Origin of the sequence: Xanthomonas sp. BRIP62418 (assembly GCF_003993495.1) — a bacterium.
Classification (GTDB): Bacteria; Pseudomonadota; Gammaproteobacteria; order Xanthomonadales; family Xanthomonadaceae; genus Xanthomonas; species Xanthomonas euroxanthea.
In genome coordinates this window covers 114144-171304 of record NZ_QEZG01000037.1, presented here as the reverse complement: position 1 = coordinate 171304, position 57161 = coordinate 114144, and the positions used below count along the sequence as shown (strand labels likewise).

Annotated in this window: 57 protein-coding genes and 1 pseudogene (2 of these 58 cut by a window edge); 5 read left to right on the top strand and 53 right to left on the bottom strand. The window is 59.0% G+C overall.

The window, feature by feature from the left end; all coding sequences use genetic code 11:
- The 7 genes from EO174_RS11950 to EO174_RS11920 form a co-directional block, all read right to left on the bottom strand.
- Positions 1 to 752 carry the 5' portion of an AAA family ATPase gene (locus tag EO174_RS11950; RefSeq protein ID WP_005997784.1) on the bottom strand. The gene continues 307 nt to the left of window position 1, outside the view, so only the first 752 of its 1059 coding nucleotides appear in the window; the start codon lies at positions 750 to 752; the stop codon falls past the left edge of the window.
- 70 nt (positions 753 to 822) lie between these two features.
- Positions 823 to 1596, bottom strand: a complete 774-nt coding sequence (locus EO174_RS11945; RefSeq protein WP_005997785.1) for a hypothetical protein — start codon at positions 1594 to 1596, stop codon at positions 823 to 825.
- A 454-nt stretch (positions 1597 to 2050) separates the two neighbouring features.
- A complete protein-coding gene (locus tag EO174_RS11940; protein WP_157999010.1) occupies positions 2051 to 2932 on the bottom strand; it encodes a PD-(D/E)XK nuclease family protein in 882 nt (293 codons plus the stop codon).
- A 4-nt stretch (positions 2933 to 2936) separates the two neighbouring features.
- Positions 2937 to 3878, bottom strand: coding sequence for a hypothetical protein (locus EO174_RS11935; protein ID WP_005997787.1), 942 nt, complete (start codon positions 3876 to 3878; stop codon positions 2937 to 2939).
- Positions 3879 to 3966: 88 nt separating this feature from the next.
- Positions 3967 to 4581, bottom strand: coding sequence for a single-stranded DNA-binding protein (locus EO174_RS11930; RefSeq protein WP_005997788.1), 615 nt, complete (start codon positions 4579 to 4581; stop codon positions 3967 to 3969).
- A 208-nt stretch (positions 4582 to 4789) separates the two neighbouring features.
- Positions 4790 to 4978 (bottom strand): hypothetical protein, encoded by a 189-nt coding sequence (locus EO174_RS11925; protein WP_005997790.1) that lies wholly within the window; start codon positions 4976 to 4978, stop codon positions 4790 to 4792.
- A 159-nt stretch (positions 4979 to 5137) separates the two neighbouring features.
- Complete coding sequence (locus EO174_RS11920; RefSeq protein ID WP_005997792.1) at positions 5138 to 5422, bottom strand: hypothetical protein; 285 nt, start codon at positions 5420 to 5422, stop codon at positions 5138 to 5140.
- A 798-nt stretch (positions 5423 to 6220) separates the two neighbouring features.
- Between EO174_RS11920 and EO174_RS11915 the strand changes: the two genes are divergently transcribed.
- Together EO174_RS11915 and EO174_RS11910 are read left to right on the top strand one after the other, a co-directional pair.
- A complete protein-coding gene (locus tag EO174_RS11915; RefSeq protein ID WP_039422634.1) occupies positions 6221 to 7039 on the top strand; it encodes a hypothetical protein in 819 nt (272 codons plus the stop codon).
- Complete coding sequence (locus tag EO174_RS11910; protein WP_005989662.1) at positions 7039 to 8793, top strand: ATP-dependent helicase; 1755 nt, start codon at positions 7039 to 7041, stop codon at positions 8791 to 8793. The genes EO174_RS11915 and EO174_RS11910 overlap by 1 nt, the downstream gene beginning before the upstream one ends.
- A gap of 822 nt (positions 8794 to 9615) precedes the next feature.
- Here the strand turns inward: EO174_RS11910 and EO174_RS11905 are convergent.
- The 28 genes from EO174_RS11905 to EO174_RS11770 form a co-directional block, all read right to left on the bottom strand.
- The gene (locus EO174_RS11905; RefSeq protein ID WP_031424567.1) at positions 9616 to 10437 is read right to left on the bottom strand and encodes a hypothetical protein; all 822 of its coding nucleotides are present in this window, start codon (positions 10435 to 10437) and stop codon (positions 9616 to 9618) included.
- Between the two features lie 15 nt (positions 10438 to 10452).
- On the bottom strand, positions 10453 to 11100 hold the full coding sequence (locus tag EO174_RS11900; RefSeq protein ID WP_005989657.1) for a DUF4400 domain-containing protein: 648 nt from the start codon (positions 11098 to 11100) through the stop codon (positions 10453 to 10455).
- On the bottom strand, positions 11100 to 12953 hold the full coding sequence (traD, locus tag EO174_RS11895) for a conjugative transfer system coupling protein TraD (RefSeq protein WP_005989655.1): 1854 nt from the start codon (positions 12951 to 12953) through the stop codon (positions 11100 to 11102). The genes EO174_RS11900 and traD overlap by 1 nt, the downstream gene beginning before the upstream one ends.
- Positions 12950 to 15577, bottom strand: a complete 2628-nt coding sequence (gene mobH, locus EO174_RS11890; RefSeq protein WP_005989653.1) for a MobH family relaxase — start codon at positions 15575 to 15577, stop codon at positions 12950 to 12952. The genes traD and mobH overlap by 4 nt, the downstream gene beginning before the upstream one ends.
- A gap of 347 nt (positions 15578 to 15924) precedes the next feature.
- Positions 15925 to 17175, bottom strand: a complete 1251-nt coding sequence (locus tag EO174_RS11885; RefSeq protein WP_005989651.1) for a tetratricopeptide repeat protein — start codon at positions 17173 to 17175, stop codon at positions 15925 to 15927.
- A 100-nt stretch (positions 17176 to 17275) separates the two neighbouring features.
- Positions 17276 to 19243: a helicase-related protein gene (locus EO174_RS11880; RefSeq protein ID WP_005989649.1), complete on the bottom strand. Its 1968-nt coding sequence runs from the start codon at positions 19241 to 19243 to the stop codon at positions 17276 to 17278.
- Between the two features lie 56 nt (positions 19244 to 19299).
- Positions 19300 to 19740 (bottom strand): hypothetical protein, encoded by a 441-nt coding sequence (locus EO174_RS11875; protein ID WP_005989647.1) that lies wholly within the window; start codon positions 19738 to 19740, stop codon positions 19300 to 19302.
- A gap of 83 nt (positions 19741 to 19823) precedes the next feature.
- A complete protein-coding gene (locus tag EO174_RS11870; RefSeq protein ID WP_031424565.1) occupies positions 19824 to 20111 on the bottom strand; it encodes a hypothetical protein in 288 nt (95 codons plus the stop codon).
- A 9-nt stretch (positions 20112 to 20120) separates the two neighbouring features.
- Positions 20121 to 20375, bottom strand: a complete 255-nt coding sequence (locus tag EO174_RS11865; protein ID WP_005989643.1) for a hypothetical protein — start codon at positions 20373 to 20375, stop codon at positions 20121 to 20123.
- The gene (locus tag EO174_RS22945; protein ID WP_005989641.1) at positions 20372 to 20512 is read right to left on the bottom strand and encodes a hypothetical protein; all 141 of its coding nucleotides are present in this window, start codon (positions 20510 to 20512) and stop codon (positions 20372 to 20374) included. Before EO174_RS22945 ends, EO174_RS11865 begins: the two co-directional genes overlap by 4 nt.
- Positions 20513 to 20604: 92 nt before the next feature.
- Positions 20605 to 20913, bottom strand: a complete 309-nt coding sequence (locus EO174_RS11860) for a hypothetical protein (RefSeq protein ID WP_005989639.1) — start codon at positions 20911 to 20913, stop codon at positions 20605 to 20607.
- 132 nt (positions 20914 to 21045) lie between these two features.
- A complete protein-coding gene (locus tag EO174_RS11855) occupies positions 21046 to 21327 on the bottom strand; it encodes a hypothetical protein (RefSeq protein WP_005989638.1) in 282 nt (93 codons plus the stop codon).
- A gap of 238 nt (positions 21328 to 21565) precedes the next feature.
- Positions 21566 to 22174, bottom strand: coding sequence for a single-stranded DNA-binding protein (ssb, locus tag EO174_RS11850; protein WP_005989636.1), 609 nt, complete (start codon positions 22172 to 22174; stop codon positions 21566 to 21568).
- Positions 22175 to 22529: 355 nt separating this feature from the next.
- A complete protein-coding gene (locus EO174_RS11845) occupies positions 22530 to 23300 on the bottom strand; it encodes a PRTRC system ThiF family protein (protein ID WP_005989634.1) in 771 nt (256 codons plus the stop codon).
- Positions 23297 to 23932, bottom strand: a complete 636-nt coding sequence (locus EO174_RS11840) for a PRTRC system protein A (RefSeq protein ID WP_005989632.1) — start codon at positions 23930 to 23932, stop codon at positions 23297 to 23299. Before EO174_RS11840 ends, EO174_RS11845 begins: the two co-directional genes overlap by 4 nt.
- Positions 23925 to 24725, bottom strand: coding sequence for a PRTRC system protein B (locus EO174_RS11835; RefSeq protein WP_005989630.1), 801 nt, complete (start codon positions 24723 to 24725; stop codon positions 23925 to 23927). The genes EO174_RS11840 and EO174_RS11835 overlap by 8 nt, the downstream gene beginning before the upstream one ends.
- On the bottom strand, positions 24709 to 25953 hold the full coding sequence (locus EO174_RS11830) for a hypothetical protein (RefSeq protein ID WP_005989628.1): 1245 nt from the start codon (positions 25951 to 25953) through the stop codon (positions 24709 to 24711). The genes EO174_RS11835 and EO174_RS11830 overlap by 17 nt, the downstream gene beginning before the upstream one ends.
- Before the next feature lie 5 nt (positions 25954 to 25958).
- Positions 25959 to 26354, bottom strand: a complete 396-nt coding sequence (locus EO174_RS11825) for a PRTRC system protein C (protein ID WP_005989626.1) — start codon at positions 26352 to 26354, stop codon at positions 25959 to 25961.
- Between the two features lie 11 nt (positions 26355 to 26365).
- A complete protein-coding gene (locus EO174_RS11820; protein ID WP_005989624.1) occupies positions 26366 to 26908 on the bottom strand; it encodes a PRTRC system protein E in 543 nt (180 codons plus the stop codon).
- A gap of 74 nt (positions 26909 to 26982) precedes the next feature.
- Complete coding sequence (locus tag EO174_RS11815; RefSeq protein ID WP_005989621.1) at positions 26983 to 28743, bottom strand: PRTRC system ParB family protein; 1761 nt, start codon at positions 28741 to 28743, stop codon at positions 26983 to 26985.
- A gap of 323 nt (positions 28744 to 29066) precedes the next feature.
- A complete protein-coding gene (locus tag EO174_RS11810; RefSeq protein ID WP_005989619.1) occupies positions 29067 to 30191 on the bottom strand; it encodes a DNA polymerase III subunit beta in 1125 nt (374 codons plus the stop codon).
- Between the two features lie 121 nt (positions 30192 to 30312).
- A complete protein-coding gene (locus EO174_RS11805; protein WP_005989617.1) occupies positions 30313 to 30729 on the bottom strand; it encodes a hypothetical protein in 417 nt (138 codons plus the stop codon).
- On the bottom strand, positions 30726 to 31136 hold the full coding sequence (locus EO174_RS11800; RefSeq protein WP_125459560.1) for a hypothetical protein: 411 nt from the start codon (positions 31134 to 31136) through the stop codon (positions 30726 to 30728). Before EO174_RS11800 ends, EO174_RS11805 begins: the two co-directional genes overlap by 4 nt.
- Positions 31137 to 31567: 431 nt before the next feature.
- A complete protein-coding gene (locus EO174_RS11790; RefSeq protein WP_126941432.1) occupies positions 31568 to 34714 on the bottom strand; it encodes an SNF2-related protein in 3147 nt (1048 codons plus the stop codon).
- A 630-nt stretch (positions 34715 to 35344) separates the two neighbouring features.
- Positions 35345 to 36496, bottom strand: a complete 1152-nt coding sequence (locus tag EO174_RS11785) for a hypothetical protein (RefSeq protein ID WP_005989608.1) — start codon at positions 36494 to 36496, stop codon at positions 35345 to 35347.
- Between the two features lie 558 nt (positions 36497 to 37054).
- The gene (locus EO174_RS11780; RefSeq protein ID WP_005989603.1) at positions 37055 to 38038 is read right to left on the bottom strand and encodes a M48 family metallopeptidase; all 984 of its coding nucleotides are present in this window, start codon (positions 38036 to 38038) and stop codon (positions 37055 to 37057) included.
- 29 nt (positions 38039 to 38067) lie between these two features.
- Complete coding sequence (locus EO174_RS11775; protein WP_005989600.1) at positions 38068 to 38862, bottom strand: hypothetical protein; 795 nt, start codon at positions 38860 to 38862, stop codon at positions 38068 to 38070.
- Positions 38863 to 38999: 137 nt separating this feature from the next.
- Positions 39000 to 40025: a hypothetical protein gene (locus tag EO174_RS11770; protein ID WP_005989598.1), complete on the bottom strand. Its 1026-nt coding sequence runs from the start codon at positions 40023 to 40025 to the stop codon at positions 39000 to 39002.
- A gap of 147 nt (positions 40026 to 40172) precedes the next feature.
- Between EO174_RS11770 and EO174_RS11765 the strand changes: the two genes are divergently transcribed.
- Positions 40173 to 40919, top strand: coding sequence for a thermonuclease family protein (locus EO174_RS11765; RefSeq protein ID WP_005989596.1), 747 nt, complete (start codon positions 40173 to 40175; stop codon positions 40917 to 40919).
- A 59-nt stretch (positions 40920 to 40978) separates the two neighbouring features.
- Here the strand turns inward: EO174_RS11765 and rdgC are convergent, their stop codons facing one another.
- The 11 genes and pseudogenes from rdgC to EO174_RS11715 all read right to left on the bottom strand — a co-directional run bounded on the left by rdgC (position 40979) and on the right by EO174_RS11715 (position 50461).
- A complete protein-coding gene (gene rdgC, locus EO174_RS11760; RefSeq protein ID WP_005989594.1) occupies positions 40979 to 41866 on the bottom strand; it encodes a recombination-associated protein RdgC in 888 nt (295 codons plus the stop codon).
- A 28-nt stretch (positions 41867 to 41894) separates the two neighbouring features.
- Complete coding sequence (locus EO174_RS11755) at positions 41895 to 42563, bottom strand: hypothetical protein (protein ID WP_125459558.1); 669 nt, start codon at positions 42561 to 42563, stop codon at positions 41895 to 41897.
- Complete coding sequence (locus tag EO174_RS11750; RefSeq protein ID WP_005989590.1) at positions 42560 to 43468, bottom strand: hypothetical protein; 909 nt, start codon at positions 43466 to 43468, stop codon at positions 42560 to 42562. The genes EO174_RS11755 and EO174_RS11750 overlap by 4 nt, the downstream gene beginning before the upstream one ends.
- A 4-nt stretch (positions 43469 to 43472) precedes the next feature.
- Positions 43473 to 45401 (bottom strand): DHH family phosphoesterase, encoded by a 1929-nt coding sequence (locus tag EO174_RS11745; protein ID WP_005989588.1) that lies wholly within the window; start codon positions 45399 to 45401, stop codon positions 43473 to 43475.
- 146 nt (positions 45402 to 45547) lie between these two features.
- Complete coding sequence (locus tag EO174_RS11740; RefSeq protein ID WP_005989584.1) at positions 45548 to 45826, bottom strand: HU family DNA-binding protein; 279 nt, start codon at positions 45824 to 45826, stop codon at positions 45548 to 45550.
- 12 nt (positions 45827 to 45838) lie between these two features.
- Positions 45839 to 46489, bottom strand: coding sequence for a hypothetical protein (locus tag EO174_RS11735; protein ID WP_126936947.1), 651 nt, complete (start codon positions 46487 to 46489; stop codon positions 45839 to 45841).
- Between the two features lie 168 nt (positions 46490 to 46657).
- Positions 46658 to 47108 (bottom strand): annotated as a pseudogene (locus EO174_RS11730) (glucosaminidase domain-containing protein); the annotation flags it as partial.
- A gap of 401 nt (positions 47109 to 47509) precedes the next feature.
- Positions 47510 to 47854 carry a DUF4031 domain-containing protein gene (locus tag EO174_RS11725; protein ID WP_005989579.1) on the bottom strand — a complete coding sequence of 115 codons (345 nt, stop codon included), beginning with the start codon at positions 47852 to 47854 and terminating at the stop codon, positions 47510 to 47512.
- Entirely contained in the window at positions 47851 to 48363 is a 513-nt protein-coding gene (locus tag EO174_RS22940; RefSeq protein ID WP_125459556.1) for a hypothetical protein, read from the bottom strand. The genes EO174_RS11725 and EO174_RS22940 overlap by 4 nt, the downstream gene beginning before the upstream one ends.
- 112 nt (positions 48364 to 48475) lie before the next feature.
- Positions 48476 to 49060 carry a hypothetical protein gene (locus EO174_RS11720; RefSeq protein WP_005989577.1) on the bottom strand — a complete coding sequence of 195 codons (585 nt, stop codon included), beginning with the start codon at positions 49058 to 49060 and terminating at the stop codon, positions 48476 to 48478.
- Positions 49061 to 49642: 582 nt separating this feature from the next.
- The gene (locus EO174_RS11715) at positions 49643 to 50461 is read right to left on the bottom strand and encodes an energy transducer TonB (RefSeq protein ID WP_005989576.1); all 819 of its coding nucleotides are present in this window, start codon (positions 50459 to 50461) and stop codon (positions 49643 to 49645) included.
- Between the two features lie 134 nt (positions 50462 to 50595).
- On the opposite strand from EO174_RS11715, the gene EO174_RS11710 reads away from it, so the two are divergent.
- Positions 50596 to 51348 carry a DsbC family protein gene (locus EO174_RS11710; protein ID WP_005989575.1) on the top strand — a complete coding sequence of 251 codons (753 nt, stop codon included), beginning with the start codon at positions 50596 to 50598 and terminating at the stop codon, positions 51346 to 51348.
- A 509-nt stretch (positions 51349 to 51857) separates the two neighbouring features.
- The gene (locus tag EO174_RS11705; protein ID WP_005989573.1) at positions 51858 to 52508 is read left to right on the top strand and encodes a hypothetical protein; all 651 of its coding nucleotides are present in this window, start codon (positions 51858 to 51860) and stop codon (positions 52506 to 52508) included.
- 77 nt (positions 52509 to 52585) lie between these two features.
- Here the strand turns inward: EO174_RS11705 and EO174_RS11700 are convergent, their stop codons facing one another.
- The 7 genes from EO174_RS11700 to dinG form a co-directional block, all read right to left on the bottom strand.
- Positions 52586 to 53098 carry a hypothetical protein gene (locus tag EO174_RS11700; RefSeq protein ID WP_005989572.1) on the bottom strand — a complete coding sequence of 171 codons (513 nt, stop codon included), beginning with the start codon at positions 53096 to 53098 and terminating at the stop codon, positions 52586 to 52588.
- Positions 53095 to 53733 (bottom strand): hypothetical protein, encoded by a 639-nt coding sequence (locus tag EO174_RS11695; RefSeq protein ID WP_005989571.1) that lies wholly within the window; start codon positions 53731 to 53733, stop codon positions 53095 to 53097. Before EO174_RS11695 ends, EO174_RS11700 begins: the two co-directional genes overlap by 4 nt.
- Before the next feature lie 2 nt (positions 53734 to 53735).
- A complete protein-coding gene (locus EO174_RS11690) occupies positions 53736 to 54149 on the bottom strand; it encodes a response regulator (RefSeq protein WP_005989570.1) in 414 nt (137 codons plus the stop codon).
- On the bottom strand, positions 54149 to 54583 hold the full coding sequence (locus EO174_RS11685; protein ID WP_005989569.1) for a hypothetical protein: 435 nt from the start codon (positions 54581 to 54583) through the stop codon (positions 54149 to 54151). The genes EO174_RS11690 and EO174_RS11685 overlap by 1 nt, the downstream gene beginning before the upstream one ends.
- Entirely contained in the window at positions 54570 to 55139 is a 570-nt protein-coding gene (locus EO174_RS11680; protein WP_005989568.1) for a hypothetical protein, read from the bottom strand. Before EO174_RS11680 ends, EO174_RS11685 begins: the two co-directional genes overlap by 14 nt.
- Before the next feature lie 47 nt (positions 55140 to 55186).
- Positions 55187 to 55531 (bottom strand): hypothetical protein, encoded by a 345-nt coding sequence (locus EO174_RS11675; protein WP_005989566.1) that lies wholly within the window; start codon positions 55529 to 55531, stop codon positions 55187 to 55189.
- Between the two features lie 83 nt (positions 55532 to 55614).
- A protein-coding gene (dinG, locus tag EO174_RS11670) for an ATP-dependent DNA helicase DinG (RefSeq protein ID WP_005989564.1) crosses the window boundary here: on the bottom strand, positions 55615 to 57161 show its 3' portion. It continues 562 nt past the right edge of the window; the window shows 1547 of its 2109 coding nt (coding positions 563-2109); the start codon falls outside the window, past its right edge; its stop codon occupies positions 55615 to 55617.

Genomic DNA, 57161 nt, shown 5'->3' with positions numbered 1-57161 from the left:
GCCTCCTGGTCCGCCGTTGGGGAGTCGTACACCATGCTGAAGAAGCGACGCAGCACGCTGGCGTTCTGGCCGCGGGTACCCGCGAAGGCATCCGTGGGATCGTCCAGGAACTTAGAGTTGCAGGTAGCGTGGACTTGGAATCCGCGCTTGGCGTGGATGACTTCGCCGGTTTCCGTAATGACCACCGTGCCGGTATCGAAGAACTCGTTCAAACCCAGCAATGTGCTGGGCTTGGCCGCGTCGATCTCGTTGATGACCAATGGGATTCCGTGCTTAGCAGCCAGAGCACCGGCACCGTATTCGATGATGGTGTCACCACCAACAATAGAACGCGTGTACAGCAGGTCGGTAGGCTCCATATCCGCCCGCATCGTAACCTCGATGCACGGTATGCCTTGGATGGCAAGCCGTTGGCGAATGTGTGTGGTCTTACCGGTGCCGCTATCCCCGCTGACCAGCAACCCTCGACGCGGCTCCGCGTCATCACGCGACCACTCACGAGCCAAAGCCATAGAGAACAGGCGGTCGAACTCGATGTTGTCGAAGTGAAAGTAGGGGTTCAATGCCGATAGGTACGTGTGGTTCTTCGTACCCACTCCGACAATTGTGTCAGCGTCGCCGATGGTCAGACCGATTGCCTGCATTTTGCTGACCGCGACCCTGTAGTCCAGGGGTGAGGCTGCCAATGCGTTGGTATCGGCGAACGGGTCGTTCGCGGGGATAGTGATAGCTTCGAGATTAGAGTTGTACATGGTGGACTCCAGTGTGGAAAAGGGGAGTCCGCCCGTCGGGGAGAATTCTCCCCAGTAGGGTTAGTTGTAGTTATGCGACCTGGCTCGCGATGCCTGAGGGCACGCGAATCGTGGAACGTCCAGCTTTCGGCTCGAAGTCGAACATCTTGCAGAGCCCCAGGAAGGAGAACTCCGATTCGTCCGTGCTGTAGAGCCACATCAGCGCATCCGCATCGCCACGTTCCGCTGCCAATACTGACTGGCGGAACACGTCGTAATGGAGTCGCTCATGCTTGTACCGAGCCCGAACCTGTTTCAGGATTGCATCCCTGACAATATCCGGATCGACGTTGCTGACGTAGCAACACGTCTCGTAAGAGAACGGGTCGTTCGGTCGGCTTGCGGTCATCCAAACAACCAACTCAATCAAGCGGGCGTTGTTGGTTGCCCAGTTCTGCTGGAAGGCCTCTTGGAAGGCTGTCAGCATTTTCTGGTGGATGATGATGATCTCCTCGCGACTAAATTCCGTGTCGTTTCCCCTGACGCGCGCCTCGCTGTAGCGAGAACAAGCAGGCTTGGAGACATACTCGACGACGCGCTCAGTCTCGCGGGTCCGCATTTGAAGCCTGTACTGCAAGGTCTTCTTACGATCCTTGCCAGGCCGCCTGATACGAAATGCATCCTTGGAGAATCGGCCCTGCTTCTTGCGAGAGCTGATCAGAAGGTCAAGCATTCCGTCCCGAGTGTAGCGATGACTTACCTCGATATCCGAGTCCGTCACCGTGATACTGAACAACTGGGGCTGTATATCGTGGCTGCCCTGACTGTTACGCCGCTTCTGGCGCTTGTGCTTGCGATCTTTCATGGTGTCTCCGTCTTGTCGATGAACCGGCTAAGACGAAGCCCCAGAGTCGGGAGTTCGTCCCGACCGGGATTGATGTCGTGATTTGAGCTTCACGGAGCTGTCAGACCAGCTGACAAAATCGACTAGGGCGACGAAGCCCACGATCCCGATTGACTTGGATTGCCTCTACGCTCGATGAAAAGCGCACACGCAATCCCGCCGTGGGAAGGGCACTGGAATGAACAGGGACGTTTGCCCAGAACGGGCGCTGTTGAAAGGTCGGAGACCTGAATAATGGGGCTTTAGCGGCGCCCAGACCGGCGTGTCGATGCACATCAAATTTAAGGGTGCGCAGTTGATGTGTCAACCGGTTTTCGGAAAAAAACCGGGATCGCATAAGCGAATCCCGGCACACTGACAAAAACAAGTTTTCTTCACAGTCGTCTTGTACTTCTCCGACTACGACTTTTTAGTTCTATGCTGCACGTCGTTGGAATGGTTCTCGAACAACAAGACCATCCATCGATCCGACCATGCATAGGTTACGCATATCACAGAGAGTACATGGAGAGGAAAACGCACTGAGTGGCCTTTTTGGAAACTTCCCTGCCCTGATGTTCCGGCCAGTTTCAAGCCGAGATTGCATCCACTCCAGCTTTTCTTCCTCACTACGCATCCGCACAACACAAGGCTTTTCGACCATCGGACCAGTTGCACCGCGCTTGACGGGCACCTTGCGCTTCAGTAGCTCAACGAACATGGTGCCGTCGAGCCGCTCAAGACCCATTTCCGCCATGAACGCTTCAACCACTACTTGATAGCCGGTTAGCTGCTCAGATAGTAGTGCAAAGCCCTCAAACGAAGCCTGAGCCGGTGTCTTCCAGTCGCAGACGAATATCCAACCATCACGCTTACGGCGCAGGATGACGTCGATGATAGCGGTGTACTCAATATTCTCAGGCAGACCGATCTTGAACTCGCGTTCAAGGATCGGCTCACCCTTGGCATCAAGGACCACTTCATACTCGCCTTGCTTCCAGAACTCGTCGAACCTTTTCATCATCAACCTACCGCAGTCGATGAAGTCCTGGATGGACCAGTTGGCAGGAAGCCGAAGGTTGGTCGCCGATGCTCTGCGCACGAACTCCTGCTCAAAAAACTCAGGAGCCGTGAACAGTGCGCCGTCTATCTCCGACTTCAGGTACAGGTGGATGGCCGTGTGCACAACCTTTCCGAACATCGTGGCCATGCTCTCCTGGATACAGGTGAGTCGGTCGATCTTCGTCAGCTTGTACTGCCGCGGACAGGTTAGGTAGGTAGAGTCAGACGAGAACGACAGGTATAGGGTTTTCTGCATGGCATCAACCCCTCCCATTAGCTACAAGGCGCATTCGTACCAACTCTGCCTTCGCGTCCGTGTCGTCGTTCAGTTGGCGAACGTCCTCCCCCGCCAGCTTTGCGAAGTGCGTGAGCTGGTTAAGGAAGCGAGGATCGATCTTGCTGTTGTCGACTGTGGCCACGTCCGCCTCAGCAGTTTTAACCTGCGAAGACGCGCCGGATTCGGAAGACTTGCTCTTGGCATCTACTTCCACCGATTGCACTACTTCTTGCGAAGTAGGTTGCTCGATTGCGGACTCAGCTTCCGAAGAGGAGATTTGGTCAGCACCAACGTCCGAATCGTCGCCCTCCGCTCTCGAAGCCGTCTGGGAAATCGGACGGATCTGAAGCACGGCCTGGGCAGCAGCAGCTTGGTTAGCCGATTGCGACACAGAAGCGACCGGTGTGGATGCTGCCGCCTCTTCAGGCTTCTGCGGAACGAAAACCGGGTTTTGCCCCTCGGGTGAGCTAGGAAGGCCTGTTCCGCGATACAGCTGCAGCAGTGCTCTCTTCAAACCGAGGTCCGTTGAGTTGATGTTGTGGATGCCCTGCAGGATGGAGACCGCGTGGATGACCTTTCCTTCAGGGTCAGACAGAGTTGCAGTGACCTTGACGACCTGCAGCATCGACGGCACGTCTCCACCGAAGCTGGTCTTCACGGTGACGCCGTTCTCCACTAGAGGGTTGGCATAGTCGGGCAGCTTTAGACCCTTGAGGACAACCATGTCCGTTGTGACGGACCAGCCCAGTTGGGGGTCGAAAACCCTCAAAAAGATCGGCGTGAGGTAGTCCGGGGTCCATTCGCTCATTTCCTTCCCATTTATGACTACGGGATCTCCATTTGCGTAACGCCACGGCTGAAGCCGGGACCTGTCCAGCAATGTTCCACTGAAAGGACCGTCGGTGACTTGATACTTTGCAGACATGATTTATCTCCACAACCCAGGCACGCATGCGCGCGACCCTCCTGGGTTGAATCGAACCCAGGGATGGGTGTTGAAGGCTAGGTTCTGGTTACCACCGGCACAGGTTCAGGTCCACTGAGCCGCCGGCTTCGGCAGAGCTCATCCCTTTATCCCTGTAGAGGGCGGCAGCGTCACTTGTGTAGCCATGGCTTTGGCCGGGCGACGCGTACTGGTGCGTAGGAGCAGGTGTTGAAGACTCAGGCGGTGGTTGGGCGCCTGGACGTTGCACTGCTAATACCCGCGGAGCGGGTTTGACCGGGGTCCGTTCCTCCATTGGAGGCTCAGACTCGATCATACCTTCGGGGCCACACTGCATGGATTGGGCTGCCGGTCGCTCATCGCCCATCGCCTCGATCGAGGCAGCCTCCAGGTAAATCGAGGGACTGCTCTTTCCAGGCGCAAGAGAAGTACGACTGCAGATCCCACCAACTACAAGCACGGCCCTCCCCTTGTACAGACTGCGGGAGAAAAACACTGCACCCTTTTCCGTCGTGTTCATCGTGACGGTGAGGAAAGTAGTTTTTTCACTGATACTGGCAGCGTTACGCTTGTGGTTTATCGCGATAACGAACTCGACGTCGAAACGACCTGGCCTGTCATCTGATTCCACAATCTGAGCGTCTTTTGTTAGACGACCTGATACAACGACATTGTTGATACTCATGATGATGATCTCTCACGGTTGCATAGACACCCAAGGGTGCGAACCAAAACGGTTCTGAAATTGAAGGGGGAAAGAACCCCAGTTTTTGTGTGGCAGGGCCACGCAACCGAGAGAACACCATGGTGTCCTTCCTCAAATGCTCACTAGAGCGCTTGAGGAAGGACACCCGACAGGGTTGCCCTGCCGGGTGTCTAGGCCGAACTCCTGCTCATGCTCCGGCCGCCACGCGTGCAGGCACTAGACCTGCCTTGCGGATCAAACCATTTTCGCGCGCAAAGGCTCGGAGAGAGTTCATGTCCATTTGGTTCGACAACCCCTGCTCCAGTTCAGCGTGGCTGTCCAACGGTTCACGGTCGAGCAGGCGTCCCATCAGGACGTTTACATCAGCATTGTTCATGATCTTCTCCAGTTGACGGGGCGGGTGTCCCCCGAATGCACCTCTGTGAAGTGCATTCGGTGGGAGACCCGCGTCCGGCAACGGGATAGGGGTGCAAGTCAGTCGCCTAGAACTCCACTGGCCCCGTAGGGCCAATGGAGTTGATGCAGATCCACTACATCAGCGATTGCAACCGGAGATATCGCCGCTGACTGCTGCGTCGATGCTTTCCTCGATGCCTGCGCCAGTGGCGTAGGCAACCAGGGGGTGCACCTTCTTAGCCGAACATTCGGTATCGATTTCCACTTGCTGGATCGCCGCTGCACGGGCCATGTCACTGTCGGTAACACGCATGACAGAGAACAGGACCAGGACTGCTGCAAAGATGACACCGACGATCAACCATGTACGGTCTTTCTGCTGGCGCTTGGCGGACAGGCGAATGGCTTGGGGCTTCTTGCTCATGGGTAGTTCCTCACCGGTGTGCCAACCGGATGAAATAGAAATCCCGGTGGCACTGGCCGGGAGGTGTGAAACACCCCCGGAGAACAAAAAGACACCCCTGGCGGGGAACTTTTGTTCCCCGTGGGATAAGAGAGACTGCACAGACGTCGCCGATCAGGGCGCACTTCACGATCAAAGATCGTCATTAGCCTGTGGAGGCTTGGATGCAAAACACAGTGGCGGGCGAAGCGCAAAGCGCAACGTCGCGTCGGCCAAAGTGGATTGCAGGCAAACCAGTGCCCAACTGACCCCCAACTGGGAGGGCAGGCAGACACAAAGTCACGTATCGGGATGCGAACAACACATGCCGTCAGATACGCGGCCAGCACGAAGCACAGCAACAATCGACACGATTGAAGGTAGGCGTGACTGGACTGGGTGACCGCTTGTTAGCGGTATCCACACTTGGTGGATCTGATGTCGGCGCTAGGCCGGTAAAAATGTCAGCGAGCTGACTTGAATAGACCATCTCAAAGGATGGATTCGGCCCCTTATTTTTGGAGGGTTGGGCCTCTGGACCTCTCATCGGGTTGGTAAGACTAAAAAGTCGAACACAACCAAGCTGTGTGAAAGCTTAGATGTGGCTCGGCTGGAGTGTCAAGGGCAGTTGCTCAATTGAAAACTTGTTTTCGAAAATATTTCTTGCATGCAACGAACCCCAGCAATGGAGGGGCAAAACGCCCGTTCAAACGCACATTCCGCGCAGTGTCGGTCTTGAAGAATGGCTATACGGCATCCGCCGTACAGGAAGGAATACCCATGAATGCTGTTGTCCAGCCCTCGCAGGACGCCCCGACGGGTGCGCCACCTGCACCAAAGCCCAACAACCCCCGTCCCGCGGCGGTTCGCACTGCTGCTGCCGCCGCCGAAACTGTCTCAACTGTCGCAGTAGTCCAGAAAGCCAACGCGTCTGCTCCGCCCCGCAAGCCGCCGAAGGGCATCGCCGGCTTCGACATTCCCGACGGCGCCTATCGCGAGAGTCTGTCAGTCACGCTCCGCAGCCTGGAGGTCGTGAAGCTCGCCGACGTCGGTTTCGCTCATGCACACGAATCGTTCTACAACATCGAATTCGTGCTTCCGCACTATCAGAACGAGAACATCGAGCGCATCAAGGAAACCGAGCTTTCGATGTCGGCTCTTGTCGGCGCTCTGGCTTCCGACTTGGCCAACGATCTGAAGCGTATGCGGCAGAAGGCCAAAGAAAAAGGCGTTAGCCTTTCTGGTGGTGGCTACGTACCCAAGACCGTCGATGTGCCGGTGTCCAGCAAGTACGCTGTGATGCTCCTCAACATCTTGAGAGACCTGGACGAGCTCTACTACATCACCAATTCTCTTACCTTCAATTCGGCCATGCTCAATGCCGAACGCGTTGCGATCACCTCGCAGTGGCGCAATCGCGTCAAGCGCTTCATTCGCTCCCTGAAGCACACCTACGTGATGCTGAAGGCGCGAGGCGATCTGCCGACCGATGCCGGTGATCGACCAGTAGCCACCGTCGAGCAACTGCAGGACGAACTGGACGATCTCGATGACGCCGCCTCGGGTGATGCCGGCCAGGCCGGTCTAGCAGCGGTCTGATGCTTAACCCTGGGCAGCAGCAAGCAGTCCGGGCCTCGGGGCACGCCATGATTTGTGCGTGCCCCGGTTCGGGCAAGACGACGGTCCTCAAGTTCCGGGCGTCCCATTTGCTCGAGCTCGACCCGGCCAGTCGTCTACTTGCCGTGACATTCACCTCCGCCGCCGCCGGCGAATTGGAGGAGCGCATCCGATCGCAGAATCCCAAACTAGGGGATCGACTGGTGTGCGGCACCTTTCACAGCCTGGCTAAGCGGCAACTCGAACGATCTGGAAAGCGCGTCAATCTTAAAGCGCAGGCCGCTGGCGCCATCATGCGATCCGCCTATTCCGAGGTGGTGACGCAGACCAACATCTATCCCTTCGATGAGATCGCCTCGAAGGTCGAATACTTCAAAACCCACATCGATCACTCTTTTGGTTCACCACAGAATCAGATGGCTGAGGAGGTCTACCTCCGCTACCGCGAACTGATGGCCGAACGTGGCTTCCACGACTTCTCGGATCTGCTGCTGCTCGCTACGCGCGGCATGGCCAAGGGTGCTGGCCACCCCGATTTCGTTGTGCCGTACAAAGTTGACTACATGCTCGCTGACGAGTTCCAGGACACGGATGACATCCAGTTCAAGTGGATCGCCGAGCACATCAAGCACGGCGCCAAGGTCACGGTCGTTGGCGACGACGATCAGTCCATCTTTGGCTTCCGATTCGCTGGCGGCTACAAATGCATGACCGAGTTCCAGCAGCTAACTGATGCCCAGGTGGTGAATCTAGACACGACTTACCGCTGTGCAGCCGAGATCCTCGCGCCGGCGTCCAAACTCATCGCCTACAACGCGGAGCGCCTGCACAAAAACTTGGTCACCGAAAACAAGGCACATGGACAGGTCCGCGTGCTTCGCTTTCCTGATCGTGGCGCCGAGAACACGGCGCTCACTGCTGCCATTCTGGACAATGGCGACTACGGCAACTGGGCAGTGCTGGCCCGAACCAACAGCCAGCTGGAGAAGGTGGAGCAGATCCTGCAGGAGAGCGGAATCCCTTCCACACGGTCCGGGCGCACGCCATTCTGGGAACTGGAAGTCCCTGCCCTGTTCCTATCAGTGCTTAAATCACTTGCCGCTGGCGACATGGCCGGCTTTGACCAACTGTTGCGCCGCGGTGGCGTTGATGAAAGCGATCTGACGCGTATTACCAGCCGCGTTATGGCCTCGCGCCCAGGTGCTCTGCAGCGCTTCTTGAACGAGCCAGACGAGTCGGACTCACCCATGGTTAAACGACTGGCCAGCGTGGTGCCGACGTGGGTGGAGATGGCCAAGGATCCAAGTCGTGTGGATCGGGTGTTCCTAGGACTCAACATGTTCATGAGCCGCAACATGTACGGCGCTCAGGCCAGTCGGGCCACCATCGAACGCAACAATCGACTACTCGCGTCTTGCGAGGGCAGCATAGCGCGCCTCTCAGGCACTCTTAAGCAGCGTCTGCAGCACATCCAGCGCCAAGCAGAAGGTACAGACGAAGATTCCGATGCAGTGCGTCTGATGACCCTGCACGCCTCCAAGGGACTCGAATTCAAGCACGTCTGGATCGTCGGCTGCGAGCAGGGCGTCATCCCCTCCAATCAGTCGCCAGTCGAAGAAGAGCGACGGCTGTTCTACGTCGGAATGACGCGTGCCAAACTCAATCTGTTCCTCAGCTATCAACGTAACTCCGACGCGCAGCCATCCGAGTTCCTGGCGGAAGCTGGCTTGATCTAGTGATCGTGCAGAAGGTCTGAGCTCGGAGGCAACCAAAGCTCGATCTTGCCGCGTTAGAGCTTTGTGAGGCTGCAAAGTTGGTGCAACCAGGTTCTCTGTGATTGCATCCAGCGCCTCTACAAGCACCGCTGGGCTGCCGCGCATTCTGGCTATGCCGGACCGGTCGCTAGCACTACCGCTCACCCGCGTAGCACCTGAGCAACACCTAGCAGCTCAGATCCGTGGTCTAGATCCTGACTCAATCACCGTGGATTTTCCCGGTGCAGATGCAGGTCGACCAGCTGGCCAGCGCCGGCATCGAGCACCGCCACCTGCCCCTGGCTGCGCCCAGCGCCGTCGCGGTGGCCACAACGTAGCGATCGCACTAGGTGCTGCAGCTGCCGGCCGCGTCGGCGACGTGGATCTCCTGCAAATCGATACCGTCAGCCGTCGAGCTGGCCAGCGCCTACATCGAGCAAGGCCGGGCAGCGGCGGTAAGTAAACCAACCTGCCCCCAGCCGGGCGAGGCGACAGCGAGGCGGATCCGCCCAGGGCGTCATCCAGGTCGAACCCTTGGCGACCACCAACGCCGGCATCGAGCACAGAGCCCGGCATTCCCTTTGGCGCAGCTGTTCGGACCCTGTGCGCCTTCGCCAAAGCCAGTCGCTTATTTCATGCCTCAGTCGCATCAAGCGTGACTCGTGACACCAGCAGTGCTGGGTCGCCTTACGATCGGTGTTGTGCTGGCGCAGTTGCGCCGCTTTCGGTGTCTCGTAGATTGATGGCAGTTGTCAAAAGCTAGCGCCATCAATTTTCCGCTGTAGCGCTTTCAGAAACGGCTGGTCACGCTAATGCTTCCTGCTGCACGCTCTGGCTGGCGGGACGTAGACGCTCCATGAGCGCTCCTGCGGACGCCAAGCTTACCCCGAGGTTGGCAGAGAGCGCGTGCGCATCGGCGCCAAGCTTCAACAGGTGCGTTGCTGCGGTGCCTTTGAAGCGACCTAGTACAGGGGCATCGCCCGCATATCGGTTCCAGGTGGACGCGATGGAGGTTGGTGCCATCTGAAACACGCGCTCCGCGTCCTTGCACCGGCTAACGTGCTTGTTCATGGCGGTCAGCACGGGGTTAGTCAGGAAAACGGGCTGGGGGGAGTTGGCCACGTACACCGGATGGATCAGGTCAGGGCTGTCCGTGTCAATCGACGCCTCGAACGCGCTCATGAAAGCGCCCATCGTTATCGATGTCAGGGTCGCAGGCTTGATGCCAGTCAGCAGAATGATGTGGCAGGCCACCCTGTAGTTCACCGGAAGCTTCGTCACCAGGGCGGCCACCTGATAGGACGACAGAGGGATTTCAAGTGACGTCCCAGCGATGAACGGCTCATACACCACAGCTTCCGCCGGCCACAGGTCAGCCCAGGCCATCGCCTGGTTGAGCATGTGAAAAGCGGCTGCGGCCGAATCTAGGGAGCGAAGTGCCGCGCCTTCGCGCAGCGTCCGCCGCGCATCCTCCTGTTTCAAGGTGCCACACAAGTGGCTCCCCAAAGTGGGATCTACAAGTGCGGAGAAGGCCTTTCGACGTGCCGCATGGGACACCGACTGCGCGTCGTGGTTGTACTTATTGAGCCAGCGGTGGAAGACTTCGCGAACGGTCAGGTATTGCATGGTTCCTTCCATGTATCAGGCGCTCTTTGCGAACATCGTGATCGACAGCCAAAACGCACTCGCACCGAGCATGATCAATAGCGGTGTTAGTGCGGGATTGAGCGGAAGCGGGGCGAAGATGATTGCCACCGCCCCGATGAGGAAGACCCACACCATCGACTTAGCCATGATGTGCATCGTTGGAGATGGAGTTGAGAAATTGGTCGACGCAATGCGTCGCTGCGTCAAGGCATCGATGATGACCGGAATGAAGATCAGAACCCCGTAGGGCCACCACATCACCGTGACCGACAACCGCACCAGCAGCTGGTACACCAGTAGCCACATCGTCCTCACACGACTTTCGACGTATTCCAAAGCTGGAGACACCGCATTGGCAGCTGTGCTGGTGGTGTCTGAACCTTGCTCTGGCGTCACGATTCGGAGGGTGCCGAGGACCATACCGTTGTCGACGAAACCCGTTTTGTACCAGGCGTAAGCGCGTGACTCAGCATGGCCTGCAGGGCCGGGCCCAAGCACGCCATAGTTGAGTTGACGCTCCCGTTCCAGCATCTTGCTGACATAGCCTTCAGACGCGAACAAGGCGATGGCCGCCAGGTAGCACAAGCACCCGATGATGATGAATTTCCAGGTGGTGAGTGCCTCCTCGATGCGATGTGCCATTACGCACGCTCCTTCTGTGGCGTGGGCGTGGAGTCAAGCAGCGGAATCCGGCACTTGACCAGCTTGCCACCGGATATGCGGCCGAAGAATTCAAGGTTCGGCAGGCAGCCGAGCATCGCCGGCGCCACCAGCGGCACCTGGGTTTCCTTTATCGACTCGGTGATGCGGTATCCGAACTCACCTACCTTGGCAGTTCCGGTATCGGTGCCCTTTCCGTACTCGATGTGGCGCACCCATGTCTTGGGCAGCGACTCGGCAATGTACTCCTGCGTGTTGCCGTCGATCGTGCGTAGGACGATGACATTATTCAGGTTGCCCAACACCATTCGTGCCTTCTCAGCCGAGCCCACTCGCGCTGCAAAGTCACCGAAGGTCTGCGTGGCGATGATCAGTCGAAGATTTGAACCGCCCGCCTTATTCAGCAGCTGGATCATCTTGTCGCTGACCAGCTCTGCTGCCTCGTCGATGATGAGGTTGACGGGCTTTGTGTCCGCACCTTCACTGAAGTTGTAGCGATCGCCCGAAACCGCAGTCATGTCCGAAACAAACATGGAGCCGATTGCTGAGCCGACCATGTTGTCTGATAACGAGTCCAGGCCGATGTAACAGACTTGGCGGTTCGCGATGATGCGCGCAAAGTCGGTGATAGGACGCTCATCATCAACATCGTCCGGATCCGGGGAGAGTAGTCCACCCAGCGTGCCTGAGGTGAGCATGGTCAGCACGGGAACGAGCGAAGCCAACATCTTCTGCTGGTGCGATGCGTCATGGCTGAAGGTGCCCATAAGGCCTTCAAGGCCGGCATGCGGCTTCTTCTTCTGGATCACGTCACGGTAGTACTCGACGTAAACGTTGCAGATGGCCTTATCGTTCTTCTTGGCCTTATCGAGGAATGGTTTGACCTCATCCCTCCATTCCGGATGGACGGTGGTGAAGTATTTCTCACAGGCCTGGCGCAGCAGCGTTTCTACGCCGGAGTCCACATAGCGCTTCAGCTTAACCAGAGTCGGCTTGCTGTGCACCATCAGCATGCCTTCGCAAATGTTGGTCAGCACGCCCATCGCATGTGCGGTGAAGGGATCATTACCGGTTTCGGACGGAATCAGTGCTGCAACTCGGGTGGCCAGTTCGGTGGCGCGGTTGAAGTTCTTCAGCGGGTCAATACGAGCTGAGTTTTCTGGGAACGCGGGGTGGAAGTAGATGAAGTCGTTAGGTCGGTTCGAATCCGCGCATGCATTACGCGCTGAGTCGCGCAGGCCCCTGTCGCCCTTCGGGTCCCAGATGATCACGGATTCACCGCGGTCGACTGCCTGGGCGATGATCGAATCCAAAGTACGGGACTTGCCGGCGCGGGTCGTGCCGATCAGCAGAATGTGGCCTGCGGTATGGTCTAGCGGCAGGAAAATTGGTCCCTCCTTCATCATGCCAATGCCGTGGATCCACGGCTGTCCCATCTGTTTCCTGTCGTCGAAGGTTAGTCGTGCGGGATCAGCGCGCTCGATTTGATGTGTCATCTGCGCCATGTCTTGCGCCCAGGTGAAGCCGAAGCCCAGGAACAGTTCTTGCGGATGGGACGCGCAAATATCGCGTAGCTCCTGCCGAGTCATAAAAGATAGGGTTTGACCGCTCAGGTTCTTCTGCAAAGACCATAGTTTTTTCGCTTTCAAGCCCCTGACTCCTGCCATGGCAAGGCACAGTCCCGACACGACAATGAAGATTCCTGGCGGGAACGGGCTCACGGCCTGCACCAGGATCGTCAGAAAGGCTGCGACGGCCCATGCCGCGATGGCATAAAACTCGTAGATGGTCCGGAACGGATCCTCGTACCTGTAGATGTCCTTGAAGACACTCACGGATTGTTCTCCCTATAGATGCGATCGCGCACTAGCGTTGCCGTCTCAGCGTCCTGCTGGGCGTTGTAGAGTGGATTGATCCGCAGCTCCCAGCGCGCCGCAGCGGCGTTGGCGAACTGGGTTATGACGAACAGCGGGTTTGCCTTGTCTACGCACTTGTTGTGGACGGCCGTGCGGCTGATGCCGCGGTGAGCGCCGAGGAAGTCGGTCAAGGTGACCTTGGTAAGCCGTTCGTCCAGATCGACCAGGTTGGCCAGAGTGTCGTCGGTGGGCGCGTGCCGATCCTTCAAGAAGCGATAGACCGCGTTTCGTAGCACCGCCGCCTGTTCAGGGTCGCCCGTGCCAGCGAAGGACATGGCCGTCCATTTGCCGATGTCGTCGGCGGTTAGATACGGACCGATGGTGGTCGGTGTCGACGGAGCTTCCTCCTCCTCCACAGGCGAGCCGAACGCACTCGCTGCGACGAGCTGAAAGACATGGCTCATGTCCTCGTTGAGGCGAATGCATTCCACTGGGCGCGATGTACGCGGGTGCGTGATGGAGACGTTCACTCGCGCCGGTGTGGACGGGTCGCGCTCAATCCAGCCGATCTCACTCAATTCAGTGCGCAGCTCATATACGTCGGCGCCGAGACCCTCGAACACCAGGGGGAATTTGAGATTGACGCGCTCATCAAGCAGGAAGATGTGTTCGCCCAGTCGCAGCTTGTTAGCCTTCATTGCCATGGCGATATCCTGCAGATAGATACCCATTGGACGCTTGGCGCTCAGCCACTGGTTGGCCTCTTCTTCGGTCGCCGGCGGCCAGTTTGAACGCATCAGTTCCCGTGCCTCTCGCATCTGTTCCGTGCGCGCATCTTTTTCTGTCGATCGATCGCGGAAGTACGGGTGGTCCGGGTCGTCGGCACCACTCGGGGCCTCTTTGATGGCCAGTTCGCCTGGTCCCGTGAGCTCCTGAGCAGGCGGTAGGACGGGATCGGAAGCGTCCCCACCAACCCGCTCTGGCACGGCAACGTCTTTAAGCATGTCGGCCGGGTATAGGTGTGGGTAAGACGCGGCGTGCCCGTCCTGCGTTGCCTTCAGCTCCTGTGGCGGCACCGCTGGTGCCGAGGTCACGGTGTTCGATGTGCCGGCATCGGCAAGGCTCGGCTTGGCAGGAAGCTCGCCGCTGGCCAGGACGATCGGAGCCTGCTCCAGCTCCTCGACGTGGGCCTGGTCGGTCGCCCCCTCCTCAGCCTTCGTGGTCGCTGCAGCGGGCAAGGCGGGGGCGCTGACGGCCTTCTGCCCCGGGGCCGGCTCCCAGGTCACTTTGACCGGCGTGGGCATCACGGTCACCGAGGGGATGATCGTTTCGGTGTGGAAACGGATGACCTGCAAGCGCTGCGAAAATTGCTTGCCACGGTCCTCGCCATCGATGGTGGCGTGCCAAGTGTGCATCGCGCGGCCATCAGGGAGAATATTAGGTTGGGTGAAGCCGTAATCGGCGAGGATCTCCAGCACCTGCATCGAGTCGTGGACGACTCCCTGCTCGCCGCTATCGCGCAGCGACTGCACCATGCGATGTGTGATCTCCGGAAAGACGGCAATGATTCCGTCATCTGTGTACCAGACCGGGTCTCCGACCCGGTTCAAGCGCCATTCGCCCGACAGGATCTTGTCGTGCAACGAACGCACCAGGCGCGATGCCACCGATCGCAGACCGCCCTGACCTGTCTGGGCCAGTCGCGAACGAGAAGCGAGGATGTCGCGGGATACACTGATCTGGTCCGCCTGCTTGATGATGTCGACCAGCGGGTTGGACGGATCGTGGCGCGAACTCATAGCCAGCAGCATTTCCGAGAACGGCTTCTGGCTGCCGGCTGCGGCAATCCATCGCAGCGTCTCCTCTGGCACGATGCGGTAAATAGCGGCAGTGGTGAAGGCTTCATGCTTCGTCCCACGCGGCGCGTGACGCCAGGTGATGAAGTAATGCGGGAGCTTGTTCTCGGACAGCCAGGCGTGTAAGGAAAGCACGTGCGGATCCCACTGCAGCTTACCGCTCTCATCGACGGCTCCGACGTCGAATAGCGGCTTGCCGAGATCGTGCATCAGGGCGCCGAGAATGGCGCACATGCGGTATCGAGGCTCAAGCGCCTTGCGCTGGGCTGGGGTGAAGTCCAAGGCGAAGACGGCCGCCTCGCAGCGCCTCGCGGCGTGATAGCCGCATTCCAGACCATGGCGCAGCAGACCTCCAATGTCCCAGTGATGGTGGTTCTCCGACGCAGGCAACAGGTGAACGAATTCCGCGTAGCTACACAGGACCGGCCGCAAATAGCGGTCGAAGTCTTCATAGCTGAAGCCCGATGCCTGGTGCAGCTTCTGCACCAGAGCGCCCTGCGTTTCCAGGAGCATCTTCGGCGGCGCCGAAGGGACGGCCTCTTCGCGGTTGGGGTAGAAAGGAATGGGTTGGCCAGCGTAGGTGGGGCCCGCGGGCGGGACTTGCGCGCGATGCACGATCGCCGCAGTGTTGACCTGATGCGTGTCCGCGGGCGACGGCGGTGTCTGGCCCGTTTCTTCAGCCTGCGCCGGCACCGGCACCGCCTGTTCCGCCTTTGATTTGCTGCCGAACAGCCCCCTCAACCACATGGATGGATCCTCGTTCCCATGCGATCGATTTTGGCTGGGCACAGGTGTAACGAACCCATGGAATGCCGGCCGTTTCCACCCTTTTTTTGACCCCTAAACGAGAAACCCCGCACCGTGTTCCCTACGGCGCGGGGGTGATGTGGCCTCTCCATGGTCGGGGTTGGCATCCTGCCATCCACCAGATTCCGAGCTTCCTGCCCGTGTGCTGGTCGTACCGCTCCTTCGCGAAACCCTATTGCTGTCCTTGTGATCGCCCCCCTGACGAGGCGTGGGTGTCCTGCCCTTGAAATCAGTTAACCACGCTCAGCCGGCGACCAAAAACCGATTTGGGGGAAGCATGCTTGGCACTAGACGGGCTTGAAGTAGACGTCGGCTTCGATGTTGCGCTCCATGTCCGCCAGCTCTTGCGCGGCGCGCACGGAGCCGAGCTCAATGGCCTTCCGGTACCAGGTACGTGCCCTGCTTGGATCCTTGCCCCGGCCGATGCCGTAATTGTAGATCCGAGCGGCATTCTCGGCGGCTTCGGCATTGCCTAGCTGAGCCGCCCGTTCAAAGAGATTGACGGCCTGCTGCATGTCCCTTGCAACGCCAGTTCCGTTGACGAACATCGCTGCGAGATTGTTGATCGCCCCCGCATGGTTGAGCTCGGAGGCCTTGCGGAACATCGGAATTGCAGTCTCGTAGTCGCCGCTCATGGCGGCATCCAGCGCCTTGCGATTCAGGGCGGCTGCATCGACAAATGCCGAAGCAGGCGCCTGCGTGGCCAGCATCTGCTCGCGCAGCGCCGTGATGGTCCTGTTGGATTCCTCCAATTGCATACGAGCCACCTGCAGCTGCTCCATCGCTTGGTCTAGCTCACCCTGGAGGCCTTGCAGCTCCAGCGGCGCCGGCGACGCGGGCACCACCGGCACTTTGCCAACGGATGCAACGAGTACGGGCATAGGCTGTGCAGACCGTGCCGTGAACTCCAATGGGCGGATGAGCGGGTTCAGTAGCGGTCGAGGTTCAGCTGCAAGGAAGATGCCGTCCTTGCGATATTCTGAAAAAGCGGCCCTCGTCGTCTTCGGACGCCTAATCGCGGGCACTTCTAGGGTGTGGCGGTGATCTTCCACCGCAGTGGGACCTGCCTCAGGCGAGGCTTGCGCCGCGGAGATTGCTGCCGTACGGCGCCCGCCCAGGCCGGCGTTGGCGAAGTCCGTCAGCAGCTGCACGGCATCGGCATTGCCCATGTGCGCTGCATGGGTAATCCGAAAGATGGACTGGCGAGCCAGCTGCTGGCGGCGATCTTCGTCCAGGTCATCTAGGAGCGCCTGTCGCCCGTAGGCCAAGCCGAGGTCTACCCGGCAAATTGGGTGCATCTGAGCGTCGCAAGACGACAGCACCTCCAGCGCCCTGGCCTGCAGCTGACGGTCGCCCGATTGCTGGTAGAGGGCGGCCAGCCTGGACGCGGCAACCGCATTGCCGGCCTTCGCTGATACTTCAAGTCGCTCGAGGTCCGGATCTGCGGCATCCTCGGTTCGATGGGTGTGGTCGGCAGCCAGCGCAGAGCCGGCGCCCAAGGAGGCGATCACCGCCAGGGAGAGGATTCGCAGTTTCAAGGAGTCGAGCCACGGTTTGGGGACGTGGTGGACTGTAGTGGGCCTGCGATGTAACGAACCCGCGGATGAGCATGCGGAATGCCCCCCTTTTTCGGCTCCTTCAGGCAGCTTCGGGTATCCGCCGCGTGTAGATCGGCAGGACCAGACTGAAGTCCGCCATACTGAGTTTGCGCCCGATCAGGAACACGAAGTCGGCGCCGGACTGGCGATCGCTGCCGCTGCCCAAATCACCAGCGCCACGCAGCTCCAGGTCGCGGGCGGCAATCTTAAACCCGTCCGTGGTCGCACAGAAAAAATCCAGCCGGTCCTGTTGCTCGGCCTTGAGCTTGTCGTCGCACAGCAGCTCGCAGTGCCCCTCCCCGCCTTTGCGGGCGACGCGCCCGCGCAGCTGGTGCAGGGTGGCCAGGCCGTATCGGGTCGGGTCCACGATGACGATTCGGTAGAGGCCGGGCAGGTTCAGCCCCACCTCCACGACGGTCGTGGTGACCAGAACGTTGATGCGGCCATCCGCAAATGCGTCCAGCGTGGCCACTTTTTCCTCGGTCGTGTTGTCGGAGGTGATCGATGCGACCTGATCTCCGAACTTGGCCTGCCAGCCGGGAAGCGCGCCTTCGACCGTATGCATCGGGTTGGTTTCCATGCGGGACTCCATCCCCTCGACGGCCTCAACGTCATCCAGATTCTTGCGGGGATAGACCACCAGCACACGCCCCCCGTTCTTCAAGTCATCCAAAAGCATGTTGAACAGGTCGCGCCGGCCCTCTCGCCCGATGTGCAGGTGCGTGTAGATGGTTTTCGGGGCAAAGGTCTGTCGCAACTCGACGGTCTCGTACAGACCAATGCGGACCAGCGCCTCCGTGCGGGGAATGCAGGTGGCCGTGAACTCGAACAGGTGCGTGTGTCGCCCGACCTTCTTCTCGCGCTGCTCACGGCTGAAACGGTGCTGCTCGTCCACGAGAACCGCATCCACCTTGGGAAGCTTGCGGGTGAGCAACGCCGTTGTGCCGATCAGGATCGGGGCCTCGAGGTTTACCGAAGCGTCGCTGTCACTAGTTACCAAGCTCATTTCGAGATCGGGCGCCCAATGCTTGAAGTCCTCCATCATCTGCACGGCCAGCTGCGAGTTGGGAAAGAGACACATGGAGCGTCCGCCCTGATCGGCGATACCGGCGGCCACCATGTAGATGCACAAACTCTTGCCTGTGCCAACGTCACCCAGGCTCATGACCCGCGCAGGCCTCTTCCTAGCCAACGCTGCTCGGTACACAGCGAGTGCGTTGGTCTGGTCGTCAGTAAGCGAGATTCCGGCGGAACGCAGTCGCTTCTCGACTGTGGAAATATGGAAAGGATTGGAAATAGGTTTAGGCCCTCCGGCCTTGGCCCGATGCAATCCGGCGAGCGCGTCCAGTCGCGTCAACGCAGAGATGCTGTGTTCCCAGTATTCAGGAGTGTGTGGGCGGTGTGCTTGCAGAAAGAGCGACCGCAGGTTCCAGCCCGGGCATCCGACCTCTTCGAGCAACTCATCGATCTTCCCCAGCGGAGCCAAGTGCTCGACCAAGCGCTCGCACGCGTCCGGGATGCCTTCCTCGAGGTACTGCTGAATCAGCCGGCGAAGATCCGAGCCCGTCAAGCCTTTCGGACGGCCCTTGTAGTTGGGGCGAAGTTTTCCGTACCACTCCTTCTCGATCCTCTCCTTCACCAGCACGGTCAGGGTCTCATTCCACCAACGAGCCTTGGCCATGGCACAAATCACCAAGCCTTGCTTCAGGCTATCCATCCATGCCTGCAGGTCACCGCTGAACTGGGCCTGGTACTGGCCGCGCTCGCGGTCCTCAACAGTCGCCTTGACCATCAGGAACGGGCGGTTGGTAACGGATGGTGCAGATACCAGCCTAAGCACGATCGGTTCGAACGCTTCCGTGCTCAACGCGGGCGCTGAACTGTGCTGAGTCCGCAGGTCGTCTATGGACTCAGGGAGGTATATGGCCGTCTGCCAACGGTCTTCCACGCCTAGCGTGGCCAGCTGGCCGACGCGTAAGAAGACATTGTTGGATTTAGAGGATGCCATCCCTACAACTTAGCCATCATCACGCGTGGGTGTTGGTGGCGCAGGAATTCTGCACTTCAGTCCTCATCCCACTTCGCTTCCGGTGCGGGGTCGTAACTTGACCTGGCGATCAACCCCTTCTCCCGCATTCTAGCCACGAAGGGCACGCCGTCGCCCTGAAGGTGATCACCCAGACTGCTCTTGTTTCCATCGCTCTCCCCGGCCGTGATCCTGGTATCCCAGAGCTCTATTGCGATCTCCAGCACCTTCTGGCCGATCCCACACCGACGATAGCCATCCTGCGCATCGAGATACTGCCAGGTCAAGTGGTGCCAGTATGAATCGTCAGCATCTTGGATCATTGCGAAATGGAACGCTCCGATTGGAGCCCCCTGCACGTCAAACACGTCAACCCTGTCCATGTCGTCGTCAGGAACGATGTAAATCTTGCGCCCGTCTCTAAGCTCCACCAAGTCATCAGAGTCTAGCGTGCTGACATCGACGTGTTTAGGGTACATAGATGCTCCATTGACTAGACAGATCCATTGTAAAACGTGACGCAAAAAAAAGGCCCCCGAGAATCGGGGGCCTTTGGGTTGAGTCAACCATGGATCTCACATGGGTCGCCACGTGCTGCCTTGCAGAGCTCGCAGTTTTCCATCTGTTCGAGCTCGAACGCGAAGTCCTGGCCGGACACCCAGCGATCTTGGAGATCCTGGGCGCCCACGAACAGCAGGGGCATGCTCTCTTCACCGGCATGGTACTGCTGCTTTCCGAGGGCGAACGCATCCTCCAAGGTTTCCCAAAGAGCGTCGAGGCCCTCATCGCGGCCGGCCAAGATCGCAATCTCTGCCTTTGCATGTGCGACACGGATGTTAAGTGGGTTCATGTGCATCCTTTAATGCGCGTGGATGGTTCCGTTCCGGATAGATAGCTGCACCTCAGAGTTGCGAAGTGCAGCCACACAAAGGGCAAGTTCGACGTCTTCGTCGATGAAGAAGGCGGTGTGCTGAGCCAGCGCATCGCACAGGGCGTCCGTGACGGTCAGTCCGGTGCCATGAGTGACGCTAAGGGTTCGCTCGCGCTCTTTATTGAACAAGACGATGTCGATGCCGCCGTTGCGAGATGAAACCAGGGCAACGAGGCTGTTCATGGCCAAAGCTCCCTATCAGGTTCGGTGCGAAACGGATCGTTGAAGGCGGGGTCATCGGCAATCGATCCCGGTTCAAGCTCGCTGTCCGAATCGGACGCTACTGCAACCACTCCTGCTGACACGATGATGGGATACATGGGTGTGCTCTCTATTGGAAAATGGAGCACCCCTGCAGGGAATGCTCCCCTGGTGGGTAGTTGAACCAGCGCTCGCGACGGCTATTTGCCTGCTAGTGGACCGATTCGTGCTTGGTGCGTTCACCGACCATCAAACGCTCCACGAATGGGGCGAGCGTATCGGCGACGATCATGCGGGCCTCGGCGGCGGTTGCGGCAATGTGCGGAGACGGAAGCTCGATGGTCGTTTCCTTGCCACTACTGTCGATGCGCTTGGCAATCAAGACAATCTGATAGCCCTGATTGCAGTTACGCACTGCCAAGTTAAGGCTGGTGGTGAAGACGGTACTGCCGACGCGGTGCATCGTCCCGAAGAAAGGAATTGACTTGGCTGCAACCGGGGTTTGATCAGAGTTGGACATGCGTTGATTCCTGTGCTGTGCCGAGCAAGTAGGTTGCTCTGTCGGTGGCACAATCCGGCAGAGAGCCGGGCGGACACATGTCTCCCATACGGGTGACACGGCACCCGGCCGGGATGTTGTTGAAGTGCGGTTTTAGTCGATCATTCCCGCAACGATCTTCGACGCCGAACATTTGGCGAAATGGAAGCGGCGGGAGATTTCAAAGAACTTGGGGCTCACGTATGCCTGGGAAAATGACAGGGCACTTTTCCAGATGCGGGAGCACAGTTCTTCCGTTGCACCAGCACGAATGCACTGGTCACGACGTAGATGGGCGACCTGCGAGACCTCTCCATCCAGTACCAACTGGAAAGCAAGATTCTTCAATAACGACGGCAGGTCTTGAGGACCTTCTTCCAGTTCGGAAGGGAACATGAGCGAACTCCGGTGATATGGGTTCGCCCAATCGGGGGAACCCCGAGTGGGAAATAAACGTGGATGGTGCATTGTTGGAGGCGCACAGACCTCGTAGCAGGCATTGCCTGGTATTACGAGCTATGTTCGCGGGGCGCGAGACGCCTGTCAACGTGGATCAGCAATCAATTTGAAGAAAACAACTTTATATGTTTCCTCGGTGACGGGCGTCCGTTTGGGCGCCCGTGCACTGATGAAATCAGAACATGGAGTCCAAAACCAGGAACGGGATTTCATCATCCAGCATGTCGCTGTGTTCGTTCTGGTTCATTGGCTGATGGTTGGAGCGTCCCTGACGCGGACCATAGCCACCGCCACCGCCACCGCCACCGCCACCGCCGTTGCCGTTGCCGTTGCCGCGCTGACCGCCATTTTCGTGCTGGTGCTGATTGCTGGCATTCCCCCGACGCTGCTGTTGATTGCCATTACCCTGCTGGCGTTGATTGCCATGCTGCTGTCCACCGCTATCACGGTCCTTGCCGCCGAGCATCTGCATCTCATCACACACGATGTCCGTGGTGTACTTCTCCACGCCATCCTGACCGGTGTACTTGTCGTAGCGTAACTCGCCCTCGACGTACACCTGCGAGCCTTTGCGCAGGTATTCGCCGGCGATCTCGCCCAACTTGCCGAAGAACACCACGCGGTGCCACTCGGTGCGCTCCTGGTTGTTGCCATCGCGATCCTTGCGCATGCTGGTGGTGGCCAGGCTGATGCGGGTGATCGCCATGCCGGCCTGGGTGTACTTGGTGTCGGGATCGTTGCCGAGATTTCCGACGAGGATGACTTTGTTGATTCCGCGGGCCATTTCTGTTCACTCGCTTTGATGGGCTTTCACCCTGATATACGACGTTCGGCTACTGGCCTATTTGCCGTTCCTATAGCCGTGATGTAACCCGCAGAGCCCACGGCGGCTGCCTGCGGGGGTCGAGGTGACGATTACGTTCGCTCCTCTTAAATCCATGTTGCAGCATTTCAATGCCTACACTTGCAGCTTCAAACTTCTTGCGTAACGAGTTACCGATTGAGGCGGTGCTTGGCGTCTATCGCTGGATAGACCGCGTCGGACGATGGTCCTTTTGCATGCGTTACCGCGCAAGACAGGTTGGAGGGTCATTCCCTCGTCGAGATGGGACGCCGGCCATACTGACCTTGCAGCCACATCACGCTGCTCGTCGCGTCCTCTTGGGCGCGTATCCGTAGAAGGCCCACGTCTCAGGATCAATGGGCATGGTGTTGAGCGAGAGCGGCTTCATCCGCATCTGGACTCCGTGGTAGTCAAGTTCCCCGTCCCGCAGCAGGGACCAGAGCATCCCGACGCCCTTCATCGCAATTTCGCGATTGATAGGCCAAGGCTGTCTGCGCAGCGCCTCATCTGCCGAGCAGGACGGCTGCTCCGCATCCACTCGCTGCATCTGCGACAGTTCGGGGTACAGGTCAACGACGTTAGGAATCCGGTTAGCGACCTTGCGCGAGAGGTGTCCCAGGACGCACTGGGCTTCCGCATTGCCATTGCCGAAATCCAGCCACAGCGCATTTGTGGTCGAGGCCGCGTTGTCCTTGGAGAAGGCCGCGCGGAACATGGCCAGGTCAGTGCAAGATATGACCAGATCGACGCCACCAGGGCGTGTCGGCCCCTTCTCCGTCCTATAGCCCCAGTCAAAGCCGTAGAAGGCGTTGATGCGGTGGGTCAGCACCAGCGCCTTGTAGTTGCCAACGTCGGCGTGCGTGAAGCGCTGGCGGCCGATATTGGACCGACTCACCCGGTCCGGGTCGAACACTGTGACCTTGAAGCCGGGATGGCCCAGCTGCTTCATGCAGGAATCCAGGGAGGCAAGCTGGTCGATGACCTGGGAGCCTGTCCCGCCGGCGCCGTATACAAAGGTGCGGATCGGGTCATCGAGCCAAGAGGCCGGGATTTGCAGCTTGTTCATGGCAGTTCGCCGTGCTTGAAGAAGTCCTGCAAGTTCAACAGATAAGGCGACATGCACATGCGAGCACAGGTTTCCAGCGAATCAATGCTGTCGCACTTGCCTGCCACCATAGCGATGTACGGGCCCATACGGGACATATCCGAGGCATCGTCCGTCGCGGAGAAGAACGCGGGGTGAGAACCGTGCGAGTGAAAGTCGTACACCAGAAGGTCGTCTTGCGACTCGTCCCGGTACGTGACGTGGGCTTCGCTCGCGCTTTCGATCACCGGCTGCCTCAGCTCGTACTGTCTGTCAGTAGGGTTCCAATGAATCAGCGCTGCGGTTTCGTTTCTGCCTGCTTGCACAGCCAAGTCGAAGCACTTGCGCAGTAGTTCACGTGGCACCGGCCCATTGATTGCGGTGATGAACTGGCGAGCGGTGCCGAAGGTCGTGTCGAGCTTCGATACCCGGAAGCAGACATGCAAGGCAAGGGAGCGGTGTTCCAGGTAGGTGCCGTTGCTCGCTACGACCCAACGCCGCCCCGGCTCAGATAGCAGGGTCATCGTTTCGCCCGGTGGCACGCATACCAACGGGCACGCCAGCATGATGGCCAGCTGCTGCTGCGTCGCCGTGTCGGTTGCCAGTTCAATCATCAACGCTCTCCCCGTGAATCAGGCTGCTCATCCATTCGGAGAGAGTCATCTTCAATGGGGTCAGGTGCTCGCTCGGGAAGGCGTCCATTACGCCATCACGCTCGGCCCAGTACGTCATCGGGTCGGGGTTTGCTTGATGCCCCTTACTCTTACCCGTGCCCTTTGGCTTGGGCACGGTGATTGTCTTGCCGTGGTTGCTATGGGTGAATGCGCTCTCGAAGAAGGATGCCTTCCATGCCGGAATTTCACTGGGTGTGCAGCCCATCGGCAAAACCGCCGTTCCGGTGCAAACCATGGTCTTGGCCCACACGTTGCCGGTCGGGCAGTGGAAGACCAAGCTGTCATCGCTCGGCCACTGGTCATCCCTCAGCGCCACCACATAGAGCTGACGGTTGCGCGCATGGAACACCAACGTGGGCCAACGAGCCAGCACCGTCCTTACATCGCTTCCGGTGCGAAGCACCATCGGCTCTACCACGGAGGGTTGCAGCCAAGTCGTGCTTGCGCCGTCGGTATGCAGAACGTTCTGAGGCATCACGCGCACCCTGCTGCTACCGTCATCGGCTTCGCGGCCCATCAGCAAAGCAACGATACTGGCCTCTTGCTCAGGCGTCATGGGTCGGCCTGGCCCAATTCGCGGAGTTCCTCGGTGGCTATCGACTGTATGAGCGGTGGTTAGAACCAGCCTTCCCCGTCGTTGATAGAACAGAATCGCATGGGTGGGCGCCACGCTGTTCTGCTTCATGTAGTTCTTCAGGGATTCTGCATCCGGGGTGTCAATCAGGTGACTCATCTATGAAGATCCGCGCCATGGCCGTTGCGACCGATGTAGCCATTACAGCAAGCTCCAATGCGGCGAGATGGGGGCGCTTGGTTCTTGCCGAACGCGCGATGCTCAGAATCTCTGACGGGCAGTATTCAGCCCCGTATTGCTGGATCGTGTCGTTAAAGTTATTCCAGAAGCCTATCGGGACGACAAATAGGTCACAGGTGAAGTACTCGCCATCGACCACCTCTCGCTCATCGGCGCGCTTGCCCTGTACCAGCCCGGAATACAGGTCGTAGAGCCTCAGGATCAGCTTGGCGTTCGGGCCGGAAGGCGATGCAAGCCACTTCTCAAGATTCCCGTCGCCAATCTTCCACTGATCGGCCACGACGTAGTGGCGCAGATCCCCGTTTAGGCGCTCAATCGCGTCGTCCAATGCTTCACCGTCATCCTCCGACACGCCGTAATACTCCATCACGGCATCAAGAACGTTGCTCGGCATGTCCGTCGATACCGGACCCAGCGGCACATGGACCCGCACGTCGCGCAGAACTTCGTCCAGCATCACGTCAATGATGGAAAGGGCATCATCTGGAGGAACAACGAACCAATTTCCGCTGCGCTCATTAATCCCGCGAATCACGCAGCACAGGGCCGACATTTCGTCTCTCGACTCAGGGTCAGCGAACATCACGAATGGGGAATCAGCGTTAGATACGATGACCTTACCCGTGTTCGCAGTGATCTCCCAGCTCTCGCCGTCACGACCGCAGAGAGTCTTGGCCAGTGCCAGCGGCGACACGTGGAACGGGCTGTAGTTGTTGTGCGTTGGAGGCATCTTTGCGGTCGCCGCCTCGGCAACCCTGTCGATGCCCAGCATCACGAGCTTGAGTATCGTTTCTCCCGCATTTCTCTGGCTCGCACCAGTAAGGTCGGCGTCTTTGATATGCCCCGCTGCTTGCATCTCCTTCACCAGAGGGGACAGGTTGGCCAGGTTCTCGGCCGAGAGGTGGGTTGCATTGCCGATTGGCGGCGCGGGGATCGCGCCATCCATCTGGCACTGGTACAGGTGCGGGAGCAACGCAGAGGCAACACCAGCCTCGCCAGCCCTCATCGCATCCTTCGCCTGCTTGGGCGTCACCTTGCCGCGTCGCACGGCCTCGCCCAGGCGCTTTGCGGCCATCGCACGCAGCTGGCTGGTGGGCTGAATCGGATGTCGCGCGTGGCGCTTGGTAAGCAGCGGGAGCGATTGCATGCGTGTTACGCCATCGGGATGAGGAGAGAGTCGATCAGGGGATTGGTCTTGGCCGTGGCGCACTGCTGAGTCATCGCCGCGATAGCGTTCCAGCGTGCGGGCTGGTCCATATCCACCGTGGCCGTTTCACTGCCCCATGCCAGGATCTCATCCAGCGAAGCCCGAACCTGGGGCGCGGCCTTTCTACTCCCGCCTTTGGTCTGGACGGTCGGCTTCTGGACCGGATAGATGAGCAAATCACCTTCCACCACTGGCTCGCCAAGGCCAGCTGATTGCAGGAAGGCATAGGACTTGACGTGCAGTCGCAGCGCTTCCAGCGGCGGGAGGGACGGGTCGGGGTCCGCGAGGGTGGTGACGCCAAAGCGGAAGCGACGTTCCAGGGTCGATGCAGTTGTGGTCATGGCTTGGTTCCTCAGAACAGTTCAAAGCTGGCGGTGGAGGGCGACGGGGCCGCCGGAGCTTCGCTTGGCGTGGCAACCGGGCTATCTCCCGCGTCGTCTCCGTTGGCATCATCGTCGCCACCGCTGTCGTCGGTGTTACTGGCGCTGGCAGACGTTGCAGGTGTGGCGGCTTTGTTCGTCGCTTTGGAGGGAGTCGCCTTGCCGGCCGGCTTGGCTGCGGCCTTTTCAGCGGCTTTTGCACGAGCGGCAGCTGCGGCGTCCTCGATTCGCTGCTGATGTTCGGCCAACTGGTCGCCCAGGGTCGAATAGGACGGCGCGAGCTTAGTCAAGATTTCGAGTAGGGTGGCGTCTGTGGCATCACGCTCGGCAAGGACGCGCACCGGATGCACCAGCGCCGCCTGCAACGTAGCGACAACTTCGTCAGTGGTGTCCGGGTCCAGCTTAGCCAGCTGCGGCTCGATGAGAATCTGGATTTGGCCGCCGACCTCTTTCAGGGTCAACGACAACGAGGAGCCATGCTTTAGCAGCGGCAGGACATTGGCGATGAAGGACATTGGGAGTCTCCGTGGATGTGTTGTCAGCATGCCGTGGCCCCGCATAGACGCATGCGGGTGCGAGAGTCTTGCACTCAGACTTTCGCCACCAGATCGGTACGGACGCCAGAGGGTACGTAGCCACTAAAATCAAATCCGGCCTTGAGCACACCCTCGATAAGCTTCTTCTTGTCCAATGCGAGCAAAGCCTTGTGCTTCTTCTCGCCTTCCGGTTGCGCCTTGTGCCATGTGGCGAAACCACTTTCATCTAGCACAAGGTGGATGGCGGGGATCGTGTGGCACGCGAGGAACTCTTTGTTCACAGTCACGTGCTGAGCCATGTCCACCTCGAAGGTGTTCACGATCACCCGGTTGATACGGCTCCGATCGACATCGCGCACGTAGTTCTCCGGGTTCTCCGTGAGGAACTGCGAGGCCATATTTACCAGAAGAGATTGCAAGTCACCCTTATCCATCAGAAGCAGGCGGCCAATGCGCTCGCTGCTGCCGGTCATAGCCCGCACCTTGGGCGGCAGGACGCTATCGGTCAGGCCAGAGTTCGACCGACCCAGCTGGAACAGCCCGTAAGCGGCAAGCGCCAGCAGCACGCGCGGCTCGGTGGGCACGATGTGCGCCGCGCCGCGCCGCACAACGGCTTGGTAGGCCAATTTAGCCGCCTTCGGAATGGCAATCGGCTGAGATGGCGCCTGCTGTACTGAGCCGTTTGCCTGGTCGCCAGTGGACGCAGACCTCTTGCTCAAGCCCTGCACGGCTTGCTGCTGCCCTTTCGCCGGTTCGACCAGCGGGGCTGCTGCCTTCGGAGTGGGAGCCGATGCCGCCTTGTACGCAGCCACCTTTTCCGTGTTGCATGTGGCGTTCCCGCACAGAGGACCCTCGACGTTGCCGGTAGTCTTACCCACCGTATTGTCTAGAACGCATGTCCTGAAGGCGCAGCCACGGCACTGATCGTACTGGGCCTTTCCTACGCCGTAGTCCCCCTGCATCACTAGCGGGATTGTCTTACCCGGGATGACTTCGGTACGCAGTTCCACCACCGCATAACCGTCTTTAAGCTCCTGGCGTCGCCCATTCACCCACGCAACCGTCTTGGTCGAGAAGCAGCCAGAGTTGGTGCAGCGTGCCGCTTCGATGTGTTCAGCGAACAAGCTGCTCTGCTGGCTGGAGTTGTGCGGGCAATCCCGGCAGCCTTCCAGATCGAACTTGGCCTGTGCCAACGCAATCGATACGCCCTGCAGCTGCTCGCGCAGCTGCGCGACAGACGCCCTGTGCTCGATAACCTTGCCGAGAACGTCGTCTTGCTTCTCTGTGGGGAGCGTGCTCAGAAGCTCGGCATGGCCGACCTGGATAGCCCTGTCCATCAGCGCATCCATGACCGCCTTCGATGCGTGGAGTAGCTGCATTCGATGGCGGAGTTTCGCGACGGTCCAGCCGAGCACGCGCGCCGTCTGCTCATAGTCGCCTTCGCAGTCGTCGAGCTGGTCCTGTGCCAGATAGGCTTCTTCCGGAACGCTCAGATTCACCCGCTTCAGGTTCTCGATGCGAGCCATACGCCGAGCCTGCTGCTCTGAGCAAATGAACACCTTGGCGTCGATGCTTGCCCAGCCGATATCCTTGGCAGCACGCCATCGGCGCTCGCCAGCGATGATCTCAAACTCCTCCCCGCCCAGCTTACGCACAGCAATGGGATGCAGCAGCCCTTCCTCGCGCAGCGTCTGGCACAGGCCGTCGTGCTCCTCCTGGTTGAATCGGCGGCGCGGGTTGTGGCCGGAACGGACGCGCACTGTGCTCACGGGAAGTGAAGTGGTGTAGGTCGCATTTCCGAGGTGCTCACTCATTCGGTTGTCCAGTCGTCAGGGATTCCACAAGAATCGCTCTCGGGACGGCAGGTACTTAGGGGTGGACAGTTCCTGCATTCGCATACCGATTGCTATGACCACCCCGCGCACTGCCGACCTTGCACGATAGTTCGGTATCGCGCCCTGGACGGGAGGTGAGAATTGTCCCGCTGTCCTAACACGGCTGGCACAGGCGACACTCACTTCGCGGCAGCTCTGATCGGCTGAGAGGTGCTGCTCTGGACCGATTCGCTCATTCGCAGCTATAGCCGCACTTGCGAAGGAGCGCGCAGAGCACTCGCGGGTGAGTCTTACTCTCCCGGTTAAATGCGGACCGGCATAACGTAGACCCTTGCATCGCCTCCGTTTGCCAATACGATCAAAGGGGTATCTGGCTTGCTTACCGAAAGATGCACAGATTCACCGCGCACGGCGTTGAGCGCATCCAGAAGATACTGGGCGTTGACGCTGATGGCGAAGTCATTAACGCGACGCGCGTCAGCTGGTAGCTCAATGCTCTCGATGCTCTCCTGCCCCTGGCTCCTGCTGGCCTGGTCTGCGGTGATGAAGCTCAATGTTCGGCCGGTGAGCTTGACAGTTACCGCCGTACTGAGAATGAGGGTGCGCGTCAGAATTTCGCGCAGGTCCGCCAGTCCGACATGAAACGGGTTGACCGTGTTGGCTGCCATGATGCGCTCGTAATCGACGTAGGTGTTGGCCAAGACACCCACATGGAGATCGGCGTAAGTAGTCTTGATGTGTGCCATACCGCTGCCCCAGCTGAAGCCGATCTGCTCATCGCTTCTTGCTTTGGAAAGCAAAGTGCGGATGTCAGCCACCGAATTGTGTCCAAGCACCAGCTTTTCTGCTTGCAGAGTATTGATGCTGGTGCTGGCGACGGCCATGCGTCCGCCGTCAGTGCCTACGAGTCGCAGGCGGTCCCCGGTCAGGTGGAACAGCACGCCTTGCGGAAGCTTGGAATCGCTACCGAGACCCGCGACGCCTGAACAAGCAGCATCAAGAAGGTACTTGAACTCATCGGCGGCAAGGTCGAACTTGCCAGTCGTTTGGCCTGTCTTGGCGGCTTGGCGTGTCACCGGTGCGAGCGGGCCGTCGCAGTTGATGGAGAACCGGCTTCCGTCAAGTTTGATGTTGAGGAAGTTGCCCTTGCGTTGCATTTCGACCAGAGAACCGGATGCGAAGCTTCGCATGATGTCGCTCAGTCGCTTGGCAGAGACACCAATTTCCCCACGCTCACGAATAGTGGCAGTCGAGGCGGTGCAGATGTCCGAGTTTTCGTCTGATGTATTGAAGTGGATCTGTGTGCCTTCACCAGCACGGATTGTCAGGTTCGCGTGTCCGTTACGGGACTTCGTTCTGCGCTGAGCTACCGACATGAGGGGTGCAATCGCCGCGAGGAGGTCTTCACGGGTGGTGGTGATGTGCATGGGATCACTCCTGGTGGGTTGGCCGGGTACGTCCATCCGGCGGCACAGGAGTTCCTGTTCGTGACCAGCGATGGAGAGAGGACAGCGCTGGCTGGTGTCCTCACTCTGCCGTCGATCAGACCTACGAGTGCGGCGTGCGCACTTCTTGCTGCTTTGTTGGCGGAGCCACGCACTTCTCAAGCAACCCGGTGTAGTCCTGCCTGCCCACGCTCAGGGTTAGCCACCCCATGCGCTCGACACATTCAGCCGTTGCTGCCAGGTCTGGATGCGCGGACCAGAACTTTTGGGAGGGCATACCGGAAGGCCGGGCAAAGTCCACATACGACATGCAGACTTCGCGAAGCCCCGTCTTGCACTGCGCGTTGACCCAGTTCGTCCACACCAGATTCTGTGCTCCCAGTTGTTGCCAGTGGTGATTCCATGCCAGCGCAGAAACAGTCAGCAGTACCAGTAGGATGTGGCGTACCCATCGGCCGATGCGTCGCTCCCGGGCAGTCCAGTTTCCGCCGTGGACCAAGGCGACAAGCAGTTCGTTCATCCGACCTTCCGCGATGCTTCGGCAAGCATGTCCCACTGACGCGGCTCGCACTCAGTGGTGTGCAGACGCTGCGACAAGGCAATGCATGGCAGCTCGGGGTGCGCAACGAACTTAGCCGCGCTCTGTACGCGCGAGAGGGGCACGGCTACTCGCATCCTGGTCAGGTCGAAGATCTCCACGGTCGGGGCCAGGCCAACAACGAGCCTTTCCACGGCTGCTCCGATGTGGAAGTAGCCATCCTCCAAGGTCCAGGAATTCTCGCGTAGGCAAGCTAGCTTGACCTGACGCTCAAACAGCCTCTGCTTCAGCGCCATCAGGCGGCCTGCTTCGACCAGATCCTCTTTGGACTCCATAGGCTCGAAGAACAGATTGCCGTTGTGGCCGTCCAGTACGTACAACCCCGTCAAGCCCTGCTCGCGTGAGTACCCGTGTAAGTGACCTGCTCGCAGCACATAGGTGCAGGGTCCGATGATCCATTGCAGGATGGCCTGGTGGCGCCAGAGGCGGCAGTTTAGTTCTGTGGTGGGCGCGCTGTTCAAGTTGGTCAGTACCGTGGAAACTCGGTACGTATAGGCTGCACCGCCCATCGCGGCTTGGGAAAGCGGGTTTAGGGGGTCATTGGGCGCAACAGGTCAGCACTGTCGAGATTGCGCCACTGGCCACCCAATTGTCATTGAGACTGACGACTGCGCCGCGATGTACAAGGCGATCTAGCCAAATAGTCCTTACCCCTTCCTTGTCCACTTCCGAGCCGAGGATATTCGCGACCGATGGGATTGAGCTGCCCTGTCGACGCAAGACCACTGTCTGTTCGTTGACCATCACGTCGTAGTTTTCGCTATGCCGCATGTCTGATCTCTGCCTTAGTTGCTTGGCGGTAGTCGCGGCCCTGTATTCCTTGGCGCGCAGCAAGCCTTTCCACGAACTCATTGATGATCCGGTCGAGGTGCTTGTAGTCATCGAGGACTTCTTCCGGCTCAAGAAGATCGATGGCTTCGAACTCTGAAACTTGCTTCCATTGGCAGACCTGCGCCTGATACTCATCCAGCGATCCGCCAAGATGTACGAACTCTACGTGTACCTCGCTGGTCTGCTGGGGGCGCAATGTTCGCGCAATCGCCTGTCGCTCTGTCTTCGAATTCCAAGCACGAACAGCGAGGAGGACGTAGTTGGCTTGGTACAGATTCAGTCCCGTCTGCCCTGTCCCGTAACTGGCAACAAGGACCGATGCTGGGCCGTAGCGGAACTCCGAATTCATCCTGCGAGTCCGGGACTTGATACTACTTTTGCCGTGGAATGGTACCGCGTGGACACCACGGTGGTTCAGTTCTGCTGCAATCCGCTCGCTCATCTCCGGACCATCGACATACAGCAAAATCTTGCGACCCGCAGCAGCTAGATTGCTCGCCCTCTCGATCAGGTATCGCTCTTTGCTGGTCATCGGCATGTAGCTGCCGAAGTATTCGTTCTTGTAGCTGGGCTGGTTGCCGGCCTTGAGTACTGCGCTGATGCGGGCCAACAGCGCAACCATATTGAGACTGCTTCTACCCTGCTCGGCATCAGCTTTCATCCGCCGGTAGCGCTCGCTGAACTCATCGGCCACGGTCAAGAAATACGCAAGGTGGTCGTGATCCCAATCCAGCGTTGTGATGCTGCTAGTACAGACCGGCGCCTTAAAGTATTTGGAAACATCCGGCTCGGCCACTATGCGCCGCTTAAGCACCGGCGCAAGCCACTCACGCAGCCGTTGGATGTTGTTGATCTTCGGCACTTGCCTTTTGCCGCCACTGGTCAGGCCGTCGATCCACTCAGCGGTAACCCACTCAAACACGCAATGCTGTTCGCTGAAGCGATCGACGGCGCGTTCGCAATAGTCCATGGACGTGAGCAAGCGCGGCTCGATGTATAGACCACGGCGACCGTATGGATTGACTGCGTTGTTGTTGCCAACTGCCCATCCGACCAAGCCCAGCAGATCCTGCACCAGATTTGGAATAGGTGTTCCAGTGAAGACATATCGACGCTTGGGCGAGAGCTGCCAGACCGCCTGAGTGCGCAGACTTTCTTCGGCCTTCAGTGCGTGACCTTCGTCACAAGCAACGGTATTGAATCGTCGGCGCAGCAAGTGGGAGAACGTCCGCTTGCGACCGGGAAGCTGTTTACGGAGAGTGTTGTAGCTGACAATGTTGAGCACCTTGAGCCTGCGTGCGTCTGCCTCCGTTTCGATTACCTGCCACAACGATTCATCAATGGCAGCTGCCTTGAGCTGATCGGTGTATTCCTCAATCAGGTGTGGCTCCACGACCACCGCATTCCTAAGGCCGCCCATCATCGCGACGGCCGCACTGATGTAGCTCTTGCCGCAACCCATCTCGCCGGCGAACACGCCGCCGCGGCTGGTGGTGATCTCCATCGCATCCTCGCGCTGGAAATCCCAAAGTCCCACGGCGTCGAGACCTACCCCCTGGAACCGGGCTTCGCGGCAACGCGCAAGAGCGGGGAATGTCGTAAGCCGACCGGGATGGGCGTCGGTCCAGCCCGAGTCGGCCACGGCAGTTTCAATGTCGAACTTCTTGGCGCACTCCGCCGGCTCCATCACCAGTGAATGCTGACCGTCTTCCGTAAGGAAGGTGTACTTGTAGCCGTCCCAATGGAGAGACACTGAATCGCCTCGCCGAATAACTGGGCCGACCCATACTTTCGGGTTGACGATGACATTAGCTTTTGCCGTGGCCTGAACAATGCCAACCGACGTGCAGACCGCATCCGAGCGAACAACGTGCCGTAAAGGCGTGCGATCGATCCGCACACGGCGAGCCATACGACGCATGTAACCCAGCAAGCCGGGATCCACATCCGGGCTTCCGCCCAGGTCAGCAATCCGGGTGACGGTTGCTTGCAGCGCGGCCACCGGGTCATCCTGCAATAGGTAGGCGCCGATGATCAGTGCGCCCTCCCCCAGATAGTTCACGCCGCGCGGGTATCGGTGCTGCTCCGAGCGCGTTACAGGGCCACGAAGCAGACCATTCATCACCTTTGCTTGTATCAGCCCGCAGCTGAAACCCAGGCGTATGTTCCGGCCAGCGCGGAACACGCGCACGGCCTTGTCGCCAGTCACCGGCAGGTGGATGCACTGGACTGCGCCTTCACTTCGGCGCAAGGCCAGTTGCTTGGGTCCGCGGCGCTCTTTTCGCCAACCCGAGCCCAGGTTGAGATCCGGGAGGACATCTGCAAGGTCCGACATCACCACCTGGACTGGCAACTGATCCATTGGGGCGCCAAAGACGATCAAGCTGACCTCTATCGCGGTACCCTGGTCAATGAAGGTGCGAGCCGGTAAGTCAACAAGCGCATGAAATCGAGCACTTGATTCGTGCTGATTCCATGCATGGTGAGCGTAGGTGGTTGGCAATAGCACCACTCCGATCTCTGCTGCTTCCAGAGCCTGCGCCAGCGCATAGGGATGCGACATGGCTGAGGTATTGGGTCCGAAGCGACCGTATGACGTGCAGGCGTAGTCCATCATGTGGACGCTCTGAAGGTGCACTGAGAACGGTGGATTGGCCAAAGCAATGTCGTATCGCTTAGGCCGTACATCTGTCATGTCGGCGCATAGAAGGTCGTGCTCGATCCCGGCCGCTTCTAGCGCTTTGCCCAGTGCTTCCAAGCTTTCGCCATGGATGTCGAATCCTGCGACCTTGTGTTGGTCTGCGCGGGCAAACTGAATCAGGGATCCCTTGCCGATGGAGTTGTCGATCACGCTGACCTTGCAGCCAGTGCGCTGGCGAATGCTGTCCATCTCTGGAATGAGGATGCGCCACATCAGGGCCGCTACATCATCCGGAGTAAAGTACTGCGCCAAGCACTCGCGACGGGCTGCAGCGAGACCACCAAGCGATCCTGGGCGTTCTTTGGTTTCGCCTAACGACTTGATGTTGCGAAGGCTGTCGAACCAGCAGGGAGAGGTAGCGGCATTGGTTTCCATGCCGTTATCCTGGGGTGCTGGATTGATGCCGGATGCGGGCGCAGACTTCCTGCGTCCTTCGACCTAAAAGCTCCACGCGCTGGGGGAACGAAAGATTGAGCAAGGACCTTCCGCGATGCAGTCGATGTCATGACGGACTGGATCGGGAGGACGAATGAAGGTGGTCCTCCTGGAACACAACTCACACACCGGCTGTTGAGAGCACTCTGATCCCACTGCGGGCCAAGATTCTGCAGGATAGCCGGCTGATCAGACGCGCTGGCGCTCAACGCGTGTCGAGATCCCCGGCTCAAATGCTTGGGCTCACACTGTGCGAAGGGCGAGTTTTGCAGACCGCCCCTAGCCCAACTTAGCCAGCTCGTCTTCAAAGTACGCTAGTGCTTCTTCACCCGCGAGACTTGGCCTGATGTGGACTTTCTCCACTGACAGAAACCCACTTTCCCGGATAAAGACGAAGCCCAAGTCCTCGAGCGCTTGGGCCGTCTTCGAGATGGCGATGCGTGTGCATCCCTGATGCTCGATGCACTCGGACAATAGGCGTCGAGCGGCCGGCCCCATCCGCTGCAGCTCTAGTGCCGACGTACGCACATCCTCTATCGATTCATGTCCTAGCAGCAGCATTTGTCGTCCTCAGTCCTGCGGTGGCCACTCTCCATTTCTGACGAGCATTTCGTACCAAGTACGCATACCACTGTCCACAGGTGCATAGTCTCCGCGTGCGGATTTCCATATCAGTGGCGGATCGATCTCGCGCAGCCTTTCGATGGCATTTCGCGCAGCGCCCGCCAGCACTTGCTTACCTTGCGCCTTGGTGTATTCCTCCAGCGCTTTTACATCGAAGAGCTTTCCCGTCCTTCCGTGTGACAGAACGCGCGTTAGCACCGCACGCTGCAACTTGGTCAACCCAAGGTACGCGGTTTCGTACAGTGCGAACTGCTCTTCTTCATACTCATCCGCCAGCTTGTCGAACTGGTCGTGCAGATCCTTTTTGGTTTTCGGTCCCAGGATGCCGGTGAGCGTGTTGAATTTCTTGAGGAATGGCTCGGGCCTATGGTGGAACTTCACGAACGCCTTGTAGAAGCGCTCGTTGTCCGGCTGCAATTCCGGCTTCTCTACCGCCAGCAGGCCGGCGTAGAAGTCGGTGAACGCCTTGTCCAATAGCGGAAGCGTCGTGATATCTGAGCCGAAGAATGGTGTCGCGTTGCCGTGCACTAGTCGCAACAGCTTGTCTCTGTCGGATCCCGACATCACAAGGATTAGGTTCCGTGCACCAGGCCTGTTGATCGTGTCCCTTGCAGACTTGAGCCCAAACATGAGGGTCATGCCGCCTTCGTACTTGATGACGTGCTGTGCTTCGTCGACGATGAATACCACCGGCTTGCCGGCTCGCTTCTGCAACTCCTGCAATGCATCGGCCACACTTGCTCCAGGATCCTTGCCCACGGCATCGAGGCTGAACTCCACCCCGTGGATGGAAACCTTAGTCAGTCCTGCTGCTTTAGCTACTTTGGCGATCTTCCCCTGCTGCTGTGCCAAGGCGTTGGCAATCGTGAAGGAAATCAGATCTACCGGATCGGCATCCTGTTTCTTCCACAGGTCGACGTACAGCACCAGCGCGCCTTTTTGCTCCAGCGCTGGGGTGAGGTCTTCTTGCAGGAACGTACTTTTGCCAGTGCGCCGCGGTGCTCCCAGGAACAGGGTGTCAGTAGCAAACATGCTCTGCCCTAAAAGCTGCTGAGTCAGCTCAGCTGCGAACTCAGGACGGGGAAAATGTTGATCCATTAGGGATTACCTCGCTCGTTATGTCGACACGTTAAATTAACCATAGGCCACGCTTTAGGGTGTTAAAGCCGCCCTAGCGTGTACTTTACACTTTAGAGTAGCCTCATACGTTAATTTAACTTTAACCGCCCTCCTGAAAACCGCTTTTACACTCTTTAGCGCGTGTACCCATCGCTACCTCGCAGCTGGCGCTCCTGTGCAGCGAATCGCCTGAGAAGGTGCCGGGCGGCCGGCGGCATACCTCTTGGGCGGCCAAAATGTTGCTCAGATGGGCTTGCAATCCATGTAGGCCCGGTCAGCATGCGGCGCCCATAGTGCGTTCGCTGCCTGTGCGAGGGCCTGGTTAGGCGTCGGATGGGAGGGAACCGCACCGGTGTCGCTGCGCATGGTTGGCTCTTGTTTGATCAAACCAGCCTGCCATGTCCGCTCACTACACCTATGGAGTGTCGTGAACCTGCGTCGGGGCGCCGCCGGGGCCTCGCCGCCCTACCCCTGAAACGCAACGGGCGGCCCGTATGAACAGGCCGCCCGTCTGAACTCTTCGAGGGCTTCCGGTACTCAGCCTTCCTTCTGCCCTGCTCGGAGGCCCTCCGGCTTCAACTCCTGTCCGGCCTGCACCTTCGCCAGCACTTCATCGCGAGCTGCCGTCAGCTCCTGCAGGCGCTCTGGCGAAGCCTGCGACTGACCGAGCGCCCGGCCGATGAAGCGGTTTCCCGTCATGTTGGCGAAGACGCCCTCCCAGAAAAGCGGCACGCCACTCACGTCATCGCCTGCACGCGCCAGCAGATAGACGCTTAGGTAGTCCTGCTCCAGATCCTGGGATTCGCCGTTGCGGAAACGGGCAAACGCATTGCCCGTAACCGGTGCCTGATGACCCGTCAGCAGGCCCGCCGCGCCCGAGAGCAGGTCTAACTTGCGGCCCTGCTTTTGGTTCTGACCCTGATGGTCGAGGATCACGCGAGCCAAGTAGCGGCTGACGTAGGTGCGGATCTCCAGCGGACTGCTGGCATAGCTGTCGATGGCGTTGCCCAGCAGCAGCGCAGTGCCCTGCGTGGTGGTGGGAATCGGCTTCGGGATATACATCACGTTGAACTTGCACGCGTTGACCGGGGTGACTTCCACGGTGGCCTCTGCGCCGTCACGCAGGTAAGTGACCTGCAGCGGCTGGCCGACCTCGGCCTCATCCGCGAACACCTCGTCGAATCGCTCGGTAACCTGCTCGAGTTTCCGGGTCTGGAGTGCCTTGCCGTTGAAGGCGACCAGCTCATCGAAGTCTTTCAGACCAGAGGCAGCGGCCGGGGACCCTTCTCCCACTCCGAAGATCATCGGGCGGTTTTCCATTGACCCAACCTGCGTGAAACCCAGCGCCGGTCCGGTCGTCTGGCCGCAAAGCTCCACATTGGCTTGCGCGAGCGGCCACGCGGCACTACTGATCTGGCCCCAGCGGCTGATTTCCTCGCGGGGCTGCACCGTAGCTCCGGAAGCGGTCAAGGAAGTCAGCGAGAAAGCGGCAGAGACGGCAAAAAGTGTGATGCGGTTCATTCGTCAGGTCCTTGAAAGTTCGGAAGCGGTTATCGGCCGGTGTTGAGGGAAATGAACTCGCTGAGGTACTCGGCGAACTCGGGTGAGAAATGGAACTCGTACTTCGACACCATCACCCTCAGCTGGAATCCACAGACGGAAATGATGCTTGGGCTCCGAGAAATTGCACGCGTCTGCTGCTGCAGGTCGTCATAACTGGGAATGGCTGTGGGCTGGCTCTTCGCGGTGTTGTGGTTGAAATGGACCACAACTTCTTGCAGTACTGATATCTTTTTGCGGAGCCATGCGACGGTGAAATAGTTGTAGTTGTTGCACTTGCTGAACTTCTTGTCGCTGCTGTCAATGGTCGGGCGATAGTCCAGCACCACGGCACCTGAGCGATGGACAACTTCCTTGCGGTCGATGAGGAACTCGCTGACGAAGCGAGTGGCAAGCTGGCGGTTGGCTTCGTTCTCGGCATCCTCGACCGGCAGCAATACGTTCAGGCCGTCAATAGCGCGATGTACTGCAGCCTTGATGTCCACACTGGGAAGATCCGCATCCCAGCGACAGGCGAGGCTTTCGATAAAGCCGCGTTTGACGTCACAGTCATCAAGACTGGGGCGTATACCGAACCGCGTACGATTTTCGAGGAACGCGTCATGGAGCCGGTCATAGGATTCTTTGGCAGCCTTCTCAAAAAACCTGAGTGGATCGAATTGCTGCAGAGTCCAACGGCCCTGGATGACATGTAGGCGGTCAGCAAACGCGACCGCCTCATCCCTGAGAGATTCCAGAGCAGATGCAATGTCGTTACAGGATTGATCGAAGGCAACAGCGTTCATGCGTGTGCAACTGAGTTCGTTGAATGAACTCAGTATGCAAATCTGCAGCGCATCCCCTATCAGGCGCGTACTTCTTGCAACTCTCTCGAATCCACTGTCCGACTTGATCGACGTCCAACGTCAAGTTGATGGCATCACTAGCGCTTGCGAGTGGCCACCGCGATCGGGAGCTGGCCAGGAAAAGGCCGCTGTATCACTTCGATGTCCCACGAACTGGGTAACAAGCTGCGCTCAAGAAGAATGGCGTCATTGAAGGACGCCAATGCCTTCTCATAGCTCTTCGACCACACCAATACGTTGTCCAGCACCACGGACTGCGGGCTTGGGGTGCCCGGGTCCGGGCGGCGGCCGTCCATCGCAAGGATCCACTTGGTCAGTGCGGACGTCAGTGCGCCGAGCGACAGTACGCGGATGGCCAGCGCGGTGAACGCTCGCTCTCCAATGATCCTGGCGGCGTCAGCAAGCGAGATTTCGTCCAATGCAGACTTGTCCCACTGCTGCAGTTCGTCGGCGGATAGAGCCTTACGTGCTAACACAAACTCTTCGCGGTAGAACTGGCTCAGTACCCGCAGCCGGCGCCAGGCGCCGGCAGGATCGCAGGGTGCCATAACGTCCAGCGCGGTCTTGGCAAACCTGGCCATCAGCTCATTCATCATGGCCGTGGCGATATGCCGGCGGTCAACAAGCTCGATCACCACCACATCCTCGCCGGCCTCCGGCGCAGGGGACAGGGGCATGAGCGGAGGAATCGAGAACCCTTCGTCCTTGCCATCTCCCTTCCAGTACAGCGTGCCGCTCACCTCGACTGGCACGGCCTCCCAGGCCGCGGTCGGCAGGTCCACGTCCTCCGCCGGATAAGGATGCATATAGACCCTGATCGGCGGGGTGGCCTGCAAGAGACTGTCGGTGAGCGACGCGCTCCGCCGGCCCACGTGGTGGGCATAGCCCTCCCATTCTCGTTGGGCCAAGTCCCCCAAGACAGCCACAATGCGATCAGCCATTTCGGTAGGGGTTTTGCCGCGGGCCGCCGCCCCCTGCCCCAGCAAGGTGACATCGTGGGCAATGTCGCGCAGCACCTGGTAGCGGGCCAAGAACCAGGCTTGCCCTGGGTCGTGAATCGCGGTGGTGGGCTCGGCCTGGTCCAGCGTGTTGTCTGCGCTCATTTGTCTTCTTTGTACTGTCTAAGCCTGAGCGGCCAAGGATACGGGGCAAGGAATACAGCCAACAATGGTGAAAACACCCCTTCATTTCTGGGATTCGTTACACAAGCTCGACCCTAGGCTAGTTTTCCCAACATCCAGGGCAATCCAATGAAGAAGACCAAACCCCAATGGCGCGGCCTAATCGGCGCCGGCGTCGTCATGTGCTCTGTCCTGGGCGGCGGCGTATACCTGATCCACTCCATGGGCTCCAACGCCGAAGGCAGCGATGGGAACCCCCTTGCCCCTATTGCCCGGCTCTTCGGCCTGTCCCCAAAAGACTACTCCCCCCCGCCGCTGACGAGCCCCATTCCCGACTACCGGCAGCCGACCGGCGGCGCTGAGACCTCCGGCGACTCCGCGTCGCTGGCCAACACCCTCGACAAGGTGGACCTGGGCGGCTTGATTAGGTCCAAGGCTGAGATCCGCCGCGACTCTCAGGAAGCGGTGGGCGCCATCCTTGGTTCTGCGCAGGTGGTCGACGGGGACACGATCGATGTCGCGGGTCAGCGGATCCGCCTGTACGGCATTGACGCTCCGGAGCTGGCTCAGAACTGCATGCATGCGACTGGCCAATGGGATTGTGGCCGCCGGTCGGCCCTGTGGCTGCAGCAGCTCATCAGCACCAACGAACTCTCCTGCATCTCCAAGGGAAGCGATCGCTACGGCCGCATCGTGGCCACATGCACGATGGGCGACCTTGATGTGGCCTCGGAGATGGTCAGCAACGGCTGGGCGTTGGCCTATCGCTCGATCACCAAGACCTATGCGATCACCGAAGGCAAGGCCAAACGCAATCATCTGGGATTGTGGGACAGCCAGTTTGCCAACCCTTGGGATTTCCGTCAGGAGAAATGATGCGCAAAAGGCCCGGGAGTTCCCGGGCCTTTTTATGTAGGGCGGCTCCCCGTACAAGGCTACGTTGCAACGCTGAGTTGGAACGAACCACGCAAACTATCCAGTAGGCGTCGAAAATATGTCGCAAACAGAAGCAGTTCTGCATCGACGTGGGCCTGCATGTCGTCCTGGCCGTCAGGAAGCTCGGTTTCAACCAGCACGGAAAACTTGCTCACCGCTAGCGATTCATCCAGCACGAACTCGTAGTCATCGCCCACGCTTGCGGCGAGTCGTGAGACCTTCATGCCGGCTTCGAGGTGTTTGGCCACCTCTTCCGAGTGAAGATCCACACCCTTGATTCGCACGCTCGCCGAGTCCGGCCCCTTCAGCACGCACTCATCGCCCAAGGTCCACAACTCAGGCAGATTCCCACTGGCAAGCCAGTCCGTCATCCGGCTCGCCGGCAGGTCCGGTGACGATAGAGGAATCGCCGGAAACGAACCGATCGCCGCGCGAACGTGAGATACGACAGTCTCGGCGGTCTTTCGACTACTGGTGTTTACAACAAAGAAATGTCGCTCCTGGTCGATTAGCGCGAATGCCTTCTTCTTGACAGTGAAGGAGCGAGCCATCAGCTCCGCAACTACCTCCTCCTTCAAGCGCTTTCGCATTCGCCCACCTGGCCTGCGACCCTCCTTTTCCTCGTGCTCCTTTACTTTCGCTTCAAGCCGCTCATCCACCACGGCAGGCGGCACGATGCGCGACTCGGTTTGTACTGCAATCAGAATTAGCTCACCCGTGCGATAGGCGAAAGGCGCGTCATCCATGTACACAGGCGGCACGAAACCCTCACTGGACATCGCCGACGGCTCGCACGGTTTGAACGGCAGCTCGGCAAGCATAGCTTCGAGCGGAGTGAAATCAAGCCCTGGCGGGTAGCTAAAAACGATGGCCTTTGAAAAGTGCATTTGTGCCTCTGTGATGCGATGGTGGTACTTAGCGCGGGATCGACATGCCTGGTGGCTGACCGCGACGCTCCATCTCGATGCGATCGAACGGATCGACAGGAATCGCTTCGCGAGCCTGCGCCAAACGCTCCTGTTCTTTGCGCGCCTCTACAATGACTTGCATCGGGGTGCGGCCGTTGATGGTGGGGAGGATGTGCTGAAACAGCGCCGTATCAGGAATGGCCGTCGGATCCTGACCGTATGCGGTGAAGTCGGTGCCCTTCAGGCGCGTCACCGCCAGGAAGCGGACGGCGAAATCCAGCGCCTCGGCGTCGTTCGCCGGCAGTGCCGCGTAGATCTGCTTCAGCGAGTCCAGGGCTACGTCAATATTCGGAGCGTTGATGGTGAGCGTGAAGGTCGGATCGCCCTCTGCAAACTGCCCAAGTTCCGAGAGAGCGGCGACGCGGCCCGGATGGTTGTTCAACTGGGTCAGCGGATCGATCGACGTCACCTCCGATGCCAATCCCGCAGTGTCCTTGATGTTGGATAGGCGATTGACGGCTACCGCCGACCTTGGTGCGAGTCTGCTGAGTAGATTCTGGGGCGAGTGCCCTCCGGAATTCGATGACAAGGATTGGTGCACCGCCAGCGTACCGGCGAGGCCAACAAATGCCACCAAGCCGATGATGTAGCCGCGGTTCCAGGTCATCGTGCTCACTGCAACGTCCTGGTGCTGCCCATTCCAGTCGCCGTCATCGCCAGCTGTCCACGGATGTGGGCGGATGCGGCTTCCAACAGGTTGAGCTGAGTGATGTCACCGGCTTGCCACTTCGGCGCCGAGAGAAAAATCTTACCGTCCGCTCCAGTCAGCTCCAGCATTGCCGCGTCCAGCACCGGCTTGATCTCCTCCGCTCCTTTGGCCACGCCACTGAAGTAACTAAAGACCTCAAGGTCTGCGGTCTCGCCAGGCAGCAGCGGCTTGTCGAACTGTTTCTCCACGCGCTGACTCAGCCATGGGGTCAAGCTGCCATCAGGTCCGAAATTGACCATCATCACCGCCTTGGAGACGGGGACATCCAGGTTGTTCTGAACAGTCAGCTTCAGGCGAAGCACTAAAGAGCCTGCAGCTTCCGACAGCGACTCACTTGCGTTCGCATAGTCGGCTTTGATCACGGTGAAGTTGGCCATCTTGTTGCCAATTTCCTCTGCGGCCTTCTGGCGGCGGCGCAGCTCGGCCAGCTGTTTGTCGTAGGTCGCAAGCTGGGTCGTATAGTTCTGGCGAAGCTTGCCGGCCAACACCAGCAGTTCGTCCTTACTGAGGTTGTCGACCAACGGCTTGACCGTACGAAATGCTTCTTCCTTGGTGGGCATACGGCCCTTGGCCGCCTGCTCCATGATCAGCTGCGGGTCGATGCTAAAGCGCGCGACGTCGGCTAGTGCGACATCAAGCTGGTCTAGCTCCGCTCGATCGGTAAGGTTTACGCGGATTTTGTCAACGGAGTCCAGCAGTGCCTCCTGCGACGACGCGTCGATCAAGTTCCGATCGGACTTGTTGCAGGAGGCAAGGCTAAGGGCGATTGCGCACATCACGGCGCAGGTGCGGGCTTTGTCGAGAATGGACATGGTTTCAACTCGTAGAGGTGGACGCCTTTCGGGCGTGTTTAATTTGCAGGTCAACCGAGGTGTTGCCACGATAGGTGTTGGAGGTAAGCGTGTATGCGGCATTGACCATATCGCCTGCGGCAACTGGCACGTCGGCTTCCGAAGGCTCTGGGCGAAACACTGACGTCTTAATCGCCCCGAACCAGATGGCCGATGTGACACCGCCGTATCGATCCTTCAGGCTGAGCTTGATGTGCGTCTTATCGGCACCGATGACCCGGGCACTGAGAACTTGGAACTGGCCATGGAAAACGGGCGGGTCGAACTCGCGACCGTAGGGCTCCAGTTGAGCCAGCTCATCAACCATGGCCAGCGACGGCGAGGCGTCCAATTCCCCGTCCGTATGAATCAGGGGATGCAGTTGCGATGGATGAACTTGCAGTAGTACCGCTTCGCAGAACAGCTCCTGCAGCAGATGGATATTGCCCGCCTGCACCCGCAATCCGCCGGCGCCGTGGTGGCCGCCATGCGATAGCAGCAAGCCCGGCTCCCATTCGACCACTTGGTCCATGGCCTGCTTGATGTTCACGCCGGCGGCGGTACGAAGTGAGCCCGTGAAGACGCCCATCTCACCCTCTTTCGGGGAGAGCATCATGGTGGGGCGGCCCAGAGCTTCAGTGAGCCTGCTCGCAGTTATCCCGTGACAACCTGCGTGACCGTTCTCTAGGCATACGACAATGGCAGGACTGTCGCTGCTCGCCTGCAGCGCCGCGATCGCCATCGCAGTGGCAGTCATCTCCTTCTCGATGCCACGGCGAGTCGTGTTGTCTTCTTCCAGGACGGTGGCCAACCGGACCGCTTCGTCGTAGTCCTTGCTCATCAGGAATTGGACACCGGTCATGGCCTCACTCAGTCGTGAGCGGGCATTCAATCGTGGGCCAATCTTCCAGGCCAAATCAGGCGCCGAATACGCATCCTTTTTACCCAGCACAACCGCCATCCCTTCCCACGCAGGTCTACGCCTGGCGTTCATCACCTTCAGCCCGTGCGCGATGAGCGCGCGGTTGTTGATCGATTTCGACAAGCTCACTGCGTCGCAGGCACTACCCAGCGCAACCCAGTCCAGTAGGTCGCCCAGGCGCGGTGCATCAGCAGGCAGGTGGCCACGATTGATCAGCTCGGCTCGCACTGCACACATGACCAGCCACGCCACATGGCAACCGGCCACATTCTTGTCGGCAAAGCTGGAATCAGCACGAGCGGGATTGACCACGGCAACAGCGTCCTGGGGAATGCCGCGTGCCGGAATTTCATGATGGTCGGTCACCACCGTGTCGATGCCCTCCTCCCTCATGCGCGTTATCCGGTCATGGTCCGCGCTGCCCTGGTCACCGGTGATGATGAGTGAAGGAAGAGGATGGTGCTGCAGAATGCGGTCGACCACGGCGTTGCTGACACCGTATCCCTCCTTCATGCGGTGCGAGTTGAACAGGAGCACGTCCTGCTGGGCCATGCCAAAATAGTCAACCAGCGAGGCCAACATCACTGCGCCGGCAGTACTGCCGTCTGCGTCATGATCGACCACACATGCAATAACTTCGCGCCCCTGTATCGCGGTGCAGATGCGATCCACCGCGATGTCGATGTCAGGCAGCTGATGATAGGAATCTAGATCAGCGATGCGTGGCAGCACGCGCTGGCGAACGGACAGACCACTATCCTCAGCCTTCATGCGGCCGGCAATCACACGAGCCTGCAGCGGCGTGAACCCATCGCGCTCTGCGGATCGCAAGATCAATGCATCGACCGAGCGCTTGCGAATTTTCGGATCTGGAGTCACATCAAGAAGTCCAAACGGCAGAGACCCAACATTAAAGGCGCCGACCGTGCCCTCATTGGGGTTCTGGCTTCTTTCTCCGCGACTGATGAAATTCGGGACGAGGACGGCGCTCATGGGTCATCGGCACATGCATTGCGGCTGGATGATTGATATCCCATCATGCTCCGCGGCCTGGTTCGAAAGCGTGGCCACTGCAAGCTCAAGAAATTTGGCGCTCTTCGAATGGCGCTTCCACGCAGAACGCTGGCCATGACCTATCTTCATTTGGACAACTTCCGCGTTAGGCCGTCGCTTGGACGGAAGGTCGGCCGGCGGATCGTGTGCGTAGATTGCAACGAAGGCGCCAAGCGACGGGTGCTGGCAGCGTGGATGGTCACCGGTTCGCTGCCGAACACACCAAAGCCACTGATGTTCACTTCCCGCCCCTTGCCGAGCTGGGCAACGATGGCTTCGAACAACATTGCAACTAATCTCGTCGTCTTATGCTTCGGCAGGTCCAGTTCGTGCGCCAGAAGTTCCACCAGGTCTTTCCTGTTCATTGATGTGTTCTTTCAGTTGCTGGTGTTGAGGTGCCACGTATCGGCGATATCGAATCGCGCGATTGAGTGGATTGCTGCGATTGCCTGCAAGGCATCTTGCTCATATTCGATGCCCATCGCTTGCATCCACTGGTGCAGGCGGCGCTTCTGGTAGCGGGCGTCGGCGTCGTCTGACGGAACCAAGATCGAACGCACTGCGAATGCCAGAGCATTGACGTCGGTTGCCAGCATTACGCCGCCTGCTGCATCGATCAGCTCCACGAAGTTCCGTGCACGGCCCTCGCGTATGCCCCTGACCATCAACCGTGACGCATGCGGGGCTGCTTGGCTGATGGTGCTCATCGTGGAACTGAGCAGCGCATTGGGCGGCAGCACGTCGCCGTCGGCCTCGGTGATCGTTCCATCGCTGCCCACCGAACGACCCAAGCTACTGTCCGGGTTGTTGCAGATGCGGGCCTGAGGCAGTGCCTCATACAAGTCGCGCATCAGCCCCCACGCCTGTCGGGCACGTTCCGGTGACACTCCTTGCTCCCGATTGACGATTACCTGCTCAGCGTGTTCCCGCGCCGAGACGATGTAGGAACGGTTATGGGCCCTGGCTGGCTCCATCGCCATGAGCGTGACCATGGGTGTATCGCTGATCTGGTTGTGGCCCTTGTGCATCGGCCTGGGCTCTGTGCTCAAGACACGGACTCTCGTGACGATAGTCGCCAGCTCTTGTGCGAGCTGGTAAATTTTGTCGATGTGTGGACGTGGCGGCATAAGTTAGTTGATGGCAGCAATGCTGTAGGCAGATCGGTTGGTGGCAGCATAAGTCCGATACGCACAAGCCATGGTCTCGCTGTTGGCGATGTCGTAAATCTTCGCCGCGTAGTTCGGATCGGTCGCGTAGCCAGCCTGCTGGAGGGCATAGGCAAAGCTCAAGACACTACCTCCGGACTGAAGGGCGGACTGGTATCGCGGGCTTGTCTTTAACAACTGCACATAGTCGGTGAAGCTCTCCGCATGTGAGCCGTATGCGCGGAACGCTGCAATCTCGCGCCTAAGGATGCCTCCGACCTGTTCATGGGTTGATGTCCTTACTACGTCTCCATTCCAGCGGCTTGCTTTTATTCCAAACAGGTTGAATGCACTTGTCCCGTCGCTTCGACGGATATGGCTTGTTCCCCAACCGGTTTCCAGCGCTGCTTGGGCAACAATTGCCCTTGAGTCAACTCCCAGCTCTCGCCCAGCGTTGAGCGCCAGATCCATGATCTCCAGCACGAAGCCTTCGCGTAGCATCGAAACATTGTTGCGTGGCGTTCCAGGGCATACGGATGGCTGCTTCAGCACCGAAGGCAATCTCTGCATCGGAGCAGCTCTGAAGTAGGTGGTGGGCATGGCGATAATCGCGACCGCGTTGATGACATCGCCTCCCGATTCCGAGATGGTGCGAATCACCTGCGGGCGCCCCACGCCAGACTGAGATGCCTCTGCCTTAGGGAAGCATGTCAGCAAAAGGACGACCGCCAATGCCGCTGCGCACGAATGCAGCTTGCCTTGACTGATGTTGTGGAAACAGTCTCTGTCCATTCGTCCGAAACCAGTTCTTAGATTGCAGCCAAGGTATCTGCCCCAACCTGTAACGAACCCTCGTTTGAACGGCAAAAACCCACCCCAATTTGGGGGGTTCACCGCATGGATTTAGACATCGAAAAGATTCTGCTGACCCTTACGCCGCCGTGGCAACGCATCCGGCCCTCGCTCTGCCGAAGTGCGCTGACGACTCGCCAAGGCGTGCCGAACGTTCTGCAGCACGCGTTCGCGTTCATGCAGCTGCAGTTCCGTGGCGCCAGCGTCCATCGCCGCTTGGACTAGCCCCTCCGGGATCGAGTAGTGCGGTATCAGGGCATGGCCGTTGAAGAATCGTGGTCGAGCGAGCTCGATCCGTTCAGCCAGCTCATGCAGAGCTTGAAGGTCATCGGCCAGCAGATTCCCGCAGTTCTGCTCGCCTCGGATCCAGCGCGCCTGCTCGACCCAGACCGTCATCGCCCAGCCAGCTCAATCGTCATGGCGTGCAGTCGGCACAACTTCAGGCAGAGGCGGCTGAGAGACGCCTGCGACTCGAGCGTGAACTTTGGACCCGGGGCTCCCTTGCTGGTGGCAAGCAGCCATCCCAGCCGCATCTCAACTGCGGGGAGATTGTTTGTATCCAAGCTGAGGGTGGAGCCTTCCGCATGCAGGGCACCATTAGAAGCAAGAGCCAAGGTGAGCGGATCCCTTCTGCCCCTCTCCAAGGCTTTGGCGTCCCAACGCAGATGGGCGACGAGGTCCGCAAACATGTCGGTGCTCACCCTACTGGCAGGCACTGCTGAAGAGACCAAGCCGTCGAACCATTGGCACAGCCTCGCGCTGTCGACTCCGGCTTCCATGCTCAGATTAGGGTCGCTGGACCAGGCTTGGCGAATCTGAACCGCGGTACCGGCGTAACGGCACTGCCATGCAGGTGTAGCGCCGCTGTTGGCCGCGACCATCAGCAAGTAGCCACGCTTCGGCAATCCGTGCCTCTCCTCGCTAGAGGGGTCGATCGCGCTACAGGCCTGATGATAGGGATCCAGGCTAAATGACATCGCCACTTGGTGAACGAAGTTTCCCTGTCTCATTCCGATCTCAGTGGTGCGTGGTGTTGGTAGTGGTGACCAAATGCAACACATGCTCACCTTGGACGCCTTCGGCTCCCAGTCGTTCATTGAGCACCCAATCCACATCTCCATGTAGCAGCTTCAGCTCCTGGCCCAAGTACGGGGTGTAAGCACGGTTAAGGCGTCGGTATGTGTTGAGCGGATCCGATCGCAGGCGATAGATCGTGACGCCTTCCTTGGCCAGGCGGAACATGGCCTTGTCGCCCAGATACGCGTCAGCCATGAGCGTAATCAGATCGACCATCGCCACTTGGAGATCATCCTCAACCAGGATGCCTGCGTTCATCAGGGCCCGAGTGTGCTGTTCGAAGTGCGTCTGATGGCAGCTATCAAGGAAGCACAGATCCATCGCGTACTGGGCCAACGCATCCTGCTCGTTATTGAGACCCGCACTGTCCGCCTGGCCGAACTCCACAGGCAGCGTGATGAGCTTGCCGACGGCAGAACCGTTGACGCAGATGGTGGCGGACCATTCGTGCTTCGCACCGGGACGCACTGTCCGAACACTACGCAAGCTGAAAGGGGCAAAGCTCTTCTGCAGAAAATCAAGCATGGTTGTTCCTACTTACCGTGGGAAGGTAATGCGGTCGTTGCGCGGGTTCCACCGAGCGAGATCTTTGAGCATCCCGATCGCAGCATTGAGGTTGGCTGGAGTGATGCGGAGTTCGAGCGCTCTAACTCTGAAGCAGGCAGGCCATTCGATATCACCGGTCCTGTCCTGACTGAGCGCTCTCGGCTGGTCAGGCAACTCGCGCAGGCGGCCCCTAAGAGGTGCACCGAGAAAACGAGGCCCAATCTATTTGACCTCCAATACACCGCATGCATGCAGTGAATCATTCGCCTAAGTTGGGCGGCGCGTGGCCAGCGTTGGTAAGCGATCAGACCCGGGTCAGGCTGCGTCTCACGATGCCCAAAGGCCTTGCGTACCGTTGAAGTGAGCTGGCGCGACATCATCGTCAGATGCTGAGGTGTCACGGCAACACCTCTTCATTGCGCGAGATTCCTGAGGGTCTATCTGTGATAACGACGTTGAGACTGTGTTGTGGGGTGGCCATGGTGTAGTTCCCATTCGGTAACGCCACCCTATGCGCATGCTCCGTTTCCCCTTCGGGGCCCGGCGATCATGCTGACAGTTTCACGCGTCGGGTCTCTGCGAGCCTCCCATCGCTCGCCACTGCTTGAGCGATGGCGGCATTCCATCCAGAAAGAAGTAGATCGGAACCAGAAGCGTTCCCTTAACCGCATTCCCATCACGCATGGCGGGTTTGAATTGCCAATTCGAGATTGCCCGGAGCGCCTCAGCGGTGAGAAGTTGGCCCGCAGTTGAGCGCATGACCTTCAGCCCCATGGGATAACCCAGCTCATCCACCAGCACGCGCACGATGACAATGCCCTGGTCGCCGGCGTCGCGAGCTTCTCGCAGGTAGTTGGGTTGGCTGACTTTCCGGTACTCAGCTATTTCGATCGGCAGCACATCCACTGCCTCCATGAACTCAGCCGGCAGCTCCTCAGCTTGACCATAGATATGGGGGACCGTCCCCTCATACTCTTCTACCTCTATGGGTTCGGCGGTCATGAAAGGTAGACGACCGTCGTCATAGGACTCATTCGGACGCGGCAGCGGCTCCACCTGGGCGAGCGACGTCGACGTCGGTCGTGAGGGATTAGCTTCAGCAGGCATCACCTCCGCTGGAGGCTTGCGCTGCTTCGGTTGCGCCGGCGCCGCACTGATCGGCGGCGGCGGCGCCGGCGTTTGCCGAGGAGCCTGTGAGATGAACGTCATGCGCAGTCCTTCCTCGCGCCCGCCGCCGGCATCCTTGACCGCCGGCGGGCTGGAGATCGGTGCCAGAAGTACTAGCGCAAAGCCAGCGTGCACGATCAACACGATAGCAATCGCGAGAATGCGGGTTGGCCGCACCCCGAAGTCATTGGAAAACGGTGCCGGTGATTTCATGGCAGGAATTATCTGACCCAGCAGCCGTAACGAATACACGGAATGAAGGGGTGAAATGGGCGGTCTAAGGAGGGTTCGCTACACACAACCACTTCTACGATGTGCCCAACAGAGCCCCAACCCGGAGACATCCCTTGAAGTTCATCACCATGACGGCTCTGGCCGTCGGCCTCGCCGCCGCCCTTTCGTTTACCGCCGCCAGCGCAAGCGAGGCGACCATCCGCGACGCGGTCAAGCTAATCAACCCGAAGGCCGAGGTGAAGTCGATCAGCGATTTCGGCATGCCGGGCGTCAAGCAGGTCGTGGCTGACACTTCCGTCGTGTACATCAGCGACGATGGCCGCTTTGTATTCTCAGGCCTGATGCTGGACATGGTGGAAAAACGCAACCTGTCCGAGGAAGCCCAGTCCCTGAGTCGCCAGGCGCTGCTTTCGACAATCCCCAAAAATGCCGTGATCAGCTATGAGCCGAAGGATGTGAAGCACCGAATCACTGTCTTCACAGACGTGTCGTGTGGTTATTGCCAGATGCTCCACAAGAACATGCAGTCGTACCTGGACAAGGGTATCGCGGTGGATTATGTCCCTTTCCCGCGCGGTGGCCTGGAGTCCCCGGTGTTCGCCACCATGCAGAGTGCTTGGTGTGCCAAGGACCAGAAGAAGGCGCTTGATGCGGCCTACCAAGGCGCCACGCCGCCAGAGGTGAAGTGCGCCGATTCTGTGGCCGCCATGTACCAGCTGGGCGACAAGCTGGGCGTGGACGGTACTCCGGCTATCTATGACCAGTACGGCAACCATATGGGCGGCTATGTACCAGCCGACCAGCTGGTCCAGCAGCTCGACACGCACAACACACGCAAGACCGGCCTCAAGACCGCAGCGAAGTAATTTATCAGTCCCCTCGGCTGTGCAGCAGCGCGTGCTTCCCCTCACGCGCTTCTGCACAGCCACTTTTTTGCCCAGGGGCCGACCCACTCCGTGCGATAGCACCCCCCCGTCGCACGGTTCCGCTAAGGCCCCATCTTCTTCAAGCGGACTTTATGGCCAAAATTCCGATGCGCAAAAAGTGCTTCTTGATGGTTGCTATTCTGTCCGCCATCTCGCTGCTTAGCAGCTGCAACACACTGCGTCCAACCAAGGCGTGCATGGACAAGCCACTCAAGCACTACATACACGACGAAGGCCGTTGATCGTCGCTTGATAGAACCTCGATCTCTATGGGATGGTTTCCAGACCTGCGTGCACAGCGTGAAGCTGCTACTCCAGATGCGGCAGCGCAGTAGAATCATCGGGCACTGATCAGCTGCATCTGTTTGAGTAACGGCCAGATCATTGCTCCCGAAATTCAACGCGGGACGTCTCACTATCGTGGTGCCCTCGCCATCGAGGAACACCCCATGATCGACCACGACATCTGCCTCTCCATCGTCACCAAGGTTGCAGAAGCAGGAGTCTTCTACCAGGATGCCTTTACCAAAGCGGCAGCGCTGGAGTGGAATACGTCTTTTCCAATCAGTGACGTCCAGCTTTTCGAAGACACCTTGGAGCTTCACACCAACAGCTTCCAGCACTACCTGGCCGTGCGACTTCGTCTGCAGGCGGTGCTCAAGGAGCGCACGCGCGGTACTTGGGCCACGGCAACCTACACGCGTGAGGACGGCCATGTCGAGAAGGCATCTTTCATGGCCAATGGCGCCGGCGGCGTATTCTCTGGATCCCCCAGCAAGGACTATGACTTCCAGGCGTTATCCACGCGCATGGCCGAGATGGAGATCTACGATACTCGTAAAGAGTATGAACGCCTGAAGATCCAGTCCGTAGCGATTAGACATCTTCAGTCCACACACTGGCGCGTTGGTACCAAGCTACGCAATGTACGCATATCGGGCCTTGGCTGCTTCAGCACCGTCGTAATCTCGGCCGTTCATCCAAGTGGTCATGTCGAGATGATTGGCACGCGTCGTGGTTCGCGAAAGCGGTGGGAAATGAGCGTCCTCGCGCAGGGCATCATCCAGATGGATGAGGACGTGCTGGACAAAGTAGCCTGACGCCCGACCTGAAACGACGAAGGCGGCCGATCTCTCGGCCGCCTTCGTCGTTATTGTCTCGAAGATCTTGCCAGCGCTTAAGCGGCGGCATTCATTCCAAGATAGTGGCCATGCTCGCTGGTATACAGCTGGAACAGGCGGTCCACGTGGCTCTGCTCAGGCGCGCCATCGAACTCTAGCAACCAGGACTGATTGCCCACCGGCAGGCGCGGCGCAGCTGCCGGCAGGATCTTTGCGCTGGTCGCCACTATGGAATCCAGATAACTACGGTAGACCTTCAGTAAAGCATCAAGGCGCGACTCGCGCTTTGCCTTCAGCAAGTCATCAACCACTTTGCTCAAAACTTCCTCCCGCATTGCCAAGTAGCGACTCTGCAGAAGAGTGGGTTGCTTCGCGTCCTTGCGCTCCTTTGCCGCCTGATCACGGTATTGCGTCAACGCCACAAAAAGCTGGACCGCAGGTTGATCAGAGCGAATGAGCATCGCGGGGAACAGGAACGATAGATCGCGCGCAGCCGCGCCGACGGCAGCATATTCGACGGTCTCGGTGACGACCGGATAGACCGGCTTGATCTTGGTAATCGGCTTCATTCGGCGTTTTCGTCCTGAGCAGGGTTGAAGCAGGCTTGGATGCCGTTCGCGATCGCGCTGGAGATGCCGGCGACCACGACGGGGTTAACCAGGCGCCGGGCTTCATCCGGATGGCTGACGATACCAACCTGCAAATCAAGCGTGGCATGCGTACGCAGGTCCAGATGGGACTCGCCACGGGTGCGATGGATGCCCAGGGATTGGTCCACCAGAGGCATGTTTAAGCCCGGGAGCTTCATGCTTCGGTAGAGAGACGGCATCTCGCCTACCTCGCGCAGACCGGTGCCGATCAGGCGAGCACAGGAGACCGCGGTCGCCATCTCCGGGTTGGAGTGGCCCAAGGTGATGGCGTAGCCATAGAACGCTTTGGCGTGGCCGGCTGCGACCCATTGGGCAGGAATTGCATGGTGACCAAGACGAACCGTCAGGCGGGCCGCGGAGTCTGTCTGAGGCCCGTTCGCGACAGCGGCAGGGATCCCCAGCCCATCCAGATCCCGAACAAGCTCCGCAGCTAGCTGGCGGTCGTAGGCGACGATCGGCCGGCCGGTGGCCGAGGTCCCGACCTCCGGCGCGAGTTCGACGACAACCTGCGCTGGCGCGCTGGCCAGCGCCATGACGAGAAGCAGTATTTGCATGGTCAGTCCTGGTTGGAGGTGTCGGAGTCGTCGCCAACCATGAGGTCGACGGCATTAAGCAGCTCTTTGGCCGGTATCGGGCGCTCAAGGAACATGCTTGCTCCGAGTGTTGCGGCCTGCTGCCGCACAACCGGTGATCCGTCTGATGTGTACACGATGATCGGCGTGTCCTTGTTGATGCCCTGCCCTTTGCGAACCAGCTCCAGGACATCGAGACCTGACTTGCCACCAAGCATTACATCGGTGAGTACAAGCTGATACCGCTTGTGCTCAAGGATCTGCAGAGAAGCGTTGCCGTTGTCGCAGGTGTCCACCTCGTATCCCGCCTTACGGAGAACGCTTGAGTAGAGGTGCAGGTTGGAGGCCTGATCATCAACCACCAGGATCGAAACAGGCTTGGAGGGGCCAATGCTCATTACGCGACCTTTCGAACCGTTGTCTCGGCAAATGCCGCGCGATCGTCGTCCTGGCTAATCTTCACCGTCACCGGACCCACAAGGCGATCACCAACGATTCCATCGGCGCGGCTGGCATGTTCTACGAGTACCACGCTCGAATAGTCCGTGAGCTGCAGCGACTCAAACACTGCACACCAGGCAGCCGTTCGGTTGCTGGCTTCGAGAAGCGCCTCCGGTGCACTCAGCACCACAACATCCAGGCTGACATAACCCACCACGTACACACTCAGCTCATGCTGTTTGCCGTTTGGGGCGGAATACGACAGCGGCCGCTTCAGATCGGACAACAGGCCCAATCTGAATTCCCGCGCGGCGATGTCGGCACGGCTCTGGGCCGTTGCACCTACGCGCCCGGCGGTTCTCTCGTTTGTTGGCATGTCAGTAAAGCTCATCGAATCGCCTGGTGAAGCAAGTCCGTGCTGGACGGGGATCGAGCGGAATGATCGGCTCATCCAGCATGTGATCCAGACCTTCTGAGAACGGCTCAGCTGGTGCAATTCCGAAGTGGCGCATTTCGGCAGCATTGGCCTGCCTATCCGCGCACTTCAGATGTGCCATGTCTTCCGCTGAAAGTGGCGGCAGTCCATAGGCACGGTAAATGACGTCCTGCAACTGATCCTCAATTGGACGGTACAGGGAGCCGACCAAGTTTTTCACCGCAGGCCCGAGATGGTGCATGTAGGCCTCCGATGCATCGTGCAGTAGGCCGTGAAGAGCGAGCCGAGGATGAACGATTCGGCTCACAACGACGCTGTGCTGTGCGACCGAATAGAAATTCGCGAGCTGCCCGACAAAGCGACAGCAGTTGCTCAGGCCTGTACTGATGTCCTCAATCCTGATGGTGCTGGGACTGGGATCAAACAGGTTGACGCGCTGGCCTGAAAGTGTCGGAACTTCAAGCATCACATTATAGGACGCCTTCGCGCGCAGGGGGTTGATATGGGTCATGCGGCCAGTTTTCCCCGTCCACTGCCCCTGACACTGGGGCGCGACTTTCACGCAGCACCCTTTGCCGGATGTGTGGGAAAAGCAAGCAACAAACGCGCGAGCGCCAGTTTTTTGGGGTGATCAAGGGTCGCCATTAGCCTGCCGGCGGTCAACGTCGACCCTGTGATACCGCTAATACGTTCAGCTCGTTCAGGATTTGTCAGGGCTTGCACCAGAAGTGCGAATGCCCTTTCCGTGTGTCGCACCGAATTACGGTCTATTCGTGCCGCATCGAGCGTGATCTGTGAGGTTCGCGTCGCGCCGCAGATGACCGCCTGGCCACCGAACAGGTCGGGTGTCAGTAGGGCTGCGGCCTTGACGGCTTCCAGGAATTTGGGCTCTTGCGTGTGCATATCGAGAAGCGATCAGCGAGGCTGATACCGAGGCTATGCCACACCCCCTAGCCCTGAAAGGGGGTTTGTGGGGTGATTCGCGTCTATCCAATGCTTCTGCCGAACGGCGGCAGCGCGCCGAGGATCCGTTTCCCATAACCCTTGGTCAGGAGGCGGGCATCGAGAAGATGGATCGATCCGGTGTCGGTCGCACTACGGATCAATCTGCCTGCAAACTGGGTTAGAACACGGATTGCATGCGGCACAGAAATCATCGCGAAGCTATTGAGTTTTCGTGACTCGTACCATTCGCTGAGCGTAGCAATGATCGGGTCTGTGGGGACCGGGAATGGCAATTGCGTGATGACCACGTTTGTGCAGTATTTGCCTTTGAGGTCTAGTCCTTCACCCACACTCTGCATCCCGAAAATGATAGATCCTTCGCCTTTCTCAATGCGTTCGATATGTCGTTTGACCAGTTGCTGTACAGGCTCTTGGCCTTGCACGAGGACCCTTGAGGTGATGTGCGTCGGCAGCAGATCGAAAACGGCTTTCATCTTCGACTTAGCCGTGAACAAGACGATACTTCCCGCTGCAAGGTCCAGATTTTTTTCGATGTACTGAACCACCTCACGCGTGTGAGCATCTCGGTCCTGCGGCGTGAAGCGCATACGCGGCACATACAGCTTCGCCTGATTTGGCAGGTCAAAAGGAGACGGAAGGCTGACCATTTCCGCATCCTTCGGCACTCCCATTTCGGTTGCGATACCGTCGAAGTTTCCGCCTGCTGAAATCGTGGCCGAAGTCACTACCACTGAATCAACCTTACCCCACAGCAGGCTTCGGAGCAGCTGGCCGGCGCTCGACGGCGAGCAGTGGCAGATGATGTCCGTGGCGTCCTTAGTCAGGGTGATCCATCGCGCATTGGGCGGCGCACCAGGAACGTCGGACTTTGCCCAGGTACTCCAGAGCGTGACGTGCTCTGCCATCGACTCAGCGAACATGCCCACCGTTGTAACGAACTTGCCGCGGTCAGCTTCGCTGATCTTGCTTGAACTCTGAAGCCTGCTACTTGCCGCCTCTAGCACATTGTAAATCTTCTGCCCCCAACGGAGCAGCTGCTCGCAGTGCTCAGCCCAGCCCATCGGCAACTCACCGAGGGGCGCTCGCCACATCGCTTCATACTCCCCGGGATCCGGCGTCCAGGCGTTGTCGATTTCCGTTTTGAGCATCCGCAGTCGGCGGCTGTATTCGCTTGTCGCTTCCACGAACTCGGGCGGGCTCGTGTGGGCCAGCTTCTCGGCTTCCAGTCCGCTGTAGACCCTGGCCATGACCGAGGGCAGCTTTACCAGCTTGCGGATCGACGACGACAATGCGATCGACGCAGCACCGGTGTCGATCGCAATGGACGGCAAGTGATGGCCTTCGTCCAGCACCACGATCATCTTCATAGGATCGCCTAACATTGGCTCCTCCGACACCTGCGCCAGCTCCAACGCCGAGAGCAGCAGTGCATGGTTCACGACCACGATCTGAGCATCCTGCGCCGTCTTCCGGGCCTTCAACGCGGGGCATGCCCCCACGAAGGGGCATTTGCGTCCGATGCAGCCGCTGGCGTTCGTGGACACGTGCGGGCGCACGGATGGTGGAA

Excerpts from the sequence above, each read along its gene's own strand:
- EO174_RS11845 (WP_005989634.1), bottom strand. The coding sequence starts at position 23,300 with ATGAACAAGCTGCAAATCCCGGCCTCTTGGCTCGATGACCCGATCCGC.
- EO174_RS11865 (WP_005989643.1), bottom strand. The coding sequence starts at position 20,375 with ATGAACAGCCTCGTTGCCCTGGTTTCATCTCGCAACGGCGGCATCGAC.
- EO174_RS11840 (WP_005989632.1), bottom strand. The coding sequence starts at position 23,932 with ATGATTGAACTGGCAACCGACACGGCGACGCAGCAGCAGCTGGCCATC.
- EO174_RS11785 (WP_005989608.1), bottom strand. The coding sequence starts at position 36,496 with ATGGATCAACATTTTCCCCGTCCTGAGTTCGCAGCTGAGCTGACTCAG.
- EO174_RS11790 (WP_126941432.1), bottom strand. The coding sequence starts at position 34,714 with ATGGAAACCAATGCCGCTACCTCTCCCTGCTGGTTCGACAGCCTTCGC.
- EO174_RS11675 (WP_005989566.1), bottom strand. The coding sequence starts at position 55,531 with ATGCACACGCAAGAGCCCAAATTCCTGGAAGCCGTCAAGGCCGCAGCC.
- EO174_RS11725 (WP_005989579.1), bottom strand. The coding sequence starts at position 47,854 with ATGACGGTCTGGGTCGAGCAGGCGCGCTGGATCCGAGGCGAGCAGAAC.
- EO174_RS11905 (WP_031424567.1), bottom strand. The coding sequence starts at position 10,437 with ATGCAATACCTGACCGTTCGCGAAGTCTTCCACCGCTGGCTCAATAAG.
- EO174_RS11940 (WP_157999010.1), bottom strand. The coding sequence starts at position 2,932 with ATGCAGAAAACCCTATACCTGTCGTTCTCGTCTGACTCTACCTACCTA.
- EO174_RS11875 (WP_005989647.1), bottom strand. The coding sequence starts at position 19,740 with ATGTACCCTAAACACGTCGATGTCAGCACGCTAGACTCTGATGACTTG.
- EO174_RS11835 (WP_005989630.1), bottom strand. The coding sequence starts at position 24,725 with ATGAGTCACCTGATTGACACCCCGGATGCAGAATCCCTGAAGAACTAC.
- EO174_RS11855 (WP_005989638.1), bottom strand. The coding sequence starts at position 21,327 with ATGTTCCCTTCCGAACTGGAAGAAGGTCCTCAAGACCTGCCGTCGTTA.
- EO174_RS11935 (WP_005997787.1), bottom strand. The coding sequence starts at position 3,878 with ATGTCTGCAAAGTATCAAGTCACCGACGGTCCTTTCAGTGGAACATTG.
- EO174_RS11815 (WP_005989621.1), bottom strand. The coding sequence starts at position 28,743 with ATGAGTGAGCACCTCGGAAATGCGACCTACACCACTTCACTTCCCGTG.
- EO174_RS11810 (WP_005989619.1), bottom strand. The coding sequence starts at position 30,191 with ATGCACATCACCACCACCCGTGAAGACCTCCTCGCGGCGATTGCACCC.
- EO174_RS11820 (WP_005989624.1), bottom strand. The coding sequence starts at position 26,908 with ATGTCCTTCATCGCCAATGTCCTGCCGCTGCTAAAGCATGGCTCCTCG.
- EO174_RS11830 (WP_005989628.1), bottom strand. The coding sequence starts at position 25,953 with ATGCAATCGCTCCCGCTGCTTACCAAGCGCCACGCGCGACATCCGATT.
- EO174_RS11870 (WP_031424565.1), bottom strand. The coding sequence starts at position 20,111 with ATGAACCCACTTAACATCCGTGTCGCACATGCAAAGGCAGAGATTGCG.
- EO174_RS11920 (WP_005997792.1), bottom strand. The coding sequence starts at position 5,422 with ATGAGCAAGAAGCCCCAAGCCATTCGCCTGTCCGCCAAGCGCCAGCAG.
- EO174_RS11715 (WP_005989576.1), bottom strand. The coding sequence starts at position 50,461 with ATGAAATCACCGGCACCGTTTTCCAATGACTTCGGGGTGCGGCCAACC.
- EO174_RS11880 (WP_005989649.1), bottom strand. The coding sequence starts at position 19,243 with ATGGCATCCTCTAAATCCAACAATGTCTTCTTACGCGTCGGCCAGCTG.
- EO174_RS22945 (WP_005989641.1), bottom strand. The coding sequence starts at position 20,512 with ATGTATCCCATCATCGTGTCAGCAGGAGTGGTTGCAGTAGCGTCCGAT.
- EO174_RS11910 (WP_005989662.1), top strand. The coding sequence starts at position 7,039 with ATGCTTAACCCTGGGCAGCAGCAAGCAGTCCGGGCCTCGGGGCACGCC.
- EO174_RS11780 (WP_005989603.1), bottom strand. The coding sequence starts at position 38,038 with ATGAACCGCATCACACTTTTTGCCGTCTCTGCCGCTTTCTCGCTGACT.
- EO174_RS11925 (WP_005997790.1), bottom strand. The coding sequence starts at position 4,978 with ATGAACAATGCTGATGTAAACGTCCTGATGGGACGCCTGCTCGACCGT.
- EO174_RS11805 (WP_005989617.1), bottom strand. The coding sequence starts at position 30,729 with ATGAACGAACTGCTTGTCGCCTTGGTCCACGGCGGAAACTGGACTGCC.
- EO174_RS11900 (WP_005989657.1), bottom strand. The coding sequence starts at position 11,100 with ATGGCACATCGCATCGAGGAGGCACTCACCACCTGGAAATTCATCATC.
- EO174_RS11775 (WP_005989600.1), bottom strand. The coding sequence starts at position 38,862 with ATGAACGCTGTTGCCTTCGATCAATCCTGTAACGACATTGCATCTGCT.
- EO174_RS11740 (WP_005989584.1), bottom strand. The coding sequence starts at position 45,826 with ATGAACAGGAAAGACCTGGTGGAACTTCTGGCGCACGAACTGGACCTG.
- EO174_RS11825 (WP_005989626.1), bottom strand. The coding sequence starts at position 26,354 with ATGACCACAACTGCATCGACCCTGGAACGTCGCTTCCGCTTTGGCGTC.
- ssb (WP_005989636.1), bottom strand. The coding sequence starts at position 22,174 with ATGGCCCGCGGAATCAACAAAGTCATCCTCGTCGGAAATCTCGGCAAC.
- EO174_RS11745 (WP_005989588.1), bottom strand. The coding sequence starts at position 45,401 with ATGAGCGCCGTCCTCGTCCCGAATTTCATCAGTCGCGGAGAAAGAAGC.
- EO174_RS11685 (WP_005989569.1), bottom strand. The coding sequence starts at position 54,583 with ATGAGCTTTACTGACATGCCAACAAACGAGAGAACCGCCGGGCGCGTA.
- mobH (WP_005989653.1), bottom strand. The coding sequence starts at position 15,577 with ATGTGGTTGAGGGGGCTGTTCGGCAGCAAATCAAAGGCGGAACAGGCG.
- EO174_RS11765 (WP_005989596.1), top strand. The coding sequence starts at position 40,173 with ATGAAGAAGACCAAACCCCAATGGCGCGGCCTAATCGGCGCCGGCGTC.
- EO174_RS11915 (WP_039422634.1), top strand. The coding sequence starts at position 6,221 with ATGAATGCTGTTGTCCAGCCCTCGCAGGACGCCCCGACGGGTGCGCCA.
- EO174_RS11700 (WP_005989572.1), bottom strand. The coding sequence starts at position 53,098 with ATGAAGCCGATTACCAAGATCAAGCCGGTCTATCCGGTCGTCACCGAG.
- EO174_RS11695 (WP_005989571.1), bottom strand. The coding sequence starts at position 53,733 with ATGCAAATACTGCTTCTCGTCATGGCGCTGGCCAGCGCGCCAGCGCAG.
- rdgC (WP_005989594.1), bottom strand. The coding sequence starts at position 41,866 with ATGCACTTTTCAAAGGCCATCGTTTTTAGCTACCCGCCAGGGCTTGAT.
- EO174_RS11860 (WP_005989639.1), bottom strand. The coding sequence starts at position 20,913 with ATGTCCAACTCTGATCAAACCCCGGTTGCAGCCAAGTCAATTCCTTTC.
- EO174_RS11750 (WP_005989590.1), bottom strand. The coding sequence starts at position 43,468 with ATGTCCATTCTCGACAAAGCCCGCACCTGCGCCGTGATGTGCGCAATC.
- EO174_RS11930 (WP_005997788.1), bottom strand. The coding sequence starts at position 4,581 with ATGAGTATCAACAATGTCGTTGTATCAGGTCGTCTAACAAAAGACGCT.
- EO174_RS11945 (WP_005997785.1), bottom strand. The coding sequence starts at position 1,596 with ATGAAAGATCGCAAGCACAAGCGCCAGAAGCGGCGTAACAGTCAGGGC.
- EO174_RS11720 (WP_005989577.1), bottom strand. The coding sequence starts at position 49,060 with ATGCTTGATTTTCTGCAGAAGAGCTTTGCCCCTTTCAGCTTGCGTAGT.
- EO174_RS11690 (WP_005989570.1), bottom strand. The coding sequence starts at position 54,149 with ATGAGCATTGGCCCCTCCAAGCCTGTTTCGATCCTGGTGGTTGATGAT.
- EO174_RS11705 (WP_005989573.1), top strand. The coding sequence starts at position 51,858 with ATGATCGACCACGACATCTGCCTCTCCATCGTCACCAAGGTTGCAGAA.
- EO174_RS11680 (WP_005989568.1), bottom strand. The coding sequence starts at position 55,139 with ATGACCCATATCAACCCCCTGCGCGCGAAGGCGTCCTATAATGTGATG.
- EO174_RS11735 (WP_126936947.1), bottom strand. The coding sequence starts at position 46,489 with ATGCACAAGGGCCACAACCAGATCAGCGATACACCCATGGTCACGCTC.
- EO174_RS11770 (WP_005989598.1), bottom strand. The coding sequence starts at position 40,025 with ATGAGCGCAGACAACACGCTGGACCAGGCCGAGCCCACCACCGCGATT.